We start from the raw sequence: 56406 nt of genomic DNA, 5'->3' as shown, positions 1-56406 counted from the left end.
GAGAGCAGCATGACCCGCCGGCGGCCGATGCGGTCGGCCAGGGTTCCCAAGAGGATTCCGCCCAAGGGACGGAAGGCGAATCCGACGGCGAACACGGCCAAGGCGTTCAGCGTTGCGGAGAGCGGATCGGTGTTGGGGAAGAAGTTGGGGCCGATGAAGGCGGACAGGAGTCCGAAGACCATCCAGTCGTACCACTCCAAGGCGTTTCCGAGGCCCAGGCCGAGCAGGCCTTTGCGGACCTCCGGGGTGAATTTTGCGTTCTTTTGGGAAGATGAAGGGGTGGTGCTTGGTGACGGGACTACGTTGTCCGTCGTTGTGGTGTCGAGCATGGAAGTGTCCTTACGCTGACGCCCCGGAGGGCGTGGGAGGGTATGACGCAGGAACGCCTGTTGGAGAAGGCGCTTGATGCGAAAGTGGCAAGGATTGTCAGCGGCCACGGTGTCGTGTCCGGACAGTTAAGGGAAAACGCTGGCGCCGTGTCGGGGCGGCAGGGCTACCACGCGTGTGGTGCGTTGACCCAGATGGCTACGCATACCTCTTCGTAGCTGTTCTTGTACCAGTGGGGGATCTCTGAGGAGTAGGTGATGGAGTCGCCCTCTTCGAGGCTGTAGCAGACGCCGTCGAGATAGACGTCCTTACGGCCGGAGATGATGTAGCAGAACTCTTCACCGCTGTGGGTAAAAGGGGTGTCGCTGGTGTCGTGCCCTGGGGGCGTACTGATCCACTGCGCTTCGATGCTGCCGTCGCGGTTCGGGGTGAGCAGCTCGTGCACTGCTTCACCCACGGATTCGCGGGTGACGTTCTTAAGGTTGCGTCGATCGGACCTGCGGACCACGGGAGACTTGGATTCTTCCTGGCCGATGAAGAATCTTCCCACCGGGATGTCCAGGCCGTGGGCCAATTGAGCGAGTGTGGTGAAGGAAGGGTTGGCCATGCCGCGTTCGATTTGGCTGACAATCGCCTGGCTGAGCCCGGTGATGTCCGAGAGTTGGGCCAAGGTCATTCCCTTTGCCTTGCGCATGGTGCGCACCTTGTTCCCGACGGTCGCCAACAGTTCGCTGGTGGCCGGTGGAGCAGGAGTCTCGGTAGTCATTGCCGCATCCTTCGTTGGTGAGCTAACTCACACAACTATAGTGAAGATCTTTAGCGAGTCAATGGTTTCTCTTCAATAAGGTGAAGAAATTTACAGGAGTGGTGTTTCGAGCTCACTGATGGTCCCGCGAACATACCGGTCGATTTCGCTGACCTGCGGAGCGAGTTCGTCCAGGTGGTCCGCGTTGGGCAGGAGCCGGATGCTGATCTCAAGCTCGGTGGCCAGCCGGTTCATGCAGATGGCACCCACCATGTGGCTGGACGTCTTCAAGCTCAGAACAGCGTCCATGGCTTCTTCCATGTCCAGGTTTTCCAAGGCACGATGAAGCCGCGAAACCCGCCACGGCAGGAGGGCTACGTAGTTCCGCACGAAGGCGCAGATGATGGCTTGGTCTCCGCCAAGCTCGGCCTGGAGTTCGGTCAGGACGGTGCGATCCACCAGGGCGTCTGTGCACTCGTCATACTCAGACACCAGACTCCTCCCGCCTCCAAACAATAGATTCACGATTCAACAGTAGGACCCGTTGAACTGCGGACGCGCCATAAAACGAAAGCTTGATCCAATCTTGAGCGGACTCAGAGGGAGTCTTGATCGCAGGCCCACAGAGTAGGGACGAGCAGATGAAAGAACGCGGATCTGGGGGATTCCAGGCTTGAACCAAGGAACGGGAAACAGCATGAACAGTAGTGCTCGTCCAGCACCAGGCCTCATGGTCATTATTGTCTTTTGCATGACCGTTCTCCTTGGCATCGGTGGCACCGCAGCGTTCGCACTCTGGGAACAGAGCACCCACCCCGCTGCCACTGATCAGTCGGTCAAGTCCGCCCCGTCTGCTCCGTCCACGCGGTAGCCGGAAGGGTTTGCAGGCCGCCCATCCAGAAACTCCGTCAGCCGGTCTTCCAGTACTGACCGGTCCTTCAGCTGGCACTCCCATACCGTCAGCACGTCCCAGCCTCCCGCAGCCAGCTGCTCCCGCTGCTCGGCGTCGCGTAGGCGGGTCCGGGTCCGCTTGGCTTCCCAGAACCCAGCATTTGCCGCTGGCGCATGCTGCCCTACCCGGCAGTCATGGAAATGCCAGAAACAGCCGTTGACGAAAATGACCTTGCGCCGTCCCGCGAACACCAGGTCCGGGCGCCCCGGCAGCTTCGCCGCCCCGGCCTGCCCGTGAAGCCTGTAACGGTACCCTTTCGCGTGCAGGAGCTTGCGGACCAACAACTCAGGTTTGGTGTTCTTGCCGCGGATTTTGGACATGTTGCGGCTGCGCTGCTCAGGCGTCAGGAGGTCCCGGCTCTCGCCCATACCCCCAGCCTACCCAGGCGCCACCACCACTGTCCGGGGCGCCTGGAAAGACAACAACCGGAGCCACTCCGGGTTTGAGTCCCGTAGTCGGACACCCTTGAGGGCAGCGGCCGTTTCATGAACGACGACGGCGGCCTCCAGCTCGGCGAGTTTGGCGCCCAGACACCGGTGGATCCCGGAGCCGAAGGCGAGTCCGAAGGGCGTGGGGCCCGGACGTTCGGTACCGGCTGTTTCAATGCCGGCTGTTTCAGCCCAAGGGAATCCGTGATTGCCCGTCAGCTCCAAGAGAATCTCCTCTCCCGCCCGAATACGCTGACCGTCCAGCTCCGTGTCCTGGCTGGCCACCCGTCGCCACGTGGGCACGGAAGACTCAGTTGCAAGGACGTGTCGGACCAGGTCGCGGGCCTTGGGAGCTGTAGCGGCTTCGCACCAGGAGATGCCACGGGACCCCTCGGCCAGGCGGAACAACGTGGTGCTGATCAGTTGCGTGGTGGTCTCCTGTCCGGCGATCAGCAGGAAATAGCCCAGGGAGCAGATTTCGGGTGTGCTGAGACCGTGGCGGGCCAGCGCTTTGAAGAGATTGTTTTCCGGCGAAGCCACGGATTCCAGCACCAGTTCCCTGAGCCAGGAGTAGAAGTCTGCGGCGCTGTGGGCCAGCTCAAGTTGCCGGTCCTCATCCGGCCAACCCCAGAACAACTCCAACGAGTCCAGGCTCCACGCTTTCAACGCCGGCACGTCGCGGACCGGCAAACCCAGCATCTCCAGCATCACGATGGCCGGGGGATCGGCGGCCACGGCCTGCACCAGGTCCACACTCCCTCCGGAAGCCAGCCGTTGCGCGGCACGGGCAGCTGATTCGCGCGCCAAGGCGCGGACGCGCGGTTCCATCGCTGACACTTTGGCTGGCGTGAAGAAACCCGCCACTACCTTGCGGATGCCTGCGTGTGTCCCCGTGTCGTTGCTGGCCAGGACCGGCGGAAGCGCAAACCGGGCCTTCTGCAGCACCCGCAGCGCCCGCCCGCTCAACGGCGTCACGGCCAGCAGCGCGTTGGCCGGGCTGAAATCCTGCGGCCTGTGCAGCACTTCGCGGACAGTATCCGGGTTCCGGAGCACCCGGTAAGGACAGACACCGGACTCGGAAAGACCCACTTCGGTGGTTATTGCCGCGCTCATGCCGGCAACCCCTCAAGCCAAGCGGACGCACGGGCACGGAAATCGGCAGGATCCAGTGCCGACGCCCCAGCGCCAACCGCACCAAGGAGTGGAACAGGCCACGAGTTGATGCTCGCGCGATTGCTCCGCTCCACCGCTCCTGGCGTCACTGGCCAGCTTCCTAGAACCACACCCACCACAGCTAACCTCCTGCGGTCCAAGGCCTCCAGCGTCAGCGCCGTGTGGTTCAAGGTGCCCAGGGCGGGCCGCGCGACCACAACAAAAGCAGCCGCATCACCAAGGTGCGTGCCGAGGTCAGCCAGCGTCCCGCCGTCGTGGTCCAACTCCACCAGCAGACCGCCGGCGCCCTCCACCAGCACGTGATCGTGTCCCGCTGACAGCTCACGGATCCGCTCGGCATGAACGTCCAGCCGCGGCAGGGTGACCTCGTCCAGAGCGGCTGCAGGGACGGGCGCCATGGGTTCTTGGAGAACGACGCCGGCCTCCGCCGTGAGCGGATCCGCCAAGCGTGCCACCTCGGCGCAATCCGAATCGCCCAGCACATTACCGCTCTGGCAGGGCTTGTAAACGGCAACCGTCCGCCCCCTGTGATGAAGGGCGGCGGTGATGGCCGCCGTCGTGATGGTCTTGCCGACACCGGTATCTGTGCCGGTGACCAGGATGATGGGAGGCAGTTTCATGAAGTTCTCTCCAGAATGCCGCGCAACGTTGCACAGGCGTGGTCGATGTCAGCAGGGGTGAGGGTGGCCCGGGCCGTGAGCCGAAGACGGGACACCCCATCCGGGACGGACGGTGGACGGAAGCAGCCCACAAGGACGCCCTCCGCATGGGCGGCCTCGCTGGCAGCGAGAGCCTTCGCAGCGGAGGGCATCGGGAAGGACTGGACTGCTCCGGCGGAACGCTCGACGGCGTTGCCGAGCCCCTCCAGCGCAGGCTGAAGTTGGGCAGCAATGGCAGTTGCGTTGCGGTGGACGGCCGCTGCCCGCCACGGTTCGGAACGCACGACGCCGATGGCAGCGAGCGCAGCGGCCGCCGCCGGGGGAGCGAGTGCTGTGTCGAAGATGAAGCTCCGGGCCCTGTTCACCAGGTGTTCCCTGAGCAAGGACGAGCCCAGGACAGCACCGCCTTGGCTGCCAAGTGCCTTGGACAGGGTGGCTGTGACGATGACGTTGGGATGGCCGGCCAATCTGGTTCCTGCGATTGCGCCACGTCCGGCGTCTGTCCCGGAACCCGCGACGCCCAGGCTGTGGGCTTCGTCAACCAGCAGCACGGCGTCATGTGCTTCCGCCAGGTCCAGGAGTTCCAGAAGCGGTGCCGCATCCCCGCCCACGCTGTAGATGGACTCCACAACGATGATCCCCCGCGGCTGGGTACGGTTGGCCAGTTTCTCCGCCGTGTCCGCCACGCTGTTGTGCCTGGACTCCTTCACCTCGGAGCGGCTCAACCGGAAGCCATCGATCAGCGAGGCATGGCACTGCTCGTCGGCAACAATCAATGCCCCGGGGCCGCCGAGGGCGGTGGTGACTCCAAGGTTCGCGAGGTAACCGGAGGAGAAGACCAGCCCGGCGTCCATCCCCGTGAGCTCAGCGAGCCCGTGCTCCAACTCCAGGTGCAGCTGGGTGGTGCCCGCTACCAGTCGCGACGACGTGGCGCCCGTGCCCCACTTCGCGATTGCTTCCCGTGCGGCTTCGGCCAGCCTGGGATCCGTGGCCAAGCCGAGGTAGTCGTTGCTGGCGAGGTCAATCATCCGGTGGTTCACCCGGCGAACGTGGGGAGTCCTCACCAAGCCCCGGCGCTCGCGGACCCTCGCCTGATCCTGAAGCCACTTGGCCATGGCGATACTCACGCGGCCACCCTCTGGTGGGAGGTTCCCGCCACGGCGGCCACCATCCCTGCGGCCATCGCGCGCACTTCCGCGGCCGTGGTGATGTATGGCGGCATCGCGTAGACAAGGTTCCGGAACGGCCGAATCCATACGCCGTGGTCGACGGCGGCCTTCGTCACCGCGGTGACATCCACCGCATCCCTCAACTCGATGACGCCCACGGCGCCGAAGGTGCGGACGTCGGCAACGGCGTCGAGCGTCAACGCCGGAGCCAAACCCTCCGCAAGTGCGGTGCCAACGCGCTCCACATCCTCGCGCCAGGCTCCCGTGGCAAGGATGCCAAGGCTTGCGTTGGCGGCGGCGCACGCCAGGGGATTGGCCATGAAGGTGGGGCCATGCAGGAGCGCACCTGTCCCGCCGCTGGAGATTCGCCGGGCGATTTCCCCCGTGCACAGGGTCGCGGCCAGGGTGAGGTAACCTCCGGTGAGCGCCTTGCCGACGCACAGGATGTCCGGGACAACGCTTGCATGGTCCGCAGCAAGAAGTTCACCGGTTCGCCCCAAGCCCGTGGCGATCTCGTCCAGGATCAGCAGCAATCCGTGGTGGTCCGCGATCCCGCGCAGGATCCGAACGCACTCGGCCGGGTACATGAACATGCCGCCGGCGCCTTGAAGCAGTGGCTCCACGATGATCGCGGCGAGTTCGTTGGAATGCTTCCTGGCCAGTTCCTCCACGGCTCTACGCCATTGATCAATGGCCGCTGGCGTGGCCGTGGCAGCCGCGGGTGGCCGGGGAGCGAAGACGTTGCTTGCCAGCAGGCCGGGGAACGACGAATGCATGCCGTCCACGGGATCGCACACGCCCATGGCCGCGAACGTGTCCCCGTGGTAGCCGCCGCGGATGGTCAGGAAACGCTGTCGCTTGGGCCGGCCGCCCGCGGTCTGGAATTGCACCGCCAGTTTGAGCGCGACCTCCACGGCGATGGATCCCGAATCTGCCAGGAACACCCGTTCCAAGCGCCTTGCCGGTTCGCCCGGTGCCATGGTCAGGAGGCTTTCCGCGAGTTCCACGGCAGGTTGGTGCGTGAGCCCGCCGAACATCACGTGGCTGAAACCCGCGAGTTGGCGTTGGATGGCGGCGTCCATGACGGGGTTCCGGTATCCATGGATCACCGACCACCACGATGACATCGCGTCCAGCACCTCATGCGTGCGCCCCTGTTCGTCGCGAAGCCGCAGCGCCACGCCGTCGGCCGCTTCCACCTCCCACAGGGGAAGCGTCGCGGAGGCAGGTGCGTAGGGGTGCCATAGGCTCGCGCGGTCACGCTCGATCAGCGAGCTCATGATGCCAGCCTTCCGTGCCTGGAACACTCCGCGGTCCACCCCAGCGGAGTCACCTGGACCTTCATGCGGCGGCGGCACTGCGGGCAGAAGCGCGGCGGCTCCATCGCCAGCCGCTGTTGGCAGTTTTGGTGGGAGTTCGACGTCGGGCCCTCACCGCTGCCCTCGCCCCCACCGCCGCAGTGGCCGCAGTACTGCTGGCCTAGTGCGCTGGTCACAGCGACTTCTGGAATTCCTTGATGGGCATGTTGAGCTCCACCAGCAGGTTCAGGTCGGCGTTGGCGGGGCGGCCCAGTGTGGTGAGGTAGTTGCCCACGATGACAGCGTTGATTCCGCCGAGCAGGCCCTCGCGGGTGCCCAGGTCGCCGAGGGTGAGTTCACGGCCCCCTGCATAGCGGAGCACTGTGCGGGGCATGGCGAGCCGGAACGCAGCAATGGCACGGAGGGCGTCCTTGCCGTCCATGATGCCTTGGTTCTCCAGAGGTGTTCCGGGGCGCGGGTTGAGGAAGTTGAGCGGGACTTCGTGAGGTTCAAGGGCGGCGAGTTGGGCTGCGAGTTCGGCGCGCTGGGCCACTGATTCGCCCATGCCGATCAGGGCGCCGCAGCACAGTTCCATGCCGGCAGCCTTGACCATGGCACAGGTTTCCAGGCGTTCCTCATAGCTGTGGGTGGTGACCACCTCGGGGAAGTAGCTGCGCGCGGTTTCCAGGTTGTGGTTGTAGCGGTGGACGCCCCATTCGGCCAGCTGGTCCACTTGGCGCTGCGTCAGCATGCCAAGCGAGCAGGCGATGTTGATGTCAACTGCTTCATTAATCCGGTCGATCGCGAACTTGATCTGGTTCATGAGCTTGATGTCGGGCCCGCGCACGGCTGCGACGATGCAGAACTCCGTGGCCCCCGTGGCGGCGGTCTCCTTGGCGGCCTTGACCAGCTCCGGAATGTCCAGCCAGACACCGCGGACAGGGGAGTCGAACAGGCCGGACTGACTGCAGAAATGGCAGTCTTCGGGGCAGCCGCCGGTCTTGATGGAGATAATGCCTTCCACTTCCACGTCTTCGCCGCAGTGCTTGAGGCGAACCTCGTGGGCGAGTTGCAGGGCCGCGGGGATGGCGTCGTCGGGGAGCTCAAGGATCTCGATGAGCTGGGCCTCGGTCAGGCCCTCGCCGCGTTCGAGGACCTGCTCGCGGGCGGCGTCCAGGATGGCGTAGGTGCTGGTTTCCCGGGATTCTTGGGTTGCTTGGGTGCTCATGTCCTTGACGGTATCCGCGCTGGTGAAGGGCGATTTTGTGGGGTGCGTACAAACGCGGGTGGTTGATTTTGGACTTGACGACCCAAAGCCCTGGTGCAGAAGTTACAGCTGTGAAACATGGACGTGACTGAATTGACGCGCTGCGTGACTAGCGTCGGGGGCGAGGCACAGACCCCGACGAAAGCGACCACGAATGATCGACGACAAGACGAGTACCGCCACACTGGAGCCAACGACGGCGGCAAGCACCGCCGTCGGAATCGGCACTACGGGTGCTCCAGCAGCCGCCAACACCGACGCAATGAGTGCAGCGAAGGAGAGCCTGGAGGATTACACGCTCCGCTTCGCCCCGCGCTCCTATCGGAAGTGGAGTGCCGGTGTTGTGGCCACGAGCGCGCTGGGTGGTATTGCCTACCTGGCCGACTTCTCGATCGGCGCGAACATCGGCATCGCGTACGGAACAGTGAATGCGATCTTTGGCATCATTGTTGCGGCCGTGATCATCTTCGCCACGGGCTTCCCGCTTGCCTACTACGCCGCCCGATACAACATCGACCTTGACCTCATCACCCGAGGCTCGGGCTTTGGCTACTACGGCTCGGTGGTCACCAACATCATCTTCGCCACCTTCACGTTCATTTTCTTCGCCCACGAAGGTTCCATCATGGCCCAGGGGCTGCAACTTGGCCTGGGCATCCCTCAATGGATCGGCTACGCAGTGTCCACCATCATCATCATTCCCTTGGTGATCTATGGGATGAAGACGCTGGCCACGTTGCAAGTGTGGACCACGCCGCTCTGGCTGCTGCTGATGGTGGTTCCCGTTGGCTACCTGCTGCTGTCGCACCCGGAGAGCATCGATGCCTTCTTTGCCTTCACGGGCGCGTCCGGCGAGGGTGGACCCAACCTTGCCTCGGTGATGTTGGCCGCGGGCGTCTGCTTGTCCCTGATGGCGCAGATCGCTGAGCAGATCGACTACCTTCGCTTCATGCCGCCCAAGACCGCCGAGAATAAGGGTGCCTGGTGGCGCGCAGTGATCCTCGCCGGACCGGGCTGGGTCATTTTCGGTGCCATCAAGCAGATCATTGGCCTGTTCATCGCGATCTACCTCATCGCCAAGCTCGACCCCGCAGCAGCGTCTTCCGCCAACGAGCCCGTCCACCAGTTCCTGGGCGTCTACGAAGAAATGATGCCGGCGTGGCTCGCGATGACACTGGCCGTGGTGCTGGTGGTCATCTCCCAGATCAAGATCAACGTCACCAACGCCTACTCGGGTTCGCTGGCCTGGACCAACTCCTTCACCCGCATCACCAAGACCTACCCGGGCCGCATGGTGTTTGTGGTGGTCAACCTGGTCATCGCGCTGATCCTGATGGAGTCGAACATGTTCGAGTTCCTCAACACCATCCTGGGTTTCTACGCCAATTGCGCCATGGCCTGGGTGGTCACGGTGGCCTCCGACATCGCGATCAACAAGTACCTGCTGAAGATCTCGCCAAAGGTTCCGGAGTTCCGCCGAGGCATGCTCTACGCCGTGAACCCGGTGGGCTTCGTGTCCATGCTGGTCTCAGCCGGGGTCTCCATCGCGGTGTTCTTCGGGGCGTTCGGTTCCGGTGTCCAGCCGTTCTCGCCCATCTTCGCGGTGGGCCTTGCCCTGGTGTTGCCGCCTGTGCTCGCCCTTGCCACGAAGGGCCGCTACTACCTGCGCCGTACTGACGACGGCATCGACCTCCCCATGTTCGACGCCGACGGCAATCCGAGCGATGAGAAGCTTCTCTGCCACGTCACGGGCCTTGAGTTCGAACGCCCGGACATGCTCCGCTCAGCTCAGGACGGGCCCGACGGCGAACCCCAGTACATCTCGTCCCTCGCCTTGTCCACGGATAAGTCGGGCGAGCTGGTGCTCCCGGCCCAGAAGTAGGTTCCTTACCCAACTGAGTCGCAGTTAAGCGCGTTTTGAGAGCTCATAACGCGCTTAACTGCGACTTACTTGGGTCCACGCGAACGCCCCGGCTTCCATGAAGGGAGCCGGGGCGTTTTGCTGTGTGTTTTCGTGCTGTGTATTGCTGTGAGGCTTACTTGTCGAAGGCGTCCTTTGCGGCGTCCTTGACGTTCTCGCCGGCCTGCTTGGTCTTAGCGGCCGCTTGGTCAGCGACGCCCTCGGCCTGCAGTTTCTCGTTATTGGTGGCGTCGCCCAAGGCTTCCTTCGCCTTGCCGGTGACTTCCTGTGCCTTGTTGCTGATCTTGTCTCCGAGTCCCATGGGCCCTCCTTCGATGTAATCCAACGTTGACAATTACTAGGCTATCGAGCAATTCTGGGTACTTCCTGAAAGGACTCCAAAAATAGTCAGGATGCTTACACTGAGACCATGGCTGAGGAGATCCGGAACGACCAAACGGAGAAGACCGACCTGGACGAGGACATCGCCATGGCCTTGGTCAACACTGTGGCCTCCGGGTCCTACGATCCTGACGAGGAGCCCTCGGATCCCCGCACCAAGTACCCTTCGGGAGAATTCGAGCCACAGTCCCAGGATTATCCTGGCTGGACCGATGCCATGAACCCACGGCCCGACCACGGCGAGCAAAGTTATGTTGGCCACCAGCGCCTGCTGGGTCGCCGGACCCTGATCACCGGAGGTGACAGCGGAATCGGTAAGGCTGTGACCATCGCCTTTGCCCGGGAAGGTGCCGATGTGGCGTTCACATATTTGCCCGAAGAAGAGCAGGACGCCGAGCACACGGTCCAGCTGATTGAAGACGCCGGCAGCAGGGCGCTGGCATTACCAGGCGACCTGCGGGACGAAGAGTTCTGCCAGGAAGTCATTGCCCAGACCATTACGGAATTCGGTGGGCTCAATGTCCTGGTGAACAACGCAGGGTTCCAAATGACAACAGGCCGGGGATTCGAAGACCTCAGCAGCGATCAGTTTGACCGGACGTTCAAGACCAATGTCTATGCCCTGTTCTGGCTCACCAAGGCAGCCCTGCCTCATCTGCAGCCCGGCTCCGCAATCATCAACACCTCGTCCATCCAGGGCTACCACCCAAGCCCAACCCTGATCGACTACGCCGCTACCAAAGCAGCGATCAACAGCATGACCTTTTCCTTGGCCGAATCACTGGGGCCGAAGGGGATACGGGTCAACGCGGTGGCCCCCGGGCCGGTGTGGACCCCGCTGCAGCCGCCCACCCAGCCCGCGGAAAAGATCCAGACGTTCGGGCAGGACACTCCGCTGGGCCGTGCGGGGCAGCCTGCCGAACTGGCCTCAACGTACGTGTTGTTGGCCAGTGAGGATTCCAGCTTTATCTCGGGATCGGTCATTGGCGTCACGGGTGGGAAGCACTTGGCCTGACCGTCCAGGTTTCAAGCGTCAGTCTCAGGGCTTGAGGACCACCTTGATACATCCGTCCTGCTTCTTCTGGAACTTCTCGTACAGGGCCGGTGCCTCATCGAGCGAGCCTGTGTGGGTGACCAGATGCATGACTCCCAGCGGATCGGCGTCGTCCTCTACCAAGGGGAGCAGGTCATCAATCCAGCTGCGCACATTGCATTGGCCCATGCGGAGCTGGATTTGCTTGTCGAACATGGTCATCAGCGGCATGGGGTCCGCTTGGCCGCCATAGACGCCGCTGAGCGAAACCGTCCCGCCACGGCGCACCATATCTACTGCGGTGTGGAGTGCGGCGAGCCGATCGACGCTCATTGTCTCCATCGCAACCTGCGCCGGCTTGTCCGGAAGCAAAGAAACCGCCCGGTGGAGGAAGGACGCCACGGGGGATCCGTGAGCCTCCATGCCCACTGCGTCCACCACGCCATCGGGACCGCGTCCCAGTGTTTGCTCCCGGATCTGCTTGGAGACGTCCGAACTGTAGTCCATGGTTTCCACGCCATGTGCCTCGGCCATCGCACGACGCTCGGGAACCGGGTCAACGCCGATCACCCGGAAGCCTTTGTGGACGCCGATCCGGGCGGCGAACTGCCCCACCGGACCCAACCCGAGGACTGCCAGGGTGCCGCCCTCGGGCACGTTGGCATATTCAACTGCCTGCCATGCGGTGGGCAGGATGTCCGAAAGGAACAGGAAGCGTTCATCGGGGGCATCCGAGTCGATTTTGATAGGGCCGTAATCTGCGAAGGGAACGCGCAGGTATTGAGCCTGCCCACCGGGAACCGAGCCATAAAGCTCCGAATACCCGAAAAGTGCCGCCCCTGATCCTTTCGCCGTGACCTGTGTGGTTTCGCATTGCGATTGGAGGCCTTGATTGCACATAAAGCAGTGACCACAGGAGATGTTGAACGGAACCACTACGCGGTCGCCCTTCTTGAGCCGGTGAACCCCTGAGCCGACTTCTTCCACGATTCCCATAGGCTCATGGCCAATCACGTCGCCTTTGTGCATGTAAGGTCCAAGGACTTCATACAAGTGGAGGTCTGAGCCGCAGATGGCTGTGGACGTGATCCGGACTATCACGTCCGTTGGCTCCTGGATGGTGGGATCAGGGACGTCTTCGACACTGAGTGAGCGCCGGCCTTGCCATGTCACTGCTTTCATGATTGGTTCTCCCTGCGTTTCGGCTGGGTGGGTCCCGCCCTGCTGGAGACCCTTCCAGCGAAGCAGAGATGTCACCTGCGCACAAGGCTCGGGAGCCTTCCGGGAGCATCCCGAAACGGCAGCAGTTAAAACCCATAAGTAATCTGACCATCGGTGTTAACATGGTGGGCAAGGGAGAGTTTCGGGCAGAGATGACCGAGGAGTGTCCGCATTGCCGTCAATGAAAAACCCTCTGGTTCCAGGGGATGCAATCCGTCCCCACGCCGAACCCCTCCGGTGCCGCCAATGCCGGTCCGCTGATCATTTGGATCTGGAAACCATCGAATCCATTGACCCGCATGCCGGCGATTTGATGGTCTGGGTGTCCTATAGATGCCTGGCGTGCGAGGCATCATACGCCCACAACGCTGCGTTCCATGACGTTGCCGCGGTCCTTAACCGCAGCGGAAGCGTGTCCGGATTGCTCCAATTCGGTGGGATGTATTTTCACTGTGGCGAACCCATGACGTTCGCGAAATCGTCCACCCGAAGCGTGTACGCACCCATAACCACCGACGACGTGGACGACGGCCTGCTGGACGTATACCTGAAGACGCGCGTGATCCAATGCCGCTGCGGCTTCCGGATGGAGCTGCCGGCCTGAGGGCCCGTCGTTTCGAGGTCCCCTGATCGGGGTACACCTCGAGGATCAAGCACAGCGTGGGCCACGAGCGGCGCCTATCAAAGCCGCCCATCAGGAGGTAATGCATATGGACACGGGACAACTGGTTCTCATCATCGTGGTGGCCGTCGTCGTTATTGCTGTGGTGATTGTCGCTGTGGTGATTGGGCGGCGTAAGAAGACGGAGATGAACCGACACCGGGCCGAGGAATTACGTGAGAAAGCAGCCGAGGAAGCCATCGGAGCACACCAAGCGAAAGCCGAATCGGCACAGGCTGAAGCGGCCGCGCTCCAGGCGGAAGTCGAGGCGAACCGTCTCCGCAAGGACGCGGAACGCCACGCGGAGAAGGCCGGCGAAGCGCACGAGCGAGTCGAAGAGCACCTTCGTCATGCTGACAAGCTGGACCCCAACGTCAAGGATGACGGCGGTACAGACCGGGATCGCGCTGGCCATACCGACCGCGCGACTGATCGGGACCAAGCAAGGGGCGACGACGGTGAGCGCCTGACGCGCGACCGCACCGGACGTGACAGTACGGTGCGTGACGGTTCGCCCACTGAGGGTTCAACGCGCGAGGGTGACAGGAATTCATAGTTCAGTGGAGGAGGAAAGGAGGCAGGAAGTGAGCATCGTGGTGAGACGAACAGGTCAGGCGGTGCGTTCGGCTGAGTCGAAGGCGAGCCGGCACGCGGTTGATGTCGTTCTGGGGCATTTGGGGGAGATCGGCCCGGCAGTAGCGGCCCTGCGGCGGGAATCTTCCAGGCTTGCCGAATGGGGCGAGGAGCTGGCACTTGTCAGACTGCGCGGTGGAACTGTCTTTGCCGCGGGCAGCGATGGGTCTTCGCACGAGGCCCAGAGGTTCACCTCTGAGCTTGCCGCCCATGATCCCGGAGACGGTTCCGGTTTCAAAGCGATCTACATCCCCAAAGGCGCCGGCGGACCTGATGGGGCCACGGGAAGCATTGGTGCCCAGATCTCGGCTCAAGTCCGCCGGGGAGACATCGTGGTGCTGCTCGCCGCAAAAGGAATCACCGACGACCTCCGGGATGCTGCTGCCGCCGCGAAGTCGGGTGGAGCGCGGGTATGGGCCCTCACCGGGAAGGAATCCAAGGACCTGGCCCAGTCGGTCAATGAGGCCATCTGCGTCAACACGGACCCCGCCCACGCGGAGGAAGCGCACCTGGTCGCGGTGCTGGCCCTCTGTGAGTGCTTCGACGACGCACTGAAACAGCGCAAGTTGGAGTAGCCCCCGCCCTGACGCGGACGTGTGATCTGCGCCTCCATCGGAATAGTTGCAGACGCCTTGCAGTTGGGCAGAGTGAACCTGATTCATTCTGAAAGGAACTGCGCATGCTGTTTTCCCCTCTGGCCCTTGGCGAGCTTGAACTTTCCAATCGACTGGTGATGGCGCCCTTGACGCGTCTTCGTGCGGGTCAGAATGGCGTGCCAGGTCCGTTGATCGCCGAGCATTACAGGCAGCGGGCTTCCCTGGGGCTGATCGTCAGCGAGGGTACCTACCCGGTTCCGGCAGGCCAGTCATACCCGGGACAGCCCGGACTCGTCAGTGAGGAACAGATCGCCGGCTGGAAGACAGTCACCGAGGCCGTTCACTCTGAGGGTGGGCGCATCTTCGCGCAGGTCATGCACGGCGGCCGCGTTTCGCACTCGGACATCACGGGCGGCAATGAGATCGTCGGTCCCAGCGCTGTCGCCATCGAAGGCGAAGTCCGCACCCCCAGCGGCAAGCAGCCGTACCCGGTCCCGCGCGAACTCCGTACCGACGAACTGCCGGGTGTCATCCAGGAAATCGTCACCGCATCCAAGAACGCCATCGAGGCAGGATTCGACGGCGTGGAACTCCACTCCGCCAATGGTTACCTGCTGCACGAATTCCTGGCCCCGAATTCCAACATCCGCACGGACAGCTATGGCGGCTCCCCGGAGAACCGGGCCCGCTTCGTGATCGAGACCGTCAACGCCGTGGTGGAAGCCCTCGGTGCCAACCGTGTGGGCATCCGGATTTCTCCGGAGCACAACGTGCAGGGCATCGCCGAAACTGACGCCGCCGACGTCCGGGCAACATACGAAGTGCTGGTGGACACCATCGCACCGCTCAACCTCGCTTACCTGAGCATCCTGCACCACGACCCCAAGAGCAGCCTGGTCCAGGACCTCCGGGAGCGTTTCAATGGGACGTTCCTGGTCAACACCGGCTTCAGCGAAATCACGACCCGCGACGAAGCCTTCGCCATCATCGAAGGCGGCCTCGCGGACGCCGTGGTGGTCGGCCGCCCCGCCATCGCCAACCCGGACCTCGCCCGCCGCTGGCGCGAGAGCCTGCCGCTGAACGAGCCGGATGCCTCCACCTTCTACGCCGACGGCGCCGAGGGTTACACCGACTACCCGTTCTACGCGAACTAAGTTCTCCACCGGTTAGTAGCCCAAAGCACCTCAGCAAAACGACGACGTCGGCGCCTGCCCGGGTGCCGACGTCGTGGTTTAACCTGTGGCAGCCGCACGGAATGTGACTGGCTCCGCACCTGCTTTCCTATAGGATTTGTGGCATGTCTGATCCTTCCCCGGCTGTTGCCCGCGCTGGCTTTCCCGTCAGCCGCCAAGTGTTGGCCGACCACGTCTATGAAGCGCTCCTTGAGTGGCTCATGGACGGCCGACTGGAGCCCGGGGCGGCAGTGAGCATCGACGGGATGGCGCGCGAACTCGACGTTTCGCCCACTCCGGTAAGGGAAGCCCTGGCTCGCCTGGAGCACACGGGCATGGTCCGGCGCGTTGCGCTGAAGGGCTACCGGGTGGCTCCAGTGTTCACCCGGGAGGACTTTGCGGAGCTCATGGAAGCCCGCCTGTCCATCGAGCCTGTTAATGCCAAGTTGGCATGTTCCCGGATGACGCCCGAAGGATTGGATGCCCTGAAGCGGGCCGTCGAGGATCTCAAGACCGCCCCTCGTGGGGGCACGTTTGCCGAGTACCGCAGCTACCTTGAGGCAGACGAACGATTCCATCAGCTCATCGCCGCGCAGGCCAACAACCAGTTCCTGCTCGCGGCCTACAACACCCTCGGCGGCCAGATCCAGCGCTTCCGACTGTTCGGGGGAGTGGGCATCACCGATGCCGAGCAAGCCATTGCAGAACACCAGGCTGTGCTCGACGCCCTGACCGGCGGTGACCCGGAAAAGGCCGCGGAGATGATGGTTGACCACGTTGAAAAGGTTCGTGGCCGGGCCATGGCTGACGCGCCGGAGGACTAACCCGCGGCTGAACTGGGTTTAATAAGGGGCTAGATAGGGGGCTCGCCGGCTGCGCCGGCGGGCCTTCTTTGTGCGTTCAGTGACCCCCTTCACATGCATATGTAAGACATATAGGATCTAGGAAGTTCCGGAAAAGGGTTGACAGTCTTGCTTGATTCGTAAATCCTATAGGAAACAGGATTCCACGAAGGAGTGATCGTCATGGCGTACACCGCCGAGAATTGGCCCATTACCGCGGCCCTCCTGCAGTTCCCCGGCACCGACGCCGCGGGGCAGCAGGTCAACGACGCCGACGCTTCCGTTTGGGCTTCGGTCCTCCAGGAAGTGAAGGACGCAGGTTTCGCCAACGCGGACCTCACGGACAGCTGGGTTCGCCCCGGCGATCTCAGCAAGGATCGCCTCGCCGAGTTCAAGCAGACCGCTGATGAAGTGGGCATCGGTGTTCCGGTCATCTCCGCCATCCGCCGCAGCGTTATCCACGCGACGGACTGGGCCGATAACCTGGCGTACAGCCACCGGACCATTGACGCCGCCGCGGAGCTCGGTTGCGAAGTCGTATCTTTTGGACTCCACCAGGCCATCACGCCGGAGCAGCAGAAGCAGCTGTGGTTCTGGACCGTCGAGGGCTACAAGGACCCGGTGGGGGACAAGGAAGCTTGGGGAAACGCCGTCTCCCGCCTTCGCGAGCTCGGCCAGCACGCAGCTGAGTCCGGGGTGCTGATCTCGCTGGAAATGTACGAGGACACCTACCTCGGAACCGCTGACTCCTCGGTTCAGCTGGTCCAGGACATCGGCTTGGCCAACGTGGGCCTCAACCCGGACCTCGGCAACCTCATCCGCCTGCACCGGCCCATCGAGGACTGGCGCGAGATGGTGGCCAAGACCCTGCCGTACTCGAATTACTGGCACATGAAGAACTACATCCGGGACGAGGATGTAGCCCGCGACAGCTACATCACCATGCCCGCCCCGATGGAAAGCGGACTCATCAACTACCGCGAAGCGTTCAAGCTGGCACTCTCCGTGGGCTTCCAAGGCATCCTCTGCACCGAGCACTACGGCGGCGACGGCCTCAGCGTCACAGCCAGCAACCAGGACTACCTCCGCCGCCACGTCCTGCCCAAGACCGAGGGCTATGAACTCGGCACGAGCCAGGTAGCGCAGGGACGCCAGGAACCGGCCACGCAGCTCGCAGGAGTCTAGGAACATGACACAGATTTTCGACAACCCGGCAGACTTCGCCGATGAAGCGTTGGACGGCTTCGTTGCTGCCAACCGTGGCTATGTTGCCCGCGTTGATGGCGGCGTCGTCCGCTCCACGGAGGTCCCGGCCGGTCAGGTGGCGTTGGTGGTCGGCGGCGGCTCGGGACACTACCCGGCGTTCGCCGGACTCGTCGGACCCGGACTCGCGACGGGCTCGGCGTGCGGGAACATGTTCGCCTCCCCGGCCGCCGGCCAGGTGTATCGGGTGGCCAAAGCTGCCAACGCCGGAGGCGGAGTCCTCCTCAGCTACGGCAATTACGCCGGCGACGTCCTGCACTTCGGCCAGGCTCAACTCCGGCTTAACGCCGAGGGCATCGAGACACGCACGGTCACCGTCACTGACGACATCGCCAGTGCTCCGATCGGGCAACTCGGGAAACGCCGTGGCATTGCCGGTGACCTGACGGTCTTCAAGATCGCCGGGGCCGCGGCTGAAGCGGGACTGGACCTTGACGACGTCGAGCGTTTGGCCATCAAGACCAACTACCGGACCCGTTCGCTGGGGGTGGCCTTTGACGGCTGCACACTGCCCGGCGCCAAGGATCCGCTGTTCCACGTTCCGGCCGGACAGATGTCGCTCGGCCTCGGGATTCACGGCGAGCCCGGCATCTCCGAGCACGCGATGCCTACAGCATCCGAGCTGGCCGAACTTCTCGTCTCGAAACTCCTCAACGACAAGCCCGAGGACGCCGGTAACCGCGTGGTCGCCATCGTCAACGGCCTTGGCACAGTGAAGTATGACGAACTCTTCCTGCTGTTCGGCAAAGTGGAAAAGCTGCTCACCGCGGCCGGGCTCACCGTCGTTGAACCGGAATGCGGCGAGTTGGTGACAAGCCTGGACATGTCGGGGCTGTCCCTTACCCTGCTGTGGTTGGACGAAGAACTGGAACAGTACTGGGCTGCACCCGCCGACACCCCGGCGTTCCGCAAGGGCAGCATGGCGCCCCGCGCACCTCGCGCTGACGCGGTAATCGACGACGTCGAAACAGCCGACGCAGAGCAGGCCACCTCGGCTGCGGCTGAACTCGGGCGGTTGGCTGTTGCCATCCTCAACCAGGTGCGGGACGTCGTCGTCGAGCATGAAGAGGAACTCGGCAAGCTTGATGCCATTGCTGGCGACGGCGACCATGGCATCGGTATGCGCCGTGGCGTGGATGCCGCGGCGGCGGCCGCGGAAAGCGTGTCCGGTTCGTCCGCAGCGCGGATCCTGACCGCTTCGGGCGAGGCCTGGAGCGAACGGGCCGGCGGTACGTCCGGAGCCCTGTGGGGCTCGGCGGTTATCGCCGCCGGACAGTCACTGGGCAACCGGGACGCATACGGAGCGCAGGACGCGGCGGCCGTGGTCCAAGCCTTCGTCCGCGCCATCACCGAACTCGGCAAGGCCGAGCCCGGGGACAAGACCATGGTGGACGCGCTCCTGCCGTTCCGGGATGCCTTCCTGACGGAGCTCGACGGCGGCGCCCCCGTTGACCGGGCCCTGGCAGTTGCCGCTGCTGCGGCCGAGTCAGCTGCCGCGAAGACCTCGGACCTGCGTCCACTCAAGGGGCGGGCCCGTCCCCTCGCGGAGAAGAGCCTGGGCCATCCCGACCCCGGGGCGGTCTCCTTCGGGCTCATCGCAGCCAGGATTTCGCAGTTCATCGATTCACAACTGGCCACGGTTGCCTCAGCCGGAGAGCTGTCGGCAACGGCCGGAAACGGAGCCCAAGCATGAGCAACACCCAAGGCTGGCGCATCGTCGTTGGCAATGACGAAGCCGGAGTCGAGTACAAGCAGGCACTCCTCGCCTTGCTGGAGGCGGACCCGCGCGTGGCATCGGTGACGGACGTCGGCGTCGGTTTCAACGACTCCACCGCGTACCCGCACGTCGCCGTTGACGCCGCCCGCAAAGTGGCCGAGGGCGAAGCAGACAGGGCACTCCTGATCTGCGGCACGGGGCTCGGTGTGGCTATTGCAGCCAACAAGGTCCCCGGAATCCGCGCCGTCACCGCCCACGACAGCTACTCCGTGGAGCGTTCGGTGCTCAGCAACAACGCCCAGGTCCTCACCCTCGGCCAGCGGGTGATTGGCTTGGAACTGGCCAAAAAGCTCGTAGGGGAGTGGCTGGGCCACCGCTTCGACCAAACCTCATCCTCCGCCGCCAAGGTGGACGCCATCTGCTCGTACGAGCCCGACTACACGAAGGCAGTCTGATCATGACCACTCCCGAGACAACCGACGCTACAACCGACAACGCGGCCCGGAAGATCGCCGTCGTAGGCTCCGGCTACATGGGTGGAGGCATCGCCCAGGTATTGGCGCTTGGCGGGGCACGAGTTGCGCTGGCCGATGTGTCCGCCGAAATCGCGCAGAAGAACTTCGATCGCCTCCTGGTGGAGTCGGAGCAGTTCATCGCCGACGGACTCTTCCCCGCCGGGTCCACCGAAATTCTCAAGCAGAACCTGTGGGCTGCCAAGGACATTGAAGAAGCAGTTGCGGACGCCGACTTCATCGAGGAAGCCGTTCCCGAGGTCCTGGAAATCAAGCACCAGACCCTCGCACGGATCAGCGCCGCGGCCCGCCCGGACGCCGTGATCGGTTCCAACACCTCCACCATCTCCATCGCGTCCCTTGCCGAAGCCGTGACCAACCCGGAGCGCTTCCTTGGCGTGCACTTCTCCAACCCGTCGCCGTTCATTCCGGGCGTCGAGGTCATCCCGCACGCAGGCACGTCTGCGGCAACGGTTTCTGCTTCCCGCGAGCTGGTCCACGCGGCCGGCAAACAGACCGCCGTCGTCAAGGACGTCACCGGTTTCGTGCTCAACCGCCTGCAGTACGCGCTGTTCCATGAAGCGGCACAGCTGGTGGAGCAGGGCATCGCAACAGCGGACGACGTCGACACCCTGGTCCGCACGACGTTCGGCTTCCGCCTGCCCTTCTTTGGTCCGTTCGCCATCGCGGATATGGCCGGCTTGGACGTCTACAACTTCTGCTACAAGTCGCTGCAAACAGGGTTCCCGGAACGCTTCGCGACACCGAAGATCCTGTCGGACCTCGTCGAAGCAGGCAAGCTCGGTACCAAGACCGGCGCCGGCTTCCTCAACGTTCCCGCCGAGCGCACGCCCGAACTCATCGCTTACCGAAACAAGGCCTACGTCGCCATGCAGAAGCTCATTGAAGAGCTCGGCCCGGCCCCCATCAACTAACCCTTCCTTCAGGAGAAACCACATGACTTTCCCCGCAGAACGCACCGCTATCGTCACCGGCGCCGTTTCCGAACGCGGCATCGGCCGCGCAACAGTCAATTACCTGGCCGCCCAAGGCTGGAACATCGGCATCATCGACCTGGATGACGCCGCCTGCAAGATCGCAGCCAAGGAAATCGCCGCGGAATACGGTGTCCAGGCCCATGGTGTTGGCGCCAACGTGGCCAGCGAAGCCGAGGTCCGCGCCGCCATCGACGAACTGGAAGCTGAACTTCCGCAGATCGTCGCCCTGGCCAACGTCGCCGGCGTCAGCTCGCCTGTTGGTTATCTGGAACTCGAACCGGCCGAGTGGGACCGGGTCCTCAACATCAACCTCAATGGCGTCCACTACGCCACCCGCCGCGTGGCCGAGTCCATGGTCAAGAACCGCATCGGCCGGATCGTGAACATCTCCTCCGTTTCCGCCCAGCGTGGCGGCGGCACCTTCTCCAAGACCCCGTACTCGGTGGCCAAGGCCGGCGTTATTGGCCTGACCCGCGCAACCGCCCGTGAACTGGGTGGATACGACATCACCGTCAACGCCATTTCTCCCGGCCCCATCGACACCGACATCATGGGCGGCACGCTGAGCCAGGAACGCAAGGACGAACTCACCAAGGACCTTGTGGTGAACCGGGTGGGTTCCACCCGCGACATTGCCGCCGCCATCGCCTTCCTCATCAGCGAGGACTCCGGATACATCTCCGGCCAGACGCTGAATGTGGATGGCGGACTGTACATGCACTAGGCCCTCATGCGGACCTGGACAAGAGAACGCAAGATCTACCTTGCCGTGGGCGTCCTTGCCTGCGCAGTGGGCATGGTGCTCATTTTCTTCCCGCGCTGACCGCGGCTGTGCGCGGCTCACCGCGCTGCATAAGTCATTTCCTGTCACTCAAAGAGGAGTTTCAATGTCTGTTGCCACCAATTCCACGAAGGAGTTGCTGGATACGCCGGTCCTCAAATCGGCAATTTCCAAAGCGTCACGGCGGCTCATGCCGATGCTCGTTATCCTCTACGTGGTGGCCTTCCTGGACCGCACCAACGTTGGCTTCGCCGAAGCAGCCTTGGAAGTGGACAAGGGAATCACCGCAGGGGCCTATGCCCTGGGCGCCGGCATCTTCTTCATCGGCTACGCCCTGTTCGAGATCCCCAGCAACCTGCTGCTCACCAAATTCGGGGCCAAGGTATGGCTCGCCCGCATCGCAATTACATGGGGCATCGTCTCGGCGTGCTTCGCCTTCGTGCAGGGCGAGACATCCTTCATCATCCTTCGCTTCCTGTTGGGCGTCACCGAGGCCGGACTGTTCCCGGGCGTCATCATGTTCCTGGCGGCGTGGTTCCCCAATAAGGTCCGCGTGAAGATGTTCGCCATCTTCTACCTGGCCCAGCCGTTCTCCCAGATGATGGGCGCACCGTTATCCGGCTGGCTCATCAACATCGGCGACCAGGTTCCGGGCGTTGCCGGCTGGCAGGTCATGTTCTTCGTCGAAGGCATGCTCGCCGTTTTGGCCGGTGTCGCCGCATACTTCTTCCTGATCAACAGCCCGCAGGACGCCAAGTTCCTGACCAAGGAAGAGAAGACGGCGCTGTCCGATGTCATGGCCCTGGAAGACACGGTCAAGGAAGAATCCGGCCCCCGTGGCGTCCTGGCTTCCATGCGGAACGGCCGCGTCTGGTACTTCACCGTCATCTACTTCTGCCTGCAGGTCGCCGTCTACGGCGTGACGTTCTACCTGCCACAGCAGGTGGCTCAGTTGACCGGCCAAAAGGTGGGCTTCGCCGTCGGACTCCTGGCAGCCATCCCGTGGTTCTTCGGAATCTTCGCCTGCTACTTCATCGGCAAGGCCGCCAACACGGTGGCTCGTCGACGCCGCTGGGGTACTGCACTGTTCATCTCCACGGGGCTTTGCATCTTCGGATCCGCTTGGGCAGGCGCCAACCAGCTGCCCGCGCTCGGCATCATCTTCATCACCTTGGCGGTGTGCAGCTTCCTGTCCGCCGGTCCCATTTGCTGGTCATACCCGACGGCGTTCCTCACCGGAACTGCCGCGGCTGCCGGTATCGGGCTGATCAATTCCCTCGGAAACCTGGGCGGGTTCGTCGCCCCGATCCTGCGCACCACGGTCAACCAGGTCACGGCGTCGGACACAGGGACCATGGGTGTCTACGCCTTGGGCGTCCTGCCTTTCGTGGCGGCACTGCTCATGTTCGGCACCAAGCGCTTCAGCAACAAGGCCGACGAACTGCTGGGCAAGTAGACCGTGATGCTTTCTGCTCCTGACACCCTGTTCATTGGCGTCAGCACCAAGATGTACATGGGCTACGCGCAGAGCCTGGCCTGGTTGGAGCAGTTGGTGGCAGAAGTGGACGCCCGTCCGGCCCTTGCGGCCGGGCGGGTGGTCCCGTTTGTGATCCCGTCTTTTCCGGTTTTGCCTGCGGCCGCGACGATGCTGGAGGGCACATCCTTGGTGCTCGGCGCGCAGAACTGCGGCTGGTCTGACGGGCCGTGGACAGGTGAGGTTTCTCCGTCGATGCTTGCTGAGCTCGGGGTTGGCCTGGTGGAAATCGGTCACTCCGAGCGGCGACGCTACTTTGCCGAGGACGAGGCGATGATCGCGCTCAAGGTTGGTGCCGCCGTCGACTCCGGGCTGACACCGCTGCTGTGTGTGGGGGAGCTGGAAGTCAGCGAGCCAGCGGTGGCGGCCGATACAGTGTTCCGGCAGATCAAGGCAGCAGTGTCAGGCGACTGGTCCGTTGCCTCACACCTGGTTATTGCTTACGAACCTGTGTGGGCGATCGGCGCCCCGGAGCCTGCCTCGGCCGGGTATGTTTCGAAGGTAGCGGCTGCGCTGCGAGGAACGCTGGGCCAGCACGGACTGGCGGGGATGCCCATCATCTACGGCGGCTCGGCAAAACCAGGCCTGATGCCACAGCTGGACGGAGTGTCAGGGCTTTTCCTTGGCCGCTTCGCGCACGACGCCACCAACTTTGGCCGGGTCCTGGACGAAGCATTCGCTGGCCGAGGTTAGCCCACAGCGCGCTGGCAGAGGGCCACGAAGCCGCCGAGGTTCTCCAGGCCTTCCGGATGCGTCGGCAGATAGTTGGTCAGCTCGGGCGAACGCACGACGACGGCACGCCACTGCCCGCGCGACACCGCCACGTTGATCCGGTTGCGGGACAACAGGAATTCCATGCCGCGGGGAACTTCGCCGGCTGCCGATGCAGCCATGGAGACGATGACTATTGGTGCTTCCTGGCCTTGGAACTTGTCCACGGTACCCACACGCACCTTGCCCAGCCCGGCTGCCCTGAGCTCGTGTTTGATGAGCTGGACCTGGGCGTTGTAGGCGACGACCACCAAGATGTCGGTCTCTTCCAAGGGCCGGGGATCCGGGGAGTCCGAAGGGTCCAGCCACTTCAGGCCGAGGTGTGCTTGGACCTGTCGGACCACTTCCACCGCCTCCTCGGGTGAGGACGTGGAGTTACCGGTATGCGGCACGTAAACGCAGGAAATACCCGGAGCTGCACCCTCCAGGTGTCGTTCCTTGGCTGCGGGGCCAGCCTCAAGCCGGTTGTCGTAGGACAGCTCCGAGACGGCGCTGCACAACTCGGGATGCATGCGCCACGAGAGCGCCAGGAAATAGCCCAGCTCCTGCGGCAGCGTGTTAAAGCCATCTGACAACCAGCCAAGGGCCGATTCATCCACCGGCTCAGGGTGCTTGCCCTGGGTGACCTGCGGAAGTTGCTGTGGGTCGCCTAGAAGGAGGAGCCGCTTGGCTGCCCTGCTGACGGCCATGGTGTTGGCCAGCGAGAACTGTCCTGCTTCATCGATGACCAGGAGATCAAGCGAACCGGCCGGAACTGAGCTCCCCACCATGGTCCAGGCTGTGCCGCCAATGAGGGCGCCGCCCGGCTTGGACAACAGCTCTTCGACATCGCCTTTCGCGCACAGCGGCCACGGCACGGGGTCGTCGTGTTTGACCTCTTTAGCCACCCGTTGGGGATCCACGCCGGCTTTTTCCACGGCAGCGCAAAGCATGTTCTCTACGACGGCATGGGACTGGGCCACCACTCCGACCTTCCAGCCCTTGGCAACGAGCCGGGCTACGACGTGCGAACCGACATACGTTTTGCCGCTGCCCGGGGGTCCCTGGACGGCCAAATAGGAGTCATCCAGGTCCACCACGGCGTCAGTGATGGCATCGACGTAGCCTGTGTGCCCGGCCCCAACTGCGGGCAGGGCGTGCAATGTGCTGAGCTTGGGCGGCTGCCTTCGAATGAGGTCCAACGAGCAGTCCCGGGGCCATGACGGAAGGGAAGCGCTGAGCTTGGTGGCCAATGCCGCCAAGGCAGCACGCTGGCCGTCGGTGGAAATGGGACTGTCCGGGGTCAATGCCATGGGAAGCCCGGTGTACTCGGCAGCGCCGCGGGGGAGCCGTTCGGAGATGGTGACGGTTTCGGCGTCGTCCATTTCCCCGACCTCGATGACTTCCGTACCGCTCAAGCCCGCACGGCCGAGCACTGACGATTCCTTCTCCGCCAAGGCCTCCGGCAGCGGAGGGTCATACATACGGAAGTACTTCTTGCCGGGCTCCAATCCTGAGCCGTCGCCGGAACGGCCGATCAACGTGGAGATCCGTACTGGGTTCTTCCGGGGACCCGGTTTGGCCCAGTCCTGCAGCACCATGGCACGCTCTACGGTGAAGATGTCACGCCCGTCCTCCCACTGCGACACGGGCTTCTCCAAGCGGTCGAAATGACCCCACCAGTGCTGCTTGTCTTCGCGTCGGTGGTACCCAACGCCGGCGGCGACGATCGTTACCGCACGGGCATCAGCGGAGGACTGTTCCGCCGGGGACAGGCCAGCCACGTAATCCAGCAATGCGGTCTCTTCCGGCGCGGCCTCGTACTTCGCAGGCTCATCGTCTTTCGCAGGAACACCGTCAATCGACCCGCCCGGAAAGATGTCGCGCTCCGCAGCACGGGCTAGCAGCCAGTTGCGCAGCTCCAGTGTTGAGAGGCAGTCGTATTCGTTGTAGTCCCGGATACCTTCGAGAATGGCCGCTGCTTGCCCGGCTTGGCCGGTGTCCCTGGCAGTGCAGAAGTCGGCGTAGGCGACAACGGAGGCACCGGCGTCGGTGACATCACCCGAGCGCAGATGCTGCCCCATGTACAGGGGCTCCAGCTTCTTGATGCTGTACGAGTTCTCGGAGACCCGGATGCTGTGCCGGACGGTGTCGTAGAGGTCCACCAGGACGCCTTGGCGCAGGAGGTCGTCGACGGCGGTTTCGCCCACCACATGCGTCAGCGAAAGATTGCGCAGGGCTGTCTTTTCGTAGGCCGCGTAATGGTAGATGTGCATCCCGGGGTAGATGGCGCGGCGCTTGTCCACGTATTCCAGGAAGTCCACAAACGCTTGACCTTCCTCCACCCGCGAGTGCGCCCAGAAAGGCCGGAAAACAGGCTCGGCACCCGGTTCCTCTGGGTTCTCGATAACCCCGAACAGATACTCGAGGCCCCACTTTCCAGTGGCGGGATCCTGCCAGAGGGGATCTCCCTCGAAGTCGAAGAAGATGTCGCCCGGATCCGGCGCGGGGAGCCTTCCAAGCGTGCTGTCCGGCAGCACCGTGTAGCTGATGGCCTTGGCCTCACCGGTTTTGTCCGTGTAGTTGACCGTGCCGTCCGGGGTGCCTGTGCCCGTCTGGAGTTGGGCTTGCTCGCGGAGCCTGAGCAGCGTGGCGTCGCCAGTGGCTGGCATGGCTGCTAGCTGATCGATGGTGGTAACCCCGGTTTCGATCAGCTTCTTACGGCGGCTGATTCTCATGCCAGCCACCATGAGCAGGTCCCGGTGCAACTGGACCTGCTCGGCGCAGTAGTCACAGCGGCCGCAGGCGGAGTACCGGGAGTCCCCCCACTCCACGGACCCGGCCTCCGAAACATGGGCAGCTGTCATGCCGAGGAAGCGCTCCCGGCGTTCTTTGAAGACAGGAAGGATCTGCGCAAGTGGGTGGTCGCTGTGGACGCGGTTGCCCAGCACCAGGGTGACGGTTGGATCCGGGGTGATCCCGGCCTTGAGGAGTTGGTCTCCATAGGCGGCAAGCTGCAAAAGCGCAGTGACCTTGGCATGGCGGGCCAGCTTGGTATCGAACACCGCATACAGCCCGCCGGGTTGCTTGACCAGAAAGTCCGAGCGGCCGTGGAACTGACCGTCGAAGAAGGCTGCTTGGAACACCACATCCGCTCCTGAGCGCAGGGCGTCGACGGATTCCGCATGTTTGGCCGAAAGAGTGGCGCGGTCCATCGAAGTGGCGGGGACGACGTCGTAAACGCCTTTTCCTGTAGCCGCATCCCAATGCCCAAATTCAGCTACGAACTCCTCAAGGACGCGATGCTCGTGCACGTCGCCCAGCTTGGCAGTGCGATCCAACATGGCGTCCGCCGCGAAGTCCGGTTTGGGTGATCGGCCGAGTTTTTCGTCGAGCTTCCGGAGCAGTTGGTACTCGCAGGTGGCAGCGATAACGAGGTCGCTGGCCGAGAAGACCAGGTCCTGAGGGGAGCCCGCTGTCTCTGGATCGAGAAAGAACACAGCGACCCACCTTTCTTCCAAGCCAGTTGAAATCCTTGTAGCCAAGCTATCAGCGGGCTGTGACATTTTGGCTTCGGACAATTCAGACCCGGCAACCTTAGACTGCACCCATGACCGAAACAGCCCCAAGCATTGACCCTGCTTTCGAAGCCGCGTACCAGGCCGCACAGAAGAGCCTCAGCGAGGGTGGGATACCCATCGGAGCCGCCTTGGCCCGCAACGGCGTGGTGGTCGCCAGCGGCCACAACGAAAGGGTGCAGCACGGCGATCCGATTGCGCACGGCGAGATGTCCGCGCTTCGTGCCGCCGGACGCCAAAAAACATACCGTGACACCACGCTCTACACCACGTTGGCGCCCTGTGCGATGTGTACGGGAACCATCATCCAGTTCAAGATCCCGCGCGTAGTGGTGGGCGAAGCCGAGACGTTCCCCGGCGAATTCGACCTCCTGCGTTCACGCGGCGTCGAAGTAGTGGTCCTGGACGATGCTCGCTGTGTGGACATGATGCGCAGCTTCCAGGCCGAACACCCCGAGTTGTGGGCCGAGGACATCGCGGAGTAGCCGCCGCGACCAAGCCGCCGCAAGAAGAGAGCGACGGCGGCACCAAGGGCGGGGTGCCGCCGTCGCCGGCTACAGAGGATCCAGATACCAGCTAGCCATCCGACGGCTTTTTGGCAGGCTTCCTCGGAGCCGACCGGCGGGAACGGGCCGCCGGAGTTGATGGGATCAGTTCCTTGACTTGGGCCAGTACTGCGGCATTGGCGCCACGGGTGCCCAGGTCCTTCGCGAGGGTCTCAACCTCGGATTTTGCGGCCGCGGTACTGTCCGCTTTGGCGTGGAGTTCGGTACGCAGCTCCACCAGGCCGCGGTAGGCGAGGTTGCTTGCCGCGCCAGCGCCTTGCTGGTAGCTGGCCAGGCCGGCATCAGTCAGCGCCAGTGCACGCTCGGGGTCGGCGCTGTGGTGCTTGACCATCTTTTCGTCCTTGCGGCGGTAGAAGTCATCTCCCACGGATTGTGCGACGGCGGTGGCAGCCTTGACGCCCAAGGGCTCGCCACCGAAACGCCCGGCCGCCTCGGTCAGTGCGTCCAGGCCCTTGCTCAGATACGGCGACATGGAGCCCTCGAACGCCAGGGTCAGGCCTACCTCGCGGGTGAAGAACTCGGGCGCGAACCGGTCCTCTTCACGGGTGACGGGAAACCCGACACGAAGAGGCAAGGTATTGGACGCTTGGACGATGCCGTCCGTGGAGTAGACGGCGCGGACCAGGTACTGCCCTGGCTCGTCGAAAGCGAAGCCTCCCACTCCGTAGGCGAGCTGGACGAGTTGGCTGTAGCGGTCGCTGCCGTCATCGTCGCCCACCGGCGCAGGAGCCAGCGTTACGATCTCCGGAAGGCCGTAGAAGCAGACCACCGATTCATGCAGCACCACAGTTCCGTTGGGCTTCTGCACATAGACCGTGGTGTTGCCGTACCGGGGATCGAGCCTGCCATCCACCATGACGGGCACGTCGGTGGTATTCCGCAACCGGAACTCGATGGACACGGGCTCCATGTAGTCGAAGTGGTCCTTGGCCGAGAGCGTCAGTTCCACGTCGCTGCCCGGCCCGGAGACTGTCATGGCGCCGGCAGGGGATTCCAGATGCCCGCCGGAGGCCCACGGATCTCCACCCATGATGACGGAGGCCCGGTCACCGTGGCGCATGTGGAGGAGTTCGTCGTCGTCGAAGCGGAAACGGAAGTTGGCCCAGAAGGTGTCCGTGCCGTTGCGCTGATCGTATTTCCAGTCGTAGTTCATCCAGGACAGTGCATCCGGGCGGGCTTTATCCCAGGCGTGCAGGAAGTTGAAGGCGTGCCCGGCTTCGTGGACCCAGGTGTAGAGGAAGTGCCGCATGGCCCAGGCCTGATCCTGGGTGCTGGGGTTGGAAACAAGGTTGGTAAACCAGGAGTGGTTCCGGAATACCGCAAAACCCTGGCGGTCGGGTCCGCGACCTGCGCCGCCAAAGCCCGCAGCGGCGTCGAACATAATGCCACCCACCCCGGCGCTGTCAAAGATGCCGGCCTGGATGCCCCACATGTTCCACGCAGGCCAGCCCGAGTTGTACTTGCCGAACGAGGTTTCCATGGCGTCGTGGAGTTCGCCGACGTTCCACGAAGCAAAGCCGGCGGCGCTGTCGTCGATGACTGTATGGACCGGATCAATGGTGACGGCGATTCCGGCGTCCTTGTACGACGACTCGATGGTGACGGTCCGGTTGGGCAGGTCCGCGGGTCGGTTGTTGTGGGCATGGCTGTTGTAGACGGGAACCTTGGGTTCGATGTCCACAGAGGAGCAATAATCCAACTCCAGGTTCATATCGCGGAAGGCGTCCGAACGGTAGGTACACGCGTAGGGCTGGCCGAGGACTCCGCCGGACGTAAACGTGGCAACCGCTCCCGTGACTGCTCCGTGGGACCACGACACCACAATGTCCACCGTGGTGGCAGGGTGGGTTCCTTTCCAATAGCGGACGGTTCCGAGGATGTGCACGTCGGTATCGGTGAACGTCACAAGGGGTGTGTCCACGATCCATGACTCAACGTACGTCTTCACAAGTTGGTTGACGCCCGCCACCTTGACGAAGCGGGTGCTGTAGAAGTCACCGCTGACCTTGTTCATGACAGGAGACTGGACGCCGTCGCGGGAGTCGATGTCCAAACGGAGGTCCAAGGCGCTTCCAATGGGGCCGGGGTTGCCTTGGAAGCCTTCATATCGCCCGCTGACCGCTGCGGGTCGCCGGCACCTCCAGAATTCCGTTGAGGGGAGGGATTGGGTGGTGGCTTGGGCAGGGTTGTAGTAGGTGCTGGGGACGTTGGGGGTGTCCATGGGGAGATCTTTCTCGCTCTTCAAGCAGTCAATATGCGTTCGTTCATGGATCTGCGCATGAACGGCATGACGGTTCAGGGCGAGGCGGGTGCGCGTGATGAGTGCTCAAAATGAGTCCGAATGGCCAATGCCCAGAAGCCGTGTGTAACCCAAACCGAGGATACTCCAGCGAATGGATTATATCCATAGGAATGATGCTGTTTTCTGCCTTCCCGAAGAGGCTGGATCGTCTGGTCAGGTGTTCCCGCCGAGCGTAGGCTGGCATCATCGGCGCCCGGAGCCGAAGGACCCGTGCCGAAGGCCCCGCGTCGATAACCCCATTCGATGAAGGAGGACCCATGAGTGCCGTACGTGAATTCATGACGACGAATGCACAGTGCATCGCCGAGGATAAGACTCTTCAGGAAGCCGCCATGCTGATGAGGGACCTGGACTGCGGTTCACTTCCCATCTGCGGCAGCGACGGCAAGCTCACCGGCTTCATCACCGACCGCGACATCGTGGTCAAGTGTTTGGCCGAAGGCAAGGATGCCCGTGAAGTCCTTGCCCGCGAGCTCGCAACCGGCAAACCGTACTGGGTGGACGCTGATGCCAACGTGGACGAGGCCGTCACCATGATGGAGGACCGCCAGGTTCGCCGCCTGCCCGTCATCAGCGACCACAAGTTGGTAGGAATCATCAGCCAGGGCGATATTGCCCGCAACCACTACGCGGAAGAGCGCCTCGGTGAAATGGTTGAACACATCTCGGCCAAGGAACACATGGCCCACTGAGCACCGCAACCAATCTGAGCCCCGCAACCAATCTGAGCCCCGCAACCAAATCCAGCCGCCGCGAGGCCTTCCTTTAGAGGAAGGCCTCGCGGCCCGTTCCTTCACGCAGTACGAGTTCGCCTTCCTCTATGGAGACGATCAGGCTCTTTGGCTTTCCCGCGAGCTTCTTCGTTGCGCTGAGTTTTCTGCTGCTGACTTCCACTCCCACCGTGGCGCCCTTGGCCGGCAGCTCCACCGTGACTTCGTCGGCCATCCCCAACAACATTTTGGTGGAGATGCCGCGCTCGGACACGGCTTCCTTGCCGTTGACGGTCACGGTCACGTCATCGGAATCGAACCCGTCCTGAAGGATGATGAGCAGTTCCTGCATGGTCCAACTACAGCACTAACGGCGCCCCCGGGATAGGGCTTCCCGGTACCTCCCTTCGGAAACTGTCGGCCACGTGAGGCAAACTGTCATGGTGACTTCAAATCTCCAACACCAGTCAGTCGATTCCGCCATCCACGCCCAGATCGCCGCAGAACTCGGCGTCAAGGCATGGCAGGTCAAGGCCGCGGTGGAACTGCTCGACGCCGGATCCACCGTCCCCTTCATCGCCCGCTACCGCAAGGAAGTCACCGGGACGCTCGATGACACCCAGCTCCGCGACCTCGAGGAACGCCTCAGATACCTCCGTGAGCTGGAGGAGCGGCGGAAGTCTGTTCTCGAGGCGATTGCCGCCCAAGGCAAGCTCACTCCGGAACTGGAAGCCGCCGTCGTCGGCGCTGATACCAAGGCACGGCTGGAGGACATCTACCTCCCCTTCAAGTCCAAGCGTCGCACCAAAGCCCAGATCGCCCGCGAAGCCGGGCTGGAGCCGCTGGCCGACATCCTGCTCGCCAACCCGCAGCTGGATCCGGCTGCCGAAGCTGCCAAGTACCTGAACGCCGAGCACTCCATCGACGACGCCACCATGGCGCTAGCAGGCGCCCGCGCGATCCTGGTGGAGCGGGTGGGGCAGGATGCCGACCTCGCCGAGGACCTGCGCGAACGCCTCTGGAAGCAGGGACGCATGGTCTCTCGCGTGAAGAAGGGCATGGAAACCGAGGGACAGAAGTTCAAGGACTACTTCGAGTTCACGCAGGTGCCGTCCGGGATGCCATCGCACCGCGTGCTCGCACTGCTGCGTGGCGAAAAGGACGGCGTCCTGGAGTTGGATCTCGCCGAAGCAGACCCGGCCGACGACGACGCCCTGGCCGCCGCCCGCGGGAAGTACGAGAATGCTGTGGCCAAGTGCCTCGGGGTCGCCAACCAGGGCCGGCCCGCCGATACTTGGCTGACGCAGACAGCCCAGCTCGCATGGCGCGGACGCATCCTGGACCGGCTCACCACCGACCTTCGCGGACGTATGTTCGCCGATGCCGAGGATGAAGCTGTGCGCGTTTTCGCTGCCAACCTGCGCGATGTCCTGCTGGCCGCTCCTGCCGGTAACCGCGCCACGCTCGGCCTGGACCCGGGACTCAGGACAGGCGTGAAAGTGGCCGTCGTGGACGGCACCGGCAAGGTGGTCACCACGGACACCATCTACCCGCACGCCCCTGCCAGGAAGTGGGACGAGGCTTTGGCCACCCTCGGCCGGCTCGCCAAGCAGTACAACGTGGAACTCGTCGCCATCGGCAACGGAACGGCTTCCCGCGAGACGGACAAGCTGGCCACGGAACTCATCAAGTCCCTCGAAGCTGCCGGTTCCAAGGGGATCCAGAAGTTGGTTGTTTCGGAGGCCGGGGCCTCCGTGTACTCCGCTTCGGCACTGGCAGCCTCTGAACTTCCGGGCATGGATGTCTCGCTGCGAGGTGCCGTGTCCATCGCCCGCCGCCTGCAGGATCCGCTGGCGGAACTGGTCAAGATCGAGCCGAAGTCCATCGGTGTGGGTCAGTACCAGCACGACGTCACTGCCGCGAAGCTGGACCGTTCACTGGATGCCGTGGTGGAAGACTGTGTCAACGCCGTGGGTGTGGACGTCAACACTGCGTCGCCCGCATTGTTGAGCCGGGTGGCCGGCGTCGGGCCTCTGCTCAGCGAGAACATCGTGGCGTACCGGAACGAGAATGGGCCTTTCGCCAAGCGCAGCGACCTCAAGAAGGTGCCGCGACTGGGTGCGAAGGCCTTTGAACAGTGCGCTGGCTTCCTCCGGATCACCGGCGGAGCGGAGCCTTTGGACGCCTCCAGCGTGCACCCCGAGGCTTACTCCGTGGCCCGCAAGATCCTGGTCGCGGCCGGTGGCGGACCTGCTACGTCCTTGGATCCGCAGGGATTCGTTGATGGCACCTTCGGCCTTCCCACGGTCAAGGACATCATGTCCGAACTGGAGAAACCGGGCCGCGATCCGCGCCCGGCTTTCAAGGCGGCGTCGTTCTCTGAGGGCATCGAGAAGATTTCCGACCTCACGCCCGGCATGATCCTGGAGGGTACTGTCACCAACGTGGCCGCGTTCGGAGCCTTCGTTGACGTCGGAGTGCACCAGGACGGTCTTGTCCACGTGTCGGCACTGTCCAACAAGTTCGTTTCGGATCCCCGTGAAATCGTGAAGTCCGGACAAGTGGTCCGCGTCAAAGTCCTGGAAGCAGACCCTGAGCGCAAGCGCATCTCCCTGACGTTGAGGCTCGACGACGAACCCGGCACCGCGGGCGGCCGCGGCACCGGCGGTCGTGCTTCGGGTGGACGGGATTCTGGAGGGCAGCAGGGACAGCGTGGTGGCCAGCCCAGCCAGCGCGGCGGCCAACCCGGTCAGCGTTCCGGCCAGCCCGGCCAAGGTCAAGGTTCGTCGCGGCAGAGTCAGGGAAACCCTCGCCAGGGCAAGGCCCAGCAAGCTCCTGCTGCTCCCGCCAATACGGCGATGGCCGAAGCGTTGCGCCGGGCCGGACTCGGCAAGTAGCTCCTACAGGCCCGCAGTCCTGGCTTCCCACACCACTGCATCCGAGGGCTGCAGTGCCGTGGGAAGCCAGCGGCCGATGCGCTGGAAAGCCTCGCGTCGAATGGGTTCGGGGGACAGGAAGATGTCGTGGAAGGCGTTTGGCAGCCGGCTCACGGTGACGGTGTCAGCCAAGGACAGCGAGCGGTGGGCCACCGCGTCGACATTCAGCGCGACGTCAGCTGTGAGTGCATCGGCTGACCATTTCGGCTGCAGGTAGCTCTTGTCCGAGAGCATGACGAGCACCGGTACTTCGATGCCGAGGCCGGCCGCAACGGTGGCCTGGCCGCGGAATACGGCGTCAAGGAATGCAGGCGTAACAGGGAAACCCCTGTCCGGCCGCCAGTCAAGGTTGTACTCCCATTCGCCGTCCAAAGCGGCTGACACGGCGCGGGTGTAAATGCCCGGATCCACCGGTGGCAGGGGTGCCAGCGGATGGAGCTTTGCGTGGAGCCCAACCAAGGGTGCGATTGCCCTCCTGCCGAGCTCCGTGGCTTGAAATTCCAGCCACGGGCTGTTGAGTATCAGCGCCGACGCGATTCCCGGGTGCCGGGAAGCCCAGAGGCTCAGGGTGAGTCCGCCCGTGGAGTGGCCCAACAGAATGAGTGGGCGGTCCTCGCCAGGAACACCGGAGCGGCCCATGGCTGACAGGGCCGCGGCGATGTCGGCGTCGTAATCGGACAGGTTGGTGACGAAACCCGGAACCAGTCCGGGACGCAGGCTGCGCCCGTAGTTGTGCAGATCCAGGGCGTAGAAGCGCGCGCCGGTACGGTGCCAGAACTGAGCCAGATGACGTTGGAAGAAGTAGTCGGACCAGCCGTGTACATAGAGGACATCGGCATCGATTGGCGCACCGTCCGGAATATCCAGCCACTGCTCTCCGCCGCCGACGTACCGTACCAAGGTGGCGGGAGCACCGCCGTCGAGCTCTAGCGTTTGCTGCTCAAAGCCTTCGCCAAGAAGGTCCGGGGTCCATGGCTGCGTCATGGTTTCGATCGTAGCCTTCGGCCACGCTCATCCCCTCTATAGGGCTCGGATGGCCCGGCATCGCGCGGCGAGACTGCGCTGGGTTACGTCCATGTCAAAGCTCAACATGTCATGCCCGTGCATGATGCCGGCGTTGACGTGCAGCTCGCATTTAATACCAGCCCTGAACAGACCCTGTGCGAATGCAATGGATTCGTCCCGGAAGATATCGAGGTCTCCCACTTCGATGTATGCGCTGGGCAGCCCGTCGAAGTTTTCTAAACGGCCCGGCGCCGCAACCGGCGATACGTCGTCAGTCCCTATGGTGTCTCCGAGCACGGCGTTCCAGCCGGTCCAGTTGGCGTCGTGGCTCCATGTCACCAGACCTTCCAGCTGAGGATCAGGGGAGGTGTTCCGGTCATCGAGCATCGGGTAAACGAGGATCTGTTGAGCAACGTGAACGTCGTGCTCCCTGGCAAGGATGGCGGTGCCCGCAGCAACGCCGCCACCACCACTGTCGCCCATGACCCCAATGCGGTTCTCGTCCACGCGAAGCTCGTCGGCGTTGGCCATGAGCCATTTGATGGCCACGAGGCCATCTTGCTGGGCAGTACTTCCCGGGTGTTCCGGGGCCAGTCGGTAATCCACCAAGAGCATGGGCGTCCCAGTTTCTCCGACGTAGTGCTGGATGACGCCGTCGTAGTGATCCAGCTTTCCCGCTATTCGCCCTCCACCGTGGAAGTAGACCACCGCAGGCCGATCCGTTGCTTCGTCGTCGCCGCGGACGTACCAGCGGAGTTCAAGGCTGGAGCCGTCGGACGTCTGGGCAGCATGGGACGTCACCTCGACGTTCGTGGTCTGTGGGCGGGGGATGGCGCTGAGTCCGGTATCGATCATTTCCCTCAGTCCCAAGGCATCGCCACGCAGGGGTATGGCGGTTGCCGGCGTGGCGGCGGAGGCCGCGGCGAGGGTCTCAAAGAGTGCCACTATTTCCGGATCGAATCTGTCCATGGCTGGCATGCGGGTCCCTTCAGTGGTGATCGCCCAGGCGCTGGCGCCCGGAGCGCTATCGGACAACTGTACGATAGATGCACTTGTTGGGCAACTGTACGATAGATCCAACGAGGATTGAGGAGGAGCAGGCATGGGCCTCACTGGCACGCCTCCCGCGGTGTTCATGCGCGAGGGCAACGCGGCTGATCCGCGGGCCGTGCGGACGCGGCAACTGCTGCTGGACGCGTTCGAACGGCAACTTGAGCGCGGTGAATCCGCGCCCACGGTGTCATCCCTCGCGCACGAAGCCGGCGTGAGCCGGAGCTCGTTCTACAACCACTTTTCCGGCGCGGAGAACGTGGGCGTTGCGGCTTTCAGGGAACTGCTCGACGAGTTCACGCCGTCCTCAGGCGGAGCGGCTGAACGGCCAAGTGAAGCCGGACGGTCCCGCGTTGGCTTCGCGGAACTCTTTGGGCACCTCGGTCACCATAGGGTGCTGTGCCTTGCGGTGCTGGTCCCTGATACACAGACGCCGGCGCTCTTTGAACTCCACGGGACACTTGTTGCCCACCTGACTGAAGCCATTAGCACTGTGGAAACCAAACCCACCGGGCTGGAGGCGCATCGGGCAGCAATCTTCCTGGTGGGCGGCATCCTGTCGCTGCTGCTGGATTGGCTTCAGGAGCCCACGGAGACCGCTGAGGAACTGGCCAGGACTGTTGAGAGCATGCTGCCGGGATGGCTGAGGGAATCGGAATCGTTGGACGCTCCAATCCTGATTACTCCGGCTTCGGAGCATCCTTCTGCCACGGCCAGCGGCCGGTAATTTCAAGCTCAAGGGAGAAGCTAAGGAAGGTCCGGATCAGCACGATGATCGCCAGGACACCAACGCTTTCGAACGTTGGAGTGACTGCGACCGTGCGGATGATGTCGGCGGCCACCAGGAGTTCGAGCCCCAGAAGGATGGACCGTCCCAGCAGTTGCCGGTACGAGCGGTACGGAGAGAACGGCGTGAGCCCGCGCGCCCGTTTGGGTTGGTAGCCGCGCAGGGCCAGCGGGACGGAAACCAGGGCACCGATCACCATGACTGCCACTCCGGCGAAGTCCATGTATCGGCCGACTTCTTCGATGACGTGCTGGAAATCCATGGCCCTCCTCCATAGCTGCGTGCCTCCACCGTCTCACACAACAAATAACGACGGCGGCAGCCTAGGTTCCCTTGAAACGGAACCCGGCTGCCGCCGTCGTGCGTTGTTCGAAAGTGCCGCTACTCCGCGGGCGCCGGGACCGGGAAAAACACCCGGGGGTCCTGCAGCAGAGCGGGGTAGTCGAAATCGGAGCGCTTGATCACGTTGGTGACCTCAAAGTTGCGGGCGAACCGGCCATCCACCGTGATGGGCCGGCCCTGGATGAGCCCAATGGCGAAGGTCTGCCCACCGTCGAACGGAACTGCGAGCTCAGTCTTGCCGGGCAGGGTGTTGAAAGCCTGCTCCTGTGCCTGGCGCTTACGGGTCGGCTTCTTCTCCTTCTGCGCCACGGGGCGCTTCTTGGCAGCGCCGACGTGCCTGCGGGATTTCTCCTCGGCGTACACAAACTGGTACTCATCAGGGTCTGCCGCCGGGGCGGCCTTGGACTTGCCGTGCGGGGGCATGCTGACCGTGGTGAGCTGCTCCGGGCGGACGTCCTCCACGTTGGCACGCAGGATCAACAGGGCGTCGTCCTCAGGATCTTCGGGGTGGAACTCGTGCTTGGGTTCCGGCCAGATGTACTCGAGCTTTTCCTCGGTGCCCGGGAAAACGTCGGTGTAGAACTTGGGGTCCTTGCCGAGCAGCTTGGAGCGGTGGCTGAGGTGCAGGTCCTCGTGTCCGAGCCATGGCGGCATGATGATCCGGGACGCGTAGTCGGGGTGTGCCGCCTGCGGCGCGAACTCCGCGATGTTGTCCCGCGTGTTGTCCGGGTGGCCGCGTTCCATCCACTCGTCAGCCATCGCGAGGCCGTAAAGGGTCAGCGCCGGGACGTGGCCCATCCACATGCGGACGGCGGGGTGCTGCTGCCAACCGTACTCCGGGATCACCAACGCGCGGAGGACCTGGAGTGCTTCGACGCGTTGTTTGCCGAGCCTTGAAGTGTCGAGCGCCGCGGCACTCTCACGGAAATCGGCGAAAGGGAGGAAAGTCTGCATCCTTTCAGTTTGAGGGTGCCGGGCGTGAGAACCAAGTTGAGTGCTCCGGGACACGTGCCATTGTTGGGGCCTAGAGTTGCAGGGTGGAAACTTTTGACGAGAAAACTGTCACCACGGCGCCCCCGGTTGCCGAACTGCACCTGCACATCGAAGGGACTCTCCAGCCAGAGCTGATCTTTGCCCTGGCCGAACGAAACGGCATTGAGTTGCCGTACGAAGACATCGAAGAACTGCGCGAAAAGTACGAGTTCACGGACCTGCAATCCTTCCTGGACCTCTATTACGCCAACATGGCTGTCCTGCAGACTGAGCAGGATTTCACCGACATGACGCGCGCCTACCTGAAGCGGGCAGCCGCCGGGGGAGTGCGCCACGCGGAAATCATGATGGACCCGCAAGCCCACGTATCCCGGGGTGTTGCACTGGAAACCTGCGTCAACGGTGTAGCCAACGCGCTGGCAACCTCAGAAGAGGACTTTGGTGTTTCCACCCTCCTCATCGCCGCTTTCCTGCGGGACATGTCCGAGGAATCCGCCCTCGAAGTGCTGGACCAACTCCTGGCCATGCACGCCCCGATCGCGGGCATAGGGCTGGACTCCGCAGAGGTGGGCAATCCGCCGTCGAAATTTGAGCGCCTGTACCAGCGCGCCGGCGAGGCCGGGCTGCGCCGGATCGCCCACGCGGGCGAAGAGGGTCCGGCGTCGTACATCACCGAGGCGCTGGACGTGCTTCATGTCGAGCGGATCGATCACGGCATCCGCTGCATGGAAGACACTGATGTAGTGCAGCGGCTCGTAGCCGAGCAGGTGCCCCTTACGGTTTGTCCTCTCTCCAACGTCCGGCTCCGCGCAGTGGATACGCTGGCTGACCACCCGTTGCCGGAGATGCTGGCCATCGGTTTGAACGTCAGCGTGAACTCGGATGACCCCGCCTACTTCGGCGGCTACGTTGATGAGAACTTTGAGCAGTTGGCCAAGGTCCTGGAGTTCTCGGTTCCGGAACAGGCTACGTTGGCGGCCAACTCCATCCGATCCTCCTTCGCCAGTGATGCCCGGAAATCGGTGCTGTTGGACGAGGTTACGGAGTGGGTCAAAGCCTCGGTGCCGCACGCATAGGCGCCGACAGCCGAGACCCGTAAATCATTTGCGGCGCTTGGGCTGTCACACTCGGTCACGACACACGGTGTTTACCAATTGCAGTCGCGGGAATTAACAATTCATTGGCAAACTGCAAGGGAGTATCCACCGTTGAAGGAGAAGCATGGGCGCGAACACCGCCGAAAACACCAACCTTCGTCTGAAGGCCGTACTGGACATCCTCGCTGAAGGCGTGTGGTCCGGGACAACCCTCAACGCCGGCGAAGTCCTGGCCGAAGCGATCGTCCGCGTACCTTTCAATGACCACGAGGCTGAACTCCTCAGTGGCGGCATTCCCCGCGGCCACAAGACCCTCACTTCGGCTTCGGCCAAGCTGGTCAAGGCCGGCTGGCTGGTCAAGGGCCGCTCGGGCTGGACCATTCCGGAGGACGGCCTGCGTGCGACGGTCGCCTTCCCGGACGCCTCCGTCTTCGGATCAGCGCTCGACGCCGGAACTCCGGTACCAGCCGACGTTCCGGTTCCGACGGCCCCGCCAGCCAAGCCCCAGGCCAAGAAGGCAGCGGCGTCGAAGCGTGCTGTTTCGAAGAAGGCGGCTGAACCCAAGGTTGCGGCTGTGAAGGCCGCACCGGCAGCAAAGAAGGCCACCACCCGCAAGGCGCCGGCCAAGACCAAGACGGCTGCCGCCGTCGAGACCGTGCCGCAGCCCGGAGCTGTGGCGATTGCCGGTGACTTCAACAAGATCCTCGGTGCGCCCGAGGACTGGGCTCCGCAGTACGACGAAGCCCAGATGGAGTTCAATCCCTTGGTTCAGGTGTGGACCCTGACGGCTGAACTGCCCGCCGGCTTCTACACCTACAAGATCGCGCTGAACCGGTCGTGGGATGAGAACTACGGTGCGTTCGGTGCCCGTGATGGTGCGAACCACGAGTTGAACCACGACGGCGGCCCCGTCACCATCACGTACAGCCACGTGACGCGGGACATTGTGATCGGCTGAGTCTGCCTGGCTCGACACCTGCCCTTGTTCGCTTTGCTCACCGTTGAACGGCGAGTGGGACGACCAAGGGCTGGTTTCGTTAAGGTGGGTCCATGACTGACGAAACCGTTCGCCTCACGGCCCGCGTCACCGGCGTTGTCCAAGGTGTGGGTTTCCGTTATTGGACTGCCCGGAAAGCGGACGAGCTCGGCGTGAAAGGGACGGTCCGAAACAGCCACGACGGCTCTGTGGAGCTGGTGGCCGAGGGCGATGTTTCGGGCGTCAGTGACTTCACAAGTTGGCTTCACTCGACGCGCACGCCGGGCCGGGTCGAGAATGTTGACTTCGAAGTCTCGGCCGCCACAGGGGAGTTCGACGACTTCCGGATCTCCGACTAACGTCAGCAAACCCAGGGGAGAACGGCGAAGATCTCGCCTCCGTCAGCGCTTGACATAAAATATATAGACTGGTCTATTATTCAGGTATGGCTTCCTCGTACCCCAAAGGACTCGCAACACGGCAGCGCTTGATCGACTCCATGCTCGCCCTCATCCAGCTTCACGGCTATCACGGAACGGGGCTCAACACGGTGCTGGCGCGATCCGGGGCCCCAAAAGGCTCCTTGTACTTTCATTTCCCGGAAGGAAAAACCGAACTCGGGATCGCCGCTGTGGGGCTGGCGGGCGATCAATTCGCTGAGCTGATCGGCAGCGCGACAACCACGGCCTCCTCACCCAACGCCGTGGTCGACGCCCTGGTCGCCGAACTCAAGGGCATTTTGGAAGCCAGCGACTATCAAGCCGGTTGTCCGGTGTCATCCGTTGCCTTGGACGCAGGGTCTGGGAACGAGCCGCTCAGGGAGGCATGCGGCCAGGTCTATGACGCCTGGGTCAGCGCAGTGGTCAGCTATCTGGCGACGTTCGGGCTCGAGAAAGAGCAGGCGCAACCTGTGGCGACATCGATGATCTGCCTGGTGGAGGGCTCCCTCATTCTGTCCCGCGCCCACAAGTCCACCCAGCCCCTGGACGCTGCTGCCGGGACGCTCAAAATGCTGATGAAAGCAGTTCACAGCGAGGCCAGCGCATGAGCTCCCGCCACGCTCTGGTATTCGGCGCCACGGGCCACATCGGAAAATGGCTGGTCCGCGAATTATTGCAGCAGGGCGTGACTGTCACGGCTGCCGTGCGCACGGAGGATTCCTTCCAACGACTGGCTGTGTGGCTGGCGGAGCACGACGCGGGCGGGCGCCCAGCCTTCGTCCTCGTGGACTTCAGCCGTGATGACCTCGGCCAGGATCCGACGTCGAACGCTTGCAGCTCGGTAATTGAAGTCCATAACGTCGCTGGTGCATTCGCGTTTGGCATGACTGCCGAGGCGGCCTATGCCGCGAACGTGACCAGCGCCGAGCGTGTGGTTCGCTTTGCCGCGAAGCTGCCGGCGCTGACCAGGTTGGTGCATCTGTCCGGTTACCGGGTGGGCGGCCAGGACCCGGCCGAGGTGCCATGGGATGACTCCCGCCGCGCCAAAGACTACAAACGCCTGGGCGCTTACGAGGGGTCCAAGGTGGAATCGGACGCCGTAGTGCAAGCAAACGCGCGTTCCTTGGGCGTTCCGTTCACCATGGTCAACCCGGCCACCGTGATCGGGGATTCCGTCAATGGCGAGTCCGGGCAGGTGGTGGGCCTCGCCGCCAGCGTGCTGGACCTCTTCCGTGGAAAGCTGCCCATGCTGCCGGGCAATGAGCGCACGTTCGTCCCGGTGGTCACTGCTGACTATCTGGCTTCCTTTATGGCGCTGGTCCCCACCAAGCCCGAAGCGGAAAATGCCTCATACTGGGTGCTTGACGACGCCACACCGCCGTTGCCTGAGCTGCTGGGGATGCTCGGGGAGCACCTCAATGTTCGGGTCCCATGGCTGAAGATCCCCAGCGTCTGGCTGAAGAAACTGCCCGCCAAGCTGACTGGGGCAGACCCGGAGACATTGACGTTCCTGTCTGACGATAGGTATCCGACGGCGGACGCGGTCGCCTTGGCGGAGGCGGGCGGGTTGCACCACCCGCCTGTCGAGACTGCCTTGAAGCGCTGGGCCGACTATTTGGTGGCGGCCGAACCTCCAGCAAGAGAGGGCCGCGTCGCGTCGATGTAGTGCTCCAACGGCTTCAAAGCCGGCTGGGACGAAGCATCCCGAACAGCGTCCGCGCCAACAGCGTTGGCCACGGCCAAAGCATGCGCATACTCCAGTCCGGACTGGAGTGCCAGGACCAAGGCGGCGCAGAAAGCATCCCCGGCACCGATGGTGTTGGCAATATCGGTAACGCGCACGGCCGGAGCCCCGGCGACCCGATCGCCGTCGACGAAGATAGCCGAGCCATCGCCCCCGTAGGTCACGGCCACAAGCGGGGCATGACGAAGGGCCGGGATGAGGTCATACTCTGTCTCGTTCACGATCACCAGGTCGCACCGCTCCAGGAGTTCAGGCAGGATCGGCGCGGCAGGGGCGGCGTTCAAGGCGAAGAATCCCTTGGCCAGCCGAGCGGCTTCGAGAACAACGTCCTGGTCCACTTCGAGTTGGCAGAGGACGGCCTCGTCGGCGCCGAAAGTGACACCGTCCAAGGCCACGGAGCCGTTGGCGCCGGGGCAGACGACAATCTGGTTTTCACCCTCGCTGTCCACCAGCACCAGTGCCGTTCCCGTGGCAGCATCCACCCGGGCAATGTCCTGAACGTCGACGCCGGCACCCGACATGGCGCTGATGAGGCTGAGTCCGGCGTCGTCCTGGCCTACTGCCCCCACCATGCGGGACGTGCCCGCAAGCCGGGCCGCCGCTACCGCTTGGTTGGCGCCCTTGCCGCCGGGCTGCTGGCGGAGGACGCCGCCGCCGACGGTTTCACCCGGCGATGGGAGCCGGCCCGCCGTGGCCGTGATGTCGAGGTTGATACTGCCCACCACGGTGAGGGAAGAGGGCGCAGGAGACTGAGGGGACGTGCTCATGGAAGGTCCTTTTCGGGAGTAAAACGGGGAAGGAATCAGGAGGACTGGATGACGGAGAGGTGGCCGGCCTTGGCTGCCACGAGGCATTTGGCGAGGTAGAACTCTTTGCCGTTCCGGCGTACGTATTGGGTGAGGACCAGTACGGGGTCCGAGGGGCGGAGGCCCAGCAGCTTGGCGCGGCTGGGGCCGGCGGTGCTAAGGCTGATCTGGCATTCGCCGGGACCAAGGGAGGCGCCGGGAAGTCCGGCAAGGACCTCCAGCAGCGTGGAGGCCGAAAGAGTGGGAGCCTCTGCCGCTTCCGCGAGGGCCTCAGCTTCGGGGATTCCCTGCGAGACATTTTCCTGCAGGTGAGCCACGGGCTCGCCGTTCCGGATGAGCACGCTCTCCCAGAACCACACGTCTTCATCGGGCTGGACACCGAGACCAGGCGCCACGAATTCAGACGCCGGTTGCTTGATGGCGGCTACGCGTTTGACTTGGATGTCCTGGTCGGGGCCGCCAAGAAGCTGATCGAACGGGCGGATGTGTTCAATGCCGATGCGGGGGAGTGAATCGGCAACGAAGCGCCCAACGCCGCGTCGCGCCCGGGTCAAGCCGTCTTCTTCCAGCAACATCAGGGCTTCCCGGATCACGGTGCGGCTGACGTCCATCATGGTGCCCAGTTCGGTCTCCGTGGGCAGTAGAGACCCGGGCGGCAGGATCTTGGTCCGGATGGCTTCGGCGATGCGGGAGTAGGCCGCGACGCGCAAAGGCTGCCCTGGCTGGGTGGCGATGGGGCGGGACAGGAATTGGACGGCGTTGTCGGTCAAGGGTGCCTCACTTGAGATGGGTTACCGATACTGTACCGGATGACTGTGACAGGTTGCACAAGCTCGTAATACATGCTTGTATAACAACTCACATCTCATGGCGCCGCCCCGCGCCTCGGACAAAGGAGTTTGATGTGAACATCCCCACCGCCACAGGCCAGCAGACTGTGGAACCGCAGGTCCCAGCCTCAACCGAACCTGCAAAAGCCTCGGACGCAGGCCGCTTCCAAGGCAAGGCCGCCGCCCTGCTGATCACCACGTTGGTGCTCGCCGTGCTCGCTTTCCAGCTCAATGCCAGCATGATCACCCCGGCGCTCCCGCACATCGGCTCCTTCTTCGGCGAGACACCCGAGGCCGTGGCTCAAGTGCAGTCGATGTTCTTCCTTGCTGGCGCCATCTCCGGTCCTGTGATCGGGCGATGGAGCGACTTCATCGGACGCCGCAATGCTCTGCTGCTGGTCCTGGCCATCATGGGTGCCGGCACTGTGCTCTGCATCTTCGCGCCCACGCTCCCGTTGCTGGTCACCGGCCGCTTCATGCAAGGTGTCTCCAGCGCCATCTTTGCGCTCTCCTACATCGTGCTCAACGAATACCTGCCCGCCCGACTCTTCGGCACCTCGATCGGCATCATCGCGGCCATCAACGGTGGCGTCGGTGGCGTTGACGGCTACTTCGGCGGGCTCATGGCCGAAACCCTTGGCTTCCAGTCGATCTTTGTTGCCGTGCTGGTACTGGCCGCGATCGCCGTCGTCTGTGTCATCAAGGTGGTTCCCGGCGGCAAGACCGCCGTCGCTCCGGGCCGGATGGACTGGTGGGGCGCAGGCTCCTTGTCCGTGTTCCTGGTCTTCATCACCTACTTCGTCTCCACGGGTTCCTCCGCCGGGTGGACTTCACCTGCCGCACTCGGCTTGCTCGCCGGCAGCATCGCGTCCTTCACGGCTTTCTGGCTTATTGAAAAGAAGCGCGAAACCCCGCTGGTGGCAGTCCACCACCTCCGTTCACGCCAGGTCTGGCCTGTTATCGCGACCACCGTACTGACGCTCGCGGGCATCTTCGCCATCATCAACTTCACCGTGGTGCTGCTGAGCCAGGACAAGGAAAACGGCTTCGGACTGACGGCCTCGGTGGCCGCGCTGCTCTTCCTCACCCCTGCTGCCCTTATTGGTGTGTTCGCCGCACCTCTGGCCGGTTGGATTGCCGACCGGCGCGGCTGGATCAAGACGGTCCGCGTCGGCACCGCCACCAGCCTGGCCTGCGCCATCGTTGCGGCACTCTTCGCCCACAACCAGATCGCTGTCCTCATCGCTATCGCCGCCCTGGGCATCTTCTACAATGGCTTCTTCCTGACGGCTATCAACGGCCTGTCCGTCCTGCTTTCCCCCAAGGAAGCGCCCGCCGCGTTGCCGGGCATCAACGGCGCCTCCTTCGGCATCGGGGCGAGCCTCGGCGTCGTAGTCGTCGCCCCGTTCGCGGGTCTGGGCACCGCAGCCGGGTACTCGACGGCCCTCTGGATTTCGGTGTCCATCACGGCCCTCGCCTTCATCGTCAGCCTGTTCATCGCGGCTCCCAAGGGCGAAAAGATCTAACGCACGACGCCGGCACGCGGCACCGCGTGCCAGTCAACTCAGCTTCATCCCACTCCGCTACACCTGAAACGAGAGACCATGACACAGCCCGCCCCCTTCTTCCTTGACTGCGATACCGGCATCGACGACGCCCTGGCCCTCGCCTACCTCCTGGCCTCGCCGTTGGCGGACCTCGTGGGTATCGGCACCGTAAGCGGCAACGTCAGCGCAGCCGGCGGCGCCCGGAACACCCTGGACCTGCTGAACCTGGCCGGCCACCCGGACATCCCCGTGGCGATCGGTGCACACGATCCGCAGGTGGGTACTTTCCACGGCGGTGCCCCGCACGTCCACGGGGACAACGGCATCGGCGGAGTGGACCTGGTCCCGTCCGACCGCGAACCGGTCCAAGCCACGGCTGCGGAACTCCTTGTCCAGTTGGCCCACCAGTACGCGGGGGAATTGCGTCTGGTGGCCATCGGTCCGCTGACGAACATCGCAGAGGCCCTGCGCCTGGAACCCAAGCTGCCTGAGCTGATCGCAGACGTCACCATCATGGGCGGAGCGGCGCTGGCCCCGGGAAATATCACCCCGGTGGCTGAAGCCAACATCGCCAACGATCCCGAGGCTGCAGCCGAGGTCCTGGCCGCCGACTGGAACGTCACCTTGGTGCCCCTGGACGTCACCATGACCAACGTCCTGGAGGAGAACCACCGTCAGGAACTTCTCGCCTCGGAGCACCCGGTCTCGCAGGCGCTCGGTGAAATGCTGGGCTATTACTTCGGCTTCTACGTGGATATTTTTGGCCGGGCATGCTCGGCGATGCATGATCCCCTCGCTGCGGCCATTGCCGTCAGGGGAGTCGAGCTTGCCGTGGCACCCACGGTCCGGGTCCAGGTGGACAGTACCGACGGACCGGGCCGTGGCCAGACGGTCTGCGATCTTCGCGGCCTCTACGTCGGCCTGCCGGATCAGCGTGGTGCCCGTTGCCGAGTGGTCCTGGAAATCGGCGAAGACTTCGCGCCGCACTTGCTGGGTACCCTGCAGGCAGCCTGGCTTACGGAGGCGGCAGTAAGAGAGACCGCGGCGCCCGTCGCCTGACTGGCGGGAGACTGAAGGATCGACGACGACGGCGGCAGCGACCCGCCGTCGTCGTCCGCGTTTAAGCTGTGCTGTCCTTGGCCGGCTACGCGTACATGAGCGAACCGGGTGTGGTCAGCGTTTCGCCGGTTTCGAGCCAGGTCTTGAGGCCGGAGAGGATCATGGGCCAGCCGCCGTAGAGCTGGTCGTTGGCGCCTTCGCGGAGCTGATCGTGCGTGACGGTGAGGTGGCATGAGTCGCCGACGGGTTCGATCTCCCAGGTGATCCGCGATGTTCCCTCGGCCTTCACATCCTCGCCCCAGAGCGCACGCATGGTCTGGACGAGCCGGCGCGGGGGATCAACCTCGATGTTCTCGCCCTCACCCAGTGGTGCATCGGCCTTGGGATTCCGCATTTCGAACCGGCTCCCGGGCGTCCAATCCGAGGTCAGCGTGTTCCCGAACTGGTACTTGCTGCGGATTTCGCTGGTGGTGATGGCTTCCCACAGCCGTTCCGGAGTGGTTTTGATGTAAATCTCGAAGATCTTTTCCATGGGACTTTCCAATCTGGATTTGAGGTCGCTGAGGGCAGCGGCCCATGGTTCTGCGTATTTACTCACCCAACGATCGTGGATGAGGCGGATGGGTACCGGGTTCAGGAAGTGCAGCTTTTCGCGTCCCCGACGGCGGGTGACCACTAACCCCGCATCCTCCAGCAGCTTGAGGTGCTTGGCGATGCCGAAACGGGTCATCTCGAACCTGGCTCCGAGGGCGGTGGCAGATTGGCCGTCCTCGCGGAACAGCTCATCGAGCAGTTCTCTGCGGGTTGGGTCTGCCAAGGCCTTGAACACGGCGTCCATGGCTTCAGAATAGGTGACTGTTTGGTCACGTGTCAACGGTTTTTGCTGCAAGGTTTCGCAGGATCTTTAGGCTCCGATAGTTTCCATACAACATCGGAAACTTACCAGCACCATGACTCCCTTCCGCCCGTAACTACGGCAGAATCTCACTCCGAAAGTCCCCGCATCAGGCTGCAATCCTTGAATTTGAGCCTTTCATGTCACTTCCAGGTTTCCGATACTCATCTGTTGTTATTGCGTAAACTTTACGATAGTTTCTCTCTGTGATGTGCGTCGCACTATGGTTCAGGGCGACGAAGGCCGAGTGAAGGACAATGATGACCATCCACCCTGACGACTTGCAGGCTGCCGAGGCGCGGCTGCGACGATTGCATCAACGAATAGGCGGCACTGCCTACGGCGGGGATTACAACCCGGAGCAGTGGCCCCGCGAAGTGTGGCACGAGGACGCCAAGCTCATGCAGCAAGCCGGAGTGAACCTGGTGACCTTGGCGGTCTTCTCGTGGAGCCGGCTGGAAACCAGCGATGGAGTCTTCGACTTTGGCTGGCTGGACGAGGTCATGGACCTGATGCATGGGCACGGCATCGGCGTGGACCTGGCAACACCGGACGCTGTACCGCCGGCCTGGCTCGTGGAGCAGCACCCGGACATCATGCCTGAGCGCGCCGATGGCAGCATCTTCGGCTTCGGATCGAGGCAGCACTTCGACGTCTCCCATCCCGTGTACCGGGCCAAGTCACTGGCACTCGCGGAAATGATGGGGGAGCGCTACTCCAGCCATCCTGCGCTGCGCATGTGGCATATCGGCAACGAATACGGTCCTGCCTCCTACGGTCCGTGGGCGGAGAAGGCCTTCCGCGCATGGCTGCAGCGGAAGTACGCATCGCTGGAGGAACTGAACGAGGCGTGGAGCACCGCCGTGTGGGGGCAGCTCTACTCTGACTGGACCCAGGTCCGCGTCCCCGCCCAGCCCCGCACATGGTCCAACCCGTCACGCCGCCTGGATTTCCACCGCTTCACCTCGGACAGCATGCTGGAGCACTTCAAAGCCGAGCGGGATGTCATCCGCCGGCACAGCCCGGACTTGCCGATCCTCACCAACTTCATGCGCTTCTACAAGACCAACGACTATTGGGCCTGGGCAGCTGAGGAAGACGCCGCAGCGCTGGATATCTACCCGGATCCACGCGAGGAAGATGCCCACATTGCCGCCGCGTTGAATTTCGACCTCATGCGATCATTGCGTCACGGCCAACCGTGGATGGTCATGGAGCAGGCCACGGGGGCGGTCAGCCAATGGTCCGTCAACGTCTCCAAGCTTCCCGGCAAGATGCGCCTGGGCTCCTATCAAGCCATTGCGCAGGGCGCGGATTCCATCCTCTTCTTCCAGTGGCGCCAAGCCAAGGGCGGAACTGAGCGGTACCACTCGGCCATGGTGAACCACGCCGGCCCGAACACGCGGATCTTCCGTGAAGTGTGCGGGCTCGGGCAGGAACTCAAAGCCATCGGTGATCTAACGGGGACCAGATCCACGGCCAAAGTAGCGATCGTCTTCGATTGGGACTGCTGGTGGGCGCTGGAGTTGGGCAACTCGCCGCGTTCGGACCTGAACTATGCCCAGGAAGTCCTGCGTTTCTACCGCCCTCTCTTTGACGCCAACATCACCGTCGATTTCGTCAATGCCAACAGCGACCTGTCCGGGTACACCCTGGTGATCATGCCCGCGTCGTACCTCCTGACGGACGCCGCCGCTTCGCGGTTTGAGAACTACGTGGCCGGTGGCGGACGGCTGGTGGTCTCATACCTGTCAGGCATCGTGGACCAGGACAACACCATCCGACTTGGCGGCTACCCAGGTGCCCTGCGGAACGTTCTGGGCGCGTGGAGCGAGGAAATGCATCCGCTCGCCGGGGACGGCGAACAAGTAAAGCTCTCAATGCCCGACGGCGGTACCTCCTCCGCGAGCTACTGGACTGAGCATCTGCACGCCGAGACGGCCGAAGTCCTGGCCAGCTACTCGTCGGGCCGCTTGGCGGGTTCGCCGGCCGTCACCCGCAACTCCTTTGGACGCGGAACTGCGCTGTACCTGTCGGCAAGGGTCGACGACGGGCTCCTTAATCAGTTCCTCGACGACGAACTCCTCGCCGCAGGTGTGGAGCCGGAACTGAAGGCACCTACGGGAGTCCAGGTCCGCCGTCGTACCGGCGCCAATGCTGACGGCATCGCCAAAAGTTTCCTCATGGTGCTCAACCACAACGACGCACCGTCCAGCGTGGACGTGCTCGACGGCGGCACGGACCGGATCAGCGGACGCGCGGTTAAGGGGTCGGTTGAGCTCCCTGCCAACGGCGTCCTGATTCTCGACGAAACAGCAGAATAGGCGGACGAACCATGGCACTACGACTGGATGTCCCGCCCGAGGTGGTCCCGGGCGCGCAACCTGACAAAGCGAAGAAGCGTCGCGACAAGCCCGGAAGCTGGAAGCTGGCCATCAAGCGCGACTGGCGTTTGTACACGCTGCTGGCGCTGCCGCTGCTGTACCTCTTGATCTTCAGGTACTTGCCGATGGCGGGCAACGTGATTGCCTTCCGTCAGTTCCAGCCCGGTGGCAGCATCTTCGGTGAGAAGTGGGTCGGGCTCAAGTACGTCACCCTCTTCATCAACGATCCCAGCTTCTGGCAGGCCTTCCAGAACACCATCATCCTGGGTGTCCTGACCCTGGTGTTCTGCTTCCCGATGCCCATCATCTTCGCGCTTCTGCTCAACGAGTTGAGGTCGCAGAAGTTCAAGAAATTCGTGCAGACGGTGGCCTACCTGCCGCACTTCATGTCCGTGGTGATCATCGCCGGCATGATCCTGCAGAACTTCTCCATGAACGGCACCGTGAACCAGATCGCGGAATCCCTGTTCGGCACCACGGTGAATTTCACGCAGGACCCAGGCTGGTTCCGTCCCATGTACATCAGCTCCGAAGTGTGGCAGACCATGGGCTGGGGAGCGATCCTCTACCTTGCCGCGCTGACGAGGGTGGACGAGTCCCTCTATGAGGCGGCGCGCATTGATGGCGCCAACCGCTGGCAGCAGACCTGGCACGTAACGCTTCCTGCCATCAGGCCCACCATCATCACGCTGCTCATCCTGAACATCGGCACGTTCATGGCGGTGGGCTTCGAGAAGATCCTCCTCATCTACAACCCGCTCAACTACGCAACCTCAGACGTCATCTCCACCTACCTGTACCGGGTGGGATTGGAATCCAGCAACTTCAGCTATGCGGCCGCCATCGGAATGTTCGAATCCGTCATTGGCCTCACGCTGATCCTCTCAGCGAACGCGATCTCCAAGCGCGTCGCAGGAACGAGCCTGTGGTGAACAAGACAGCTACTGCCATTCGGGGCGTTGCAGCCCAAGGTGTCCTGTTGAAGGACATGAAGGTTTCCCGCGGCATGCGGATCTTCCGGGCTTTCAACCTGGTGTTCCTGCTGCTGGTGGTGTTCCTGACGGTATACCCGTTCCTGAACATCATTGCGCAGTCGTTCTCCAGCGAAGGGTTCATCAACGCCGGGCAGGTCAACCTGTTCCCGATGGGGTTCAATACCGAGACCTACAAGTTGATCCTGGCCGACTCCACGTTCTGGAACAACTACGGCAACACAGTCCTCTACACGGTGGTGGCCACGGCGATTTCCATGGTGCTCACCACGGCCTTCGCGTACGCCATCGCCAAGAAGGACCTCAAAGGCCGGAGCGTCTTCATCGGCCTCGCGGTATTCACCATGTTCTTCAACGGTGGGCTGATCCCCAACTACGTGCTCATCAGTTCCATGGGAATGCGGGATTCCATCTGGGCCGTGGTGCTGCCAAACGCCATCAGCGTGTTCAACCTGCTCATCATGAAGTCGTTCTTCGAGAACATGCCCCGCGAACTGGAAGAAGCGGCATCGATTGATGGGCTCACGCAGTACGGCATCCTCTTCCGGGTGGTGCTTCCGCTGAGCAAAGCCATCATGGCCACCATGGTGTTGTTCTACGCCGTGGCCAACTGGAACTCCTGGTTCCAGGCCTTCCTCTACCTCGACAATCCGGATCTCTTTCCGGTCACCATCTACTTGCGCAACATGATCGCCGGAGTCACCACAGCGGGCTCGGCCGGCGGCACAGCGGAAAACGTCGGCCAGATCGCCGCCAACATCCAGTCGGTCACCATCGTCCTGACCGTCATCCCCATCCTTTGTGTCTACCCCTTCGTCCAGAAGTACTTCTTCTCGGGCGTGATGCTCGGTTCCGTCAAGGAATGAGCCTTATGAAAGGACATCCAATGATCCACAAACCTCAGGTCCGCACACGAGAGTTCCGCCGGCGGGATTTCCTTGGACTCGCATCCGTTGTCACCATCGGACTGATGATGACCAGTTGCGACGCGGAAACCACCGAAAAGGTGGACACGTCCAAGTCGCGCAATGGCGCTATGGACAGCTTCGGCGTCGGTGACACGTTCAAGGCGACGACGCCGTTGACGTTCACCTTCCTGTTCTCTGATCAGCCAACCTACCCGTACAAGAAGGACTGGCTGCTGCTCACCAAGATGGCCAGCGACAACAACGTCACGTTGGAACCCACCATCGTGCCCAACAGTGACTACGAACAGAAGCGCAGCCTGCTGATCAGCTCCGGCAGCGCCCCGGAAATCATTGCGAAGACCTATCCGGGACAGGAGTCCGCGTTTGTATCGGCCGGGGCAATCCTGCCGGTCAGCGACTATGTGGACCTGATGCCGCATTTCCAGGAAAAAGTGAAGAAGTGGAAGCTCGAACCTGAGATTGAAGCGCTGACCCAGGAAGACGGTAAGTACTACGTCCTGCCCGGCCTGCACGAGGAACTGTGGCCGGACTACTCACTGTGCTTCCGCAAGGATGTGCTGAAGAAAGAGGGCCTTTCGGAGCCGACCACCTGGGACGAATTCCGCGAAGTGCTCCGGTCGCTCAAGAAGGCCTATCCCGACGTCGTGCCCTTCTCTGACCGTTTCAAGGGTGACAGTGTCCTCAATATCGGCGCCCCTTCCTTCGGAACCGTTGCAGGCTGGGGGCTTGTGGACGGACTGCTGTTCGATGAAGACACGAAGGAATTCGGCTTCGCAGCAGGTTCGGACAAATTCAAGGAACTGGTTACCTACTTCAATTCGCTGGTCTCAGAAGGGCTGATGGACCCTGAGAGCTTCACCCAGACCGACGACTCCGCGATCCAGAAGTTCGTGTCGGGCAAGTCCTTTGTGATCAGCGCGAACTCGCAGAACGTCATCACATACCGCACTTCCATGGAGCAGTCCTTGGGCAAGGGCAACTTTGAGATCGGCAAAATCACCGTTCCCGGAGGCCCCGCCGGCGACATCATCGGTGGTACCCGTCTTGAAAACGGACTCATGCTGAACTCGTCAGTAAAGGACAAAGACAGCTTCGTGGCGCTCGTCCAGTACATCGACTGGTTGTTCTATAGCGACGCCGGGCAGGAATTCAGCAAGTGGGGCGTGGAAGGAACCACCTTCACCAAGTCCGGCTCTAAGCGTCAACTCGCGGCCGATATCAACTTCCAAGGCCTCAACCCGGCAGGTACCAAGGACCTTCGGGTGGACTACGGCTTCTCCGGTGGCAACTTCGCCTACGGAGGCGCCACCGAGTTGCTGCACTCCACCTTCAACGACGAAGAACTGGCTTTCCAAAAAGCCATGAAGTCCAAGAAACCGCGTGCGGTTGCTCCTCCGGTGCCGTTCAGCGACGTTGACCGCGAGCAGGCAACCCTGGCCCTCACTCCGCTCAAGGACCACGTCAAGCAAAATGCGCTGAAGTTCATTACCGGACAGCGCAGCCTCAGCGAGTTCGATGCCTACGTCAAGGAGCTCGACAGCAAGGGACAGAGTAAATACGTTGAGCTGGCCAACAAGGCCTACAAGGCGTACGCGGACAAGAAGTAGTTCTTCTGATGGCTGCGAAGGAGGCACAGTACGGATCCGGTCCGTTGTTCAGGGCGGCTGGCACCGTGTACGGCGTCATGATGGGTGGCGCGTTGCTGGTGCTGGCCAACCTCTTGGTGGTGCTCGCGCCGCTGCTGCTGGGGGTGGTTGGTCCTGCAGCGTTGCTGGGCTTTGTGCTGGTGGGACCCTCCGTTGTGGCTTCCTGCTACGCCTTTAACCGGCTTTTGGCAGGTGAGGACAGCGGTGTATTCCGCGATTTCGTGAAGTCGTATCGGAGTAACTTCGTCCAGGCGGTGGTGGTGTGGCTGCCGTACGCCGCCCTCCTTGCAGTCATCGGCGCGAATCTCACCAGCCTGCCGGGCAGCAATCCTGAAACGGTTGCTGCCCGGATCGGGCTGGTGGGGCTTGGGCTCCTGGTGGGCACGGCCGCCGTTCACGCGATGCTGCTGCTGGCCCGTTTCAGTTTCCGCACAGTGGACATCTACCGGCTGTCCATTTACAGCATTGGTGCGCGGAAGCGGGTAGCACTCGGGAATGCGGGGATCCTCTTTGTTGCGGGATTCGCGCTGATCTCCACCACCGCGTGGCTGATCTTGTTCTTCTGCGGCCTGATCGTCCATCTGCTGTGTCTGAATTCCCGGCCACTGCTGGCGCTTGTGGAGGAAAGGTTCACCATGGCCGCAAAAGTTTCCGCAGCCGGATCCTCCCCGGTGGGCTAGAGGTTCGTCCGCACCACAGCACCCTGGGCGATCACTGTGCTGACCTTTTCCAAAGCCGAACCATCGGTCAGGGGATCCGAATCCACCACCACGACGTCGGCCATGGAACCGCGAACCAAGCGACCAACGTTGTCGCCGCGTCCCAGCAAACGCGCCGCATTGGTGGTGGCTGCCTGCAGTGCTTCCAAGGGTGTCAGTCCGGCTTCCGCGAGCAAGCGCGCTTCCGTGCCGATCGGCGTCACGTCTGTTCCGAAGGAATCGGTGCCGGCCACAATCGTGACTCCAGCGTCCTTGGCTGCGCGCACTGCGGCCTGAAGAATCGGAGTGTACTCGGTTCCTCGTGCGGCCAGGATCGGGTTGGAGGAGCGGGCCATGCTGGTGATGGCGTCCATGGTGGGTGTGAAGAAGGTGCCGCGCCGGGCCATCTCCTGGATGGTCTTTTCCGTCATGAAGACGCCGTGCTCGATGCTGCGCACTCCCGCGCGGACTGCTCCATCGATTCCTTCGGCGCTGTAGGCGTGGCAGAGGACGCCGGCTCCCTTGGCTGCCTTGACGATCGCACCGATCTGGTCCACGTTGTAGACCAATTCGCGGGGATCCTGTTCGGGAAGGCCAGCCCGCGGGTTGGCGCGGGTTTTGATGACCTCGGCGCCGCGCTTGAGGTTGATGCGGGTCAGGTAGGCGAGGTCCTGTGGCTCCTTGACGCCACCACTGAGCGTCGCCAAGGGGGCCAAATCCGGATCAGCCAGGAGGGAATCTCCCTGATCCGGTGAGATAAACAGCCCCGCCGGAGTCATCCGGGGGGAGAGGCCAGGAGCCCACGACGGCAGGGCGGCGAGGGCAATGTCCTGGTAGAAAGTGCTCGAACCGCTGCGTACGCTGGTGGCTCCGCCTTGCAGGAGGGCACGGGCGTCGGCCAGTGCGTTGGCGTGGACGTGGGCATCGACGAGCCCTGGAAGGACCCATTTGCCCGAGGCATTGAGTCGACGGGCACGGTTGGCGACGGCGGCAACAGCTTTACGTGTTTCGTCCCGGGTGCCGACGGCGGTGACCTTGCCGCCGTCGAGCACTACCACCCCGTCTGTCACAGCACCGCCGGTCTTCGGGTCCACGACTGTTCCACCCTCGATGATGAGCGCCTTCGTGGTCAGTGGACGGCCGGGATAGTTCGGGCCCGAGGGGGCGTTGTCCGCAAGGGCAGCAGGCGCCGATGCCAGCTGCGCAGCGATGCCGGCCACGGAGATGCCAGCCAGAGCTGCAGCTCCCGCGAGGATGCCTCGGCGGGGCAACTCACCTTGGGGTTTGGGTGCTGAGGTGTGATCGTGAAGGCACATTGTTGGACTCCTGGGGAACGAGCTGCTGGGCCGCTACTTGGCTGCGGTTTAGCATTTGGTATTCCAGAATGCCTCACCTTCGTGGTGTAACGCAAGCAATAGCAATGAACTTTGCGCTGCTATTGAATGCTTGGTATGCCAAAACGTGGGTCGGATTGTCGGGGACGTAGGGATCCTCTTCATCGCGGTTTCGTCCTGATCCCCACAAGCCTGTGGGCTGACGCTGTTCGTGGGCGGCTCCATCGTCAAGCTGCTGTGCCTGAACTCCCGGCCGCTGCGGGTACGTGGAGCGGAAACGTTCCCCGTGGCCGCATCAGTGGTTGGCGAGTCACGCCGCAGGACTCGGCGCTGTCTGCAAGTCGCAGGTCGCATGTCGCAGGTCGCAGGTACGTGTTCGGGGCGGGCACGCGCCGCTGTTTGCAAGTCGCAAGCATGGCGCAGGTCGCAGGTCGCAGGTCGCAGGTACGTGTTCGGGGCGGGCACGCGCCGCTGTTTGCAAGTCGCAAGCATGGCGCAGGTCGCAGGTACGTGTTCGGGGCGGGCACGCGCCGGCACGGGGAAGGCAGCCCGGAAGCGAACAAAGTGTCGCCTGGCCCTCCCAATAATCCGACCCCAAAGTTAATCCGCCCCCAAAGTTCGCTCGCACTCACGCCCGCGGCGCATCCCCCGCAGCACCCTTATGTTCTGTGGGGTGTGTGGTGGTGGTTGCGTCGGGGTGTTTGGTTTGGGTCGATGTGGGGTGGGG

At 63.1% G+C, this 56406-nt stretch carries 53 protein-coding genes (1 of these 53 only partly in view); 31 read left to right on the top strand and 22 right to left on the bottom strand.

The window, feature by feature from the left end; translation table 11 throughout:
- The 8 genes from GVL04_RS09745 to GVL04_RS09710 all read right to left on the bottom strand — a co-directional run.
- Positions 1–329 carry the 5' portion of an MFS transporter gene (locus tag GVL04_RS09745; protein WP_159703210.1) on the bottom strand. The gene continues 1003 nt to the left of window position 1, outside the view, so only the first 329 of its 1332 coding nucleotides appear in the window; it begins with the start codon at positions 327–329; its stop codon lies off the left edge, out of view.
- Between the two features lie 164 nt (positions 330–493).
- The gene (locus GVL04_RS09740; protein ID WP_017197698.1) at positions 494–1093 is read right to left on the bottom strand and encodes a helix-turn-helix domain-containing protein; all 600 of its coding nucleotides are present in this window, start codon (positions 1091–1093) and stop codon (positions 494–496) included.
- Between the two features lie 90 nt (positions 1094–1183).
- Positions 1184–1564, bottom strand: coding sequence for an Hpt domain-containing protein (locus GVL04_RS09735; protein ID WP_159703207.1), 381 nt, complete (start codon positions 1562–1564; stop codon positions 1184–1186).
- 336 nt (positions 1565–1900) lie between these two features.
- Positions 1901–2392, bottom strand: a complete 492-nt coding sequence (locus GVL04_RS09730; RefSeq protein WP_159703204.1) for a very short patch repair endonuclease — start codon at positions 2390–2392, stop codon at positions 1901–1903.
- 9 nt (positions 2393–2401) lie between these two features.
- A complete protein-coding gene (locus tag GVL04_RS09725; protein ID WP_159703201.1) occupies positions 2402–3565 on the bottom strand; it encodes a cytochrome P450 in 1164 nt (387 codons plus the stop codon).
- A complete protein-coding gene (bioD, locus tag GVL04_RS09720; protein WP_159703198.1) occupies positions 3562–4245 on the bottom strand; it encodes a dethiobiotin synthase in 684 nt (227 codons plus the stop codon). The genes GVL04_RS09725 and bioD overlap by 4 nt, the downstream gene beginning before the upstream one ends.
- On the bottom strand, positions 4242–5411 hold the full coding sequence (locus GVL04_RS09715) for an 8-amino-7-oxononanoate synthase (RefSeq protein WP_235036236.1): 1170 nt from the start codon (positions 5409–5411) through the stop codon (positions 4242–4244). Before GVL04_RS09715 ends, bioD begins: the two co-directional genes overlap by 4 nt.
- Positions 5408–6733 carry an adenosylmethionine--8-amino-7-oxononanoate transaminase gene (locus GVL04_RS09710; RefSeq protein WP_159703195.1) on the bottom strand — a complete coding sequence of 442 codons (1326 nt, stop codon included), beginning with the start codon at positions 6731–6733 and terminating at the stop codon, positions 5408–5410. The genes GVL04_RS09715 and GVL04_RS09710 overlap by 4 nt, the downstream gene beginning before the upstream one ends.
- A 14-nt stretch (positions 6734–6747) precedes the next feature.
- Between GVL04_RS09710 and GVL04_RS09705 the strand changes: the two genes are divergently transcribed.
- The gene (locus tag GVL04_RS09705) at positions 6748–6936 is read left to right on the top strand and encodes a hypothetical protein (RefSeq protein WP_159703192.1); all 189 of its coding nucleotides are present in this window, start codon (positions 6748–6750) and stop codon (positions 6934–6936) included.
- 8 nt (positions 6937–6944) lie between these two features.
- On the opposite strand, the gene bioB is transcribed toward GVL04_RS09705, so the two are convergent.
- Entirely contained in the window at positions 6945–7979 is a 1035-nt protein-coding gene (gene bioB / locus GVL04_RS09700) for a biotin synthase BioB (RefSeq protein WP_159703189.1), read from the bottom strand.
- A gap of 193 nt (positions 7980–8172) precedes the next feature.
- Between bioB and GVL04_RS09695 the strand changes: the two genes are divergently transcribed.
- Complete coding sequence (locus GVL04_RS09695) at positions 8173–9900, top strand: cytosine permease (RefSeq protein WP_159703186.1); 1728 nt, start codon at positions 8173–8175, stop codon at positions 9898–9900.
- Positions 9901–10054: 154 nt separating this feature from the next.
- On the opposite strand, the gene GVL04_RS09690 is transcribed toward GVL04_RS09695, so the two are convergent.
- A complete protein-coding gene (locus GVL04_RS09690) occupies positions 10055–10240 on the bottom strand; it encodes a CsbD family protein (RefSeq protein ID WP_018777112.1) in 186 nt (61 codons plus the stop codon).
- 108 nt (positions 10241–10348) lie between these two features.
- Here GVL04_RS09690 and GVL04_RS09685 point away from each other — a divergent pair, with 108 nt between their 5' ends.
- Positions 10349–11335 carry an SDR family oxidoreductase gene (locus GVL04_RS09685; protein WP_159703183.1) on the top strand — a complete coding sequence of 329 codons (987 nt, stop codon included), beginning with the start codon at positions 10349–10351 and terminating at the stop codon, positions 11333–11335.
- Between the two features lie 24 nt (positions 11336–11359).
- On the opposite strand, the gene GVL04_RS09680 is transcribed toward GVL04_RS09685, so the two are convergent.
- A complete protein-coding gene (locus GVL04_RS09680; protein WP_159703180.1) occupies positions 11360–12535 on the bottom strand; it encodes a zinc-dependent alcohol dehydrogenase in 1176 nt (391 codons plus the stop codon).
- Positions 12536–13037: 502 nt separating this feature from the next.
- Here GVL04_RS09680 and GVL04_RS24660 point away from each other — a divergent pair.
- From GVL04_RS24660 to GVL04_RS09620, 12 genes are all read left to right on the top strand, one after another.
- Positions 13038–13178: a hypothetical protein gene (locus tag GVL04_RS24660; RefSeq protein WP_235036235.1), complete on the top strand. Its 141-nt coding sequence runs from the start codon at positions 13038–13040 to the stop codon at positions 13176–13178.
- 106 nt (positions 13179–13284) lie between these two features.
- The gene (locus GVL04_RS09670) at positions 13285–13791 is read left to right on the top strand and encodes a hypothetical protein (RefSeq protein ID WP_159703174.1); all 507 of its coding nucleotides are present in this window, start codon (positions 13285–13287) and stop codon (positions 13789–13791) included.
- A 28-nt stretch (positions 13792–13819) separates the two neighbouring features.
- Entirely contained in the window at positions 13820–14443 is a 624-nt protein-coding gene (locus GVL04_RS09665) for an SIS domain-containing protein (protein ID WP_235036234.1), read from the top strand.
- 104 nt (positions 14444–14547) lie between these two features.
- Positions 14548–15618 (top strand): alkene reductase, encoded by a 1071-nt coding sequence (locus GVL04_RS09660; RefSeq protein WP_159703171.1) that lies wholly within the window; start codon positions 14548–14550, stop codon positions 15616–15618.
- Positions 15619–15761: 143 nt separating this feature from the next.
- A complete protein-coding gene (locus GVL04_RS09655) occupies positions 15762–16460 on the top strand; it encodes a GntR family transcriptional regulator (RefSeq protein WP_159703168.1) in 699 nt (232 codons plus the stop codon).
- Between the two features lie 201 nt (positions 16461–16661).
- Positions 16662–17663, top strand: a complete 1002-nt coding sequence (locus tag GVL04_RS09650) for a sugar phosphate isomerase/epimerase (RefSeq protein WP_159703165.1) — start codon at positions 16662–16664, stop codon at positions 17661–17663.
- A 4-nt stretch (positions 17664–17667) separates the two neighbouring features.
- Complete coding sequence (dhaL, locus tag GVL04_RS09645; protein WP_159703162.1) at positions 17668–19434, top strand: dihydroxyacetone kinase subunit DhaL; 1767 nt, start codon at positions 17668–17670, stop codon at positions 19432–19434.
- The gene (locus tag GVL04_RS09640; protein WP_159703159.1) at positions 19431–19913 is read left to right on the top strand and encodes a ribose-5-phosphate isomerase; all 483 of its coding nucleotides are present in this window, start codon (positions 19431–19433) and stop codon (positions 19911–19913) included. Before dhaL ends, GVL04_RS09640 begins: the two co-directional genes overlap by 4 nt.
- Before the next feature lie 2 nt (positions 19914–19915).
- On the top strand, positions 19916–20905 hold the full coding sequence (locus GVL04_RS09635) for a 3-hydroxyacyl-CoA dehydrogenase family protein (protein WP_159703156.1): 990 nt from the start codon (positions 19916–19918) through the stop codon (positions 20903–20905).
- A 22-nt stretch (positions 20906–20927) separates the two neighbouring features.
- Complete coding sequence (locus GVL04_RS09630) at positions 20928–21692, top strand: SDR family NAD(P)-dependent oxidoreductase (protein WP_159703153.1); 765 nt, start codon at positions 20928–20930, stop codon at positions 21690–21692.
- A 163-nt stretch (positions 21693–21855) separates the two neighbouring features.
- Positions 21856–23205: an MFS transporter gene (locus GVL04_RS09625; protein ID WP_159703150.1), complete on the top strand. Its 1350-nt coding sequence runs from the start codon at positions 21856–21858 to the stop codon at positions 23203–23205.
- 6 nt (positions 23206–23211) lie between these two features.
- Entirely contained in the window at positions 23212–23976 is a 765-nt protein-coding gene (locus GVL04_RS09620; RefSeq protein WP_159703147.1) for a triose-phosphate isomerase family protein, read from the top strand.
- Here the strand turns inward: GVL04_RS09620 and GVL04_RS09615 are convergent.
- Positions 23973–27533, bottom strand: a complete 3561-nt coding sequence (locus tag GVL04_RS09615; protein ID WP_159703519.1) for a TM0106 family RecB-like putative nuclease — start codon at positions 27531–27533, stop codon at positions 23973–23975. The two genes, GVL04_RS09620 and GVL04_RS09615, sit on opposite strands and share 4 nt — an antisense overlap.
- Positions 27534–27643: 110 nt before the next feature.
- Between GVL04_RS09615 and GVL04_RS09610 the strand changes: the two genes are divergently transcribed.
- On the top strand, positions 27644–28096 hold the full coding sequence (locus GVL04_RS09610) for a nucleoside deaminase (RefSeq protein WP_159703144.1): 453 nt from the start codon (positions 27644–27646) through the stop codon (positions 28094–28096).
- A gap of 91 nt (positions 28097–28187) precedes the next feature.
- Here GVL04_RS09610 and GVL04_RS09605 read toward each other — a convergent pair whose 3' ends face one another.
- A complete protein-coding gene (locus tag GVL04_RS09605) occupies positions 28188–30398 on the bottom strand; it encodes a hypothetical protein (protein WP_159703141.1) in 2211 nt (736 codons plus the stop codon).
- Positions 30399–30736: 338 nt separating this feature from the next.
- On the opposite strand from GVL04_RS09605, the gene GVL04_RS09600 reads away from it, so the two are divergent.
- On the top strand, positions 30737–31171 hold the full coding sequence (locus GVL04_RS09600; protein ID WP_159703138.1) for a CBS domain-containing protein: 435 nt from the start codon (positions 30737–30739) through the stop codon (positions 31169–31171).
- 73 nt (positions 31172–31244) lie between these two features.
- Here the strand turns inward: GVL04_RS09600 and GVL04_RS09595 are convergent, their stop codons facing one another.
- Positions 31245–31541 carry a hypothetical protein gene (locus GVL04_RS09595; RefSeq protein WP_159703135.1) on the bottom strand — a complete coding sequence of 99 codons (297 nt, stop codon included), beginning with the start codon at positions 31539–31541 and terminating at the stop codon, positions 31245–31247.
- 88 nt (positions 31542–31629) lie between these two features.
- Here GVL04_RS09595 and GVL04_RS09590 point away from each other — a divergent pair, with 88 nt between their 5' ends.
- Positions 31630–34086 carry a Tex family protein gene (locus tag GVL04_RS09590; RefSeq protein WP_159703132.1) on the top strand — a complete coding sequence of 819 codons (2457 nt, stop codon included), beginning with the start codon at positions 31630–31632 and terminating at the stop codon, positions 34084–34086.
- 3 nt (positions 34087–34089) lie between these two features.
- Here GVL04_RS09590 and GVL04_RS09585 read toward each other — a convergent pair whose 3' ends face one another.
- Positions 34090–35109, bottom strand: a complete 1020-nt coding sequence (locus tag GVL04_RS09585; RefSeq protein ID WP_159703129.1) for an alpha/beta hydrolase — start codon at positions 35107–35109, stop codon at positions 34090–34092.
- Positions 35110–35145: 36 nt separating this feature from the next.
- A complete protein-coding gene (locus tag GVL04_RS09580; protein WP_200846805.1) occupies positions 35146–36108 on the bottom strand; it encodes an alpha/beta hydrolase fold domain-containing protein in 963 nt (320 codons plus the stop codon).
- Positions 36109–36232: 124 nt separating this feature from the next.
- On the opposite strand from GVL04_RS09580, the gene GVL04_RS09575 reads away from it, so the two are divergent.
- Entirely contained in the window at positions 36233–36907 is a 675-nt protein-coding gene (locus GVL04_RS09575; RefSeq protein ID WP_159703126.1) for a TetR/AcrR family transcriptional regulator, read from the top strand.
- Here the strand turns inward: GVL04_RS09575 and GVL04_RS09570 are convergent.
- Together GVL04_RS09570 and GVL04_RS09565 are read right to left on the bottom strand one after the other, a co-directional pair.
- A complete protein-coding gene (locus GVL04_RS09570; protein ID WP_159703123.1) occupies positions 36861–37229 on the bottom strand; it encodes a DUF1622 domain-containing protein in 369 nt (122 codons plus the stop codon). The two genes, GVL04_RS09575 and GVL04_RS09570, sit on opposite strands and share 47 nt — an antisense overlap.
- 119 nt (positions 37230–37348) lie before the next feature.
- Positions 37349–38263, bottom strand: a complete 915-nt coding sequence (locus tag GVL04_RS09565) for an MSMEG_6728 family protein (RefSeq protein WP_159703120.1) — start codon at positions 38261–38263, stop codon at positions 37349–37351.
- Positions 38264–38346: 83 nt separating this feature from the next.
- Here GVL04_RS09565 and GVL04_RS09560 point away from each other — a divergent pair, with 83 nt between their 5' ends.
- From GVL04_RS09560 to GVL04_RS09540, 5 genes are all read left to right on the top strand, one after another.
- Positions 38347–39378: an adenosine deaminase gene (locus GVL04_RS09560; RefSeq protein ID WP_159703117.1), complete on the top strand. Its 1032-nt coding sequence runs from the start codon at positions 38347–38349 to the stop codon at positions 39376–39378.
- Between the two features lie 145 nt (positions 39379–39523).
- The gene (locus GVL04_RS09555) at positions 39524–40357 is read left to right on the top strand and encodes a glycosidase (RefSeq protein WP_159703114.1); all 834 of its coding nucleotides are present in this window, start codon (positions 39524–39526) and stop codon (positions 40355–40357) included.
- A 92-nt stretch (positions 40358–40449) separates the two neighbouring features.
- Complete coding sequence (locus GVL04_RS09550; RefSeq protein WP_159703111.1) at positions 40450–40734, top strand: acylphosphatase; 285 nt, start codon at positions 40450–40452, stop codon at positions 40732–40734.
- Positions 40735–40820: 86 nt separating this feature from the next.
- Positions 40821–41423, top strand: a complete 603-nt coding sequence (locus tag GVL04_RS09545) for a TetR/AcrR family transcriptional regulator (protein ID WP_159703108.1) — start codon at positions 40821–40823, stop codon at positions 41421–41423.
- On the top strand, positions 41420–42481 hold the full coding sequence (locus tag GVL04_RS09540) for an SDR family oxidoreductase (RefSeq protein WP_159703105.1): 1062 nt from the start codon (positions 41420–41422) through the stop codon (positions 42479–42481). The genes GVL04_RS09545 and GVL04_RS09540 overlap by 4 nt, the downstream gene beginning before the upstream one ends.
- Here GVL04_RS09540 and GVL04_RS09535 read toward each other — a convergent pair.
- The gene (locus tag GVL04_RS09535; RefSeq protein WP_159703102.1) at positions 42427–43326 is read right to left on the bottom strand and encodes a ribokinase; all 900 of its coding nucleotides are present in this window, start codon (positions 43324–43326) and stop codon (positions 42427–42429) included. The genes GVL04_RS09540 and GVL04_RS09535 overlap by 55 nt on opposite strands.
- Before the next feature lie 35 nt (positions 43327–43361).
- A complete protein-coding gene (locus GVL04_RS09530) occupies positions 43362–44135 on the bottom strand; it encodes a GntR family transcriptional regulator (protein ID WP_159703099.1) in 774 nt (257 codons plus the stop codon).
- Between the two features lie 134 nt (positions 44136–44269).
- Between GVL04_RS09530 and GVL04_RS09525 the strand changes: the two genes are divergently transcribed.
- Together GVL04_RS09525 and GVL04_RS09520 are read left to right on the top strand one after the other, a co-directional pair.
- Positions 44270–45721 (top strand): MFS transporter, encoded by a 1452-nt coding sequence (locus GVL04_RS09525; protein WP_159703096.1) that lies wholly within the window; start codon positions 44270–44272, stop codon positions 45719–45721.
- Positions 45722–45799: 78 nt separating this feature from the next.
- Positions 45800–46801, top strand: coding sequence for a nucleoside hydrolase (locus GVL04_RS09520; protein ID WP_159703093.1), 1002 nt, complete (start codon positions 45800–45802; stop codon positions 46799–46801).
- A gap of 85 nt (positions 46802–46886) precedes the next feature.
- Here the strand turns inward: GVL04_RS09520 and GVL04_RS09515 are convergent, their stop codons facing one another.
- Complete coding sequence (locus tag GVL04_RS09515; RefSeq protein ID WP_159703513.1) at positions 46887–47639, bottom strand: metalloregulator ArsR/SmtB family transcription factor; 753 nt, start codon at positions 47637–47639, stop codon at positions 46887–46889.
- 314 nt (positions 47640–47953) lie between these two features.
- On the opposite strand from GVL04_RS09515, the gene GVL04_RS09510 reads away from it, so the two are divergent.
- Genes GVL04_RS09510 through GVL04_RS09490 form a run of 5 tightly spaced genes read left to right on the top strand, consistent with a single transcriptional unit; the run spans position 47954 to position 54327 of the window.
- On the top strand, positions 47954–50020 hold the full coding sequence (locus GVL04_RS09510; RefSeq protein WP_235036233.1) for a beta-galactosidase: 2067 nt from the start codon (positions 47954–47956) through the stop codon (positions 50018–50020).
- 11 nt (positions 50021–50031) lie between these two features.
- Positions 50032–51012, top strand: a complete 981-nt coding sequence (locus GVL04_RS09505; RefSeq protein WP_159703090.1) for a sugar ABC transporter permease — start codon at positions 50032–50034, stop codon at positions 51010–51012.
- 56 nt (positions 51013–51068) lie between these two features.
- Positions 51069–51938: a carbohydrate ABC transporter permease gene (locus GVL04_RS09500; protein ID WP_159703507.1), complete on the top strand. Its 870-nt coding sequence runs from the start codon at positions 51069–51071 to the stop codon at positions 51936–51938.
- A gap of 5 nt (positions 51939–51943) precedes the next feature.
- Complete coding sequence (locus GVL04_RS09495) at positions 51944–53608, top strand: extracellular solute-binding protein (protein WP_159703087.1); 1665 nt, start codon at positions 51944–51946, stop codon at positions 53606–53608.
- 8 nt (positions 53609–53616) lie between these two features.
- Positions 53617–54327, top strand: a complete 711-nt coding sequence (locus GVL04_RS09490; protein ID WP_159703084.1) for a YesL family protein — start codon at positions 53617–53619, stop codon at positions 54325–54327.
- Here GVL04_RS09490 and GVL04_RS09485 read toward each other — a convergent pair.
- The gene (locus tag GVL04_RS09485) at positions 54324–55661 is read right to left on the bottom strand and encodes an amidohydrolase family protein (protein WP_159703081.1); all 1338 of its coding nucleotides are present in this window, start codon (positions 55659–55661) and stop codon (positions 54324–54326) included. The genes GVL04_RS09490 and GVL04_RS09485 overlap by 4 nt on opposite strands.
- Positions 55662–56406: the final 745 nt, after the last annotated feature.

The organism is Arthrobacter sp. 18067, from assembly GCF_902706295.1.
Lineage (GTDB): Bacteria > Actinomycetota > Actinomycetes > Actinomycetales > Micrococcaceae > Arthrobacter.
The sequence above is the reverse complement of the archived record's forward strand: the minus strand, read 5'-3'. Positions and strand labels throughout refer to the sequence as shown.

Excerpts from the sequence above, each read along its gene's own strand:
- GVL04_RS09740 (WP_017197698.1), bottom strand. The coding sequence starts at position 1,093 with ATGACTACCGAGACTCCTGCTCCACCGGCCACCAGCGAACTGTTGGCG.
- GVL04_RS09730 (WP_159703204.1), bottom strand. The coding sequence starts at position 2,392 with ATGGGCGAGAGCCGGGACCTCCTGACGCCTGAGCAGCGCAGCCGCAAC.
- GVL04_RS09725 (WP_159703201.1), bottom strand. The coding sequence starts at position 3,565 with ATGAGCGCGGCAATAACCACCGAAGTGGGTCTTTCCGAGTCCGGTGTC.
- bioD (WP_159703198.1), bottom strand. The coding sequence starts at position 4,245 with ATGAAACTGCCTCCCATCATCCTGGTCACCGGCACAGATACCGGTGTC.
- GVL04_RS09710 (WP_159703195.1), bottom strand. The coding sequence starts at position 6,733 with ATGAGCTCGCTGATCGAGCGTGACCGCGCGAGCCTATGGCACCCCTAC.
- bioB (WP_159703189.1), bottom strand. The coding sequence starts at position 7,979 with ATGAGCACCCAAGCAACCCAAGAATCCCGGGAAACCAGCACCTACGCC.
- GVL04_RS09695 (WP_159703186.1), top strand. The coding sequence starts at position 8,173 with ATGATCGACGACAAGACGAGTACCGCCACACTGGAGCCAACGACGGCG.
- GVL04_RS09690 (WP_018777112.1), bottom strand. The coding sequence starts at position 10,240 with ATGGGACTCGGAGACAAGATCAGCAACAAGGCACAGGAAGTCACCGGC.
- GVL04_RS09685 (WP_159703183.1), top strand. The coding sequence starts at position 10,349 with ATGGCTGAGGAGATCCGGAACGACCAAACGGAGAAGACCGACCTGGAC.
- GVL04_RS09680 (WP_159703180.1), bottom strand. The coding sequence starts at position 12,535 with ATGAAAGCAGTGACATGGCAAGGCCGGCGCTCACTCAGTGTCGAAGAC.
- GVL04_RS24660 (WP_235036235.1), top strand. The coding sequence starts at position 13,038 with ATGACGTTCGCGAAATCGTCCACCCGAAGCGTGTACGCACCCATAACC.
- GVL04_RS09670 (WP_159703174.1), top strand. The coding sequence starts at position 13,285 with ATGGACACGGGACAACTGGTTCTCATCATCGTGGTGGCCGTCGTCGTT.
- GVL04_RS09660 (WP_159703171.1), top strand. The coding sequence starts at position 14,548 with ATGCTGTTTTCCCCTCTGGCCCTTGGCGAGCTTGAACTTTCCAATCGA.
- GVL04_RS09655 (WP_159703168.1), top strand. The coding sequence starts at position 15,762 with ATGTCTGATCCTTCCCCGGCTGTTGCCCGCGCTGGCTTTCCCGTCAGC.
- GVL04_RS09650 (WP_159703165.1), top strand. The coding sequence starts at position 16,662 with ATGGCGTACACCGCCGAGAATTGGCCCATTACCGCGGCCCTCCTGCAG.
- dhaL (WP_159703162.1), top strand. The coding sequence starts at position 17,668 with ATGACACAGATTTTCGACAACCCGGCAGACTTCGCCGATGAAGCGTTG.
- GVL04_RS09640 (WP_159703159.1), top strand. The coding sequence starts at position 19,431 with ATGAGCAACACCCAAGGCTGGCGCATCGTCGTTGGCAATGACGAAGCC.
- GVL04_RS09635 (WP_159703156.1), top strand. The coding sequence starts at position 19,916 with ATGACCACTCCCGAGACAACCGACGCTACAACCGACAACGCGGCCCGG.
- GVL04_RS09630 (WP_159703153.1), top strand. The coding sequence starts at position 20,928 with ATGACTTTCCCCGCAGAACGCACCGCTATCGTCACCGGCGCCGTTTCC.
- GVL04_RS09625 (WP_159703150.1), top strand. The coding sequence starts at position 21,856 with ATGTCTGTTGCCACCAATTCCACGAAGGAGTTGCTGGATACGCCGGTC.
- GVL04_RS09620 (WP_159703147.1), top strand. The coding sequence starts at position 23,212 with ATGCTTTCTGCTCCTGACACCCTGTTCATTGGCGTCAGCACCAAGATG.
- GVL04_RS09610 (WP_159703144.1), top strand. The coding sequence starts at position 27,644 with ATGACCGAAACAGCCCCAAGCATTGACCCTGCTTTCGAAGCCGCGTAC.
- GVL04_RS09605 (WP_159703141.1), bottom strand. The coding sequence starts at position 30,398 with ATGGACACCCCCAACGTCCCCAGCACCTACTACAACCCTGCCCAAGCC.
- GVL04_RS09600 (WP_159703138.1), top strand. The coding sequence starts at position 30,737 with ATGAGTGCCGTACGTGAATTCATGACGACGAATGCACAGTGCATCGCC.
- GVL04_RS09595 (WP_159703135.1), bottom strand. The coding sequence starts at position 31,541 with ATGCAGGAACTGCTCATCATCCTTCAGGACGGGTTCGATTCCGATGAC.
- GVL04_RS09590 (WP_159703132.1), top strand. The coding sequence starts at position 31,630 with ATGGTGACTTCAAATCTCCAACACCAGTCAGTCGATTCCGCCATCCAC.
- GVL04_RS09585 (WP_159703129.1), bottom strand. The coding sequence starts at position 35,109 with ATGACGCAGCCATGGACCCCGGACCTTCTTGGCGAAGGCTTTGAGCAG.
- GVL04_RS09580 (WP_200846805.1), bottom strand. The coding sequence starts at position 36,108 with ATGCCAGCCATGGACAGATTCGATCCGGAAATAGTGGCACTCTTTGAG.
- GVL04_RS09575 (WP_159703126.1), top strand. The coding sequence starts at position 36,233 with ATGGGCCTCACTGGCACGCCTCCCGCGGTGTTCATGCGCGAGGGCAAC.
- GVL04_RS09570 (WP_159703123.1), bottom strand. The coding sequence starts at position 37,229 with ATGGATTTCCAGCACGTCATCGAAGAAGTCGGCCGATACATGGACTTC.
- GVL04_RS09565 (WP_159703120.1), bottom strand. The coding sequence starts at position 38,263 with ATGCAGACTTTCCTCCCTTTCGCCGATTTCCGTGAGAGTGCCGCGGCG.
- GVL04_RS09555 (WP_159703114.1), top strand. The coding sequence starts at position 39,524 with ATGGGCGCGAACACCGCCGAAAACACCAACCTTCGTCTGAAGGCCGTA.
- GVL04_RS09550 (WP_159703111.1), top strand. The coding sequence starts at position 40,450 with ATGACTGACGAAACCGTTCGCCTCACGGCCCGCGTCACCGGCGTTGTC.
- GVL04_RS09545 (WP_159703108.1), top strand. The coding sequence starts at position 40,821 with ATGGCTTCCTCGTACCCCAAAGGACTCGCAACACGGCAGCGCTTGATC.
- GVL04_RS09540 (WP_159703105.1), top strand. The coding sequence starts at position 41,420 with ATGAGCTCCCGCCACGCTCTGGTATTCGGCGCCACGGGCCACATCGGA.
- GVL04_RS09535 (WP_159703102.1), bottom strand. The coding sequence starts at position 43,326 with ATGAGCACGTCCCCTCAGTCTCCTGCGCCCTCTTCCCTCACCGTGGTG.
- GVL04_RS09520 (WP_159703093.1), top strand. The coding sequence starts at position 45,800 with ATGACACAGCCCGCCCCCTTCTTCCTTGACTGCGATACCGGCATCGAC.
- GVL04_RS09515 (WP_159703513.1), bottom strand. The coding sequence starts at position 47,639 with ATGGACGCCGTGTTCAAGGCCTTGGCAGACCCAACCCGCAGAGAACTG.
- GVL04_RS09510 (WP_235036233.1), top strand. The coding sequence starts at position 47,954 with ATGATGACCATCCACCCTGACGACTTGCAGGCTGCCGAGGCGCGGCTG.
- GVL04_RS09505 (WP_159703090.1), top strand. The coding sequence starts at position 50,032 with ATGGCACTACGACTGGATGTCCCGCCCGAGGTGGTCCCGGGCGCGCAA.
- GVL04_RS09500 (WP_159703507.1), top strand. The coding sequence starts at position 51,069 with ATGAAGGTTTCCCGCGGCATGCGGATCTTCCGGGCTTTCAACCTGGTG.
- GVL04_RS09495 (WP_159703087.1), top strand. The coding sequence starts at position 51,944 with ATGAAAGGACATCCAATGATCCACAAACCTCAGGTCCGCACACGAGAG.
- GVL04_RS09490 (WP_159703084.1), top strand. The coding sequence starts at position 53,617 with ATGGCTGCGAAGGAGGCACAGTACGGATCCGGTCCGTTGTTCAGGGCG.
- GVL04_RS09485 (WP_159703081.1), bottom strand. The coding sequence starts at position 55,661 with ATGTGCCTTCACGATCACACCTCAGCACCCAAACCCCAAGGTGAGTTG.